This is a genomic window from Streptomyces sp. NPDC127117 (assembly GCF_042677325.1).
Classification (GTDB): domain Bacteria; phylum Actinomycetota; class Actinomycetes; order Streptomycetales; family Streptomycetaceae; genus Streptomyces.
The window spans coordinates 131,899-187,479 of record NZ_JBHXTM010000010.1; the positions used below are offsets into that span (position 1 = coordinate 131,899).

At 70.8% G+C, this 55,581-nt stretch carries 49 protein-coding genes, 1 pseudogene and 1 riboswitch; of the genes and pseudogenes, 38 read left to right on the top strand and 12 right to left on the bottom strand.

Annotated elements, in window-relative coordinates:
- The 9 genes from lepB (ACFVH0_RS12035) to ACFVH0_RS12075 all read left to right on the top strand — a co-directional run.
- Window positions 1-615: signal peptidase I (gene lepB / locus ACFVH0_RS12035; RefSeq protein WP_385819440.1), on the top strand; the 615-nt coding region annotated here is incomplete at its 5' end.
- Between the two features lie 52 nt (window positions 616-667).
- Entirely contained in the window at window positions 668-1,417 is a 750-nt protein-coding gene (gene lepB, locus ACFVH0_RS12040; RefSeq protein ID WP_385819441.1) for a signal peptidase I, read from the top strand.
- Window positions 1,407-1,895, top strand: a complete 489-nt coding sequence (locus ACFVH0_RS12045; protein ID WP_385819442.1) for an NUDIX hydrolase — start codon at window positions 1,407-1,409, stop codon at window positions 1,893-1,895. The genes lepB (ACFVH0_RS12040) and ACFVH0_RS12045 overlap by 11 nt, the downstream gene beginning before the upstream one ends.
- Window positions 1,896-1,959: 64 nt before the next feature.
- Complete coding sequence (locus tag ACFVH0_RS12050) at window positions 1,960-2,268, top strand: DUF2469 domain-containing protein (RefSeq protein WP_003965949.1); 309 nt, start codon at window positions 1,960-1,962, stop codon at window positions 2,266-2,268.
- A gap of 137 nt (window positions 2,269-2,405) precedes the next feature.
- Window positions 2,406-2,765 (top strand): YraN family protein, encoded by a 360-nt coding sequence (locus ACFVH0_RS12055; protein WP_385819443.1) that lies wholly within the window; start codon window positions 2,406-2,408, stop codon window positions 2,763-2,765.
- Complete coding sequence (locus ACFVH0_RS12060; protein WP_385819444.1) at window positions 2,765-4,393, top strand: YifB family Mg chelatase-like AAA ATPase; 1,629 nt, start codon at window positions 2,765-2,767, stop codon at window positions 4,391-4,393. Before ACFVH0_RS12055 ends, ACFVH0_RS12060 begins: the two co-directional genes overlap by 1 nt.
- Window positions 4,390-5,646 (top strand): DNA-processing protein DprA, encoded by a 1,257-nt coding sequence (gene dprA / locus ACFVH0_RS12065; protein WP_385819445.1) that lies wholly within the window; start codon window positions 4,390-4,392, stop codon window positions 5,644-5,646. Before ACFVH0_RS12060 ends, dprA begins: the two co-directional genes overlap by 4 nt.
- A 239-nt stretch (window positions 5,647-5,885) precedes the next feature.
- A complete protein-coding gene (whiG, locus tag ACFVH0_RS12070; protein WP_266688323.1) occupies window positions 5,886-6,722 on the top strand; it encodes an RNA polymerase sigma factor WhiG in 837 nt (278 codons plus the stop codon).
- A 118-nt stretch (window positions 6,723-6,840) separates the two neighbouring features.
- Window positions 6,841-7,407, top strand: coding sequence for a TetR/AcrR family transcriptional regulator (locus tag ACFVH0_RS12075; RefSeq protein WP_385819483.1), 567 nt, complete (start codon window positions 6,841-6,843; stop codon window positions 7,405-7,407).
- A gap of 221 nt (window positions 7,408-7,628) precedes the next feature.
- Here ACFVH0_RS12075 and ACFVH0_RS12080 read toward each other — a convergent pair.
- A pseudogene (locus ACFVH0_RS12080) lies at window positions 7,629-8,204 on the bottom strand (peptidoglycan DD-metalloendopeptidase family protein); the annotation flags it as partial.
- Between the two features lie 277 nt (window positions 8,205-8,481).
- Between ACFVH0_RS12080 and rpsB the strand changes: the two are divergent.
- The 10 genes from rpsB (at window position 8,482) to ACFVH0_RS12130 (ending at window position 19,062) form a co-directional block, all read left to right on the top strand.
- A complete protein-coding gene (gene rpsB, locus ACFVH0_RS12085) occupies window positions 8,482-9,399 on the top strand; it encodes a 30S ribosomal protein S2 (RefSeq protein WP_385819446.1) in 918 nt (305 codons plus the stop codon).
- Between the two features lie 99 nt (window positions 9,400-9,498).
- On the top strand, window positions 9,499-10,335 hold the full coding sequence (gene tsf / locus ACFVH0_RS12090; RefSeq protein ID WP_124716120.1) for a translation elongation factor Ts: 837 nt from the start codon (window positions 9,499-9,501) through the stop codon (window positions 10,333-10,335).
- 159 nt (window positions 10,336-10,494) lie between these two features.
- A complete protein-coding gene (gene pyrH / locus ACFVH0_RS12095) occupies window positions 10,495-11,271 on the top strand; it encodes a UMP kinase (protein ID WP_385819447.1) in 777 nt (258 codons plus the stop codon).
- Window positions 11,272-11,449: 178 nt separating this feature from the next.
- A complete protein-coding gene (frr, locus tag ACFVH0_RS12100; protein ID WP_093545310.1) occupies window positions 11,450-12,007 on the top strand; it encodes a ribosome recycling factor in 558 nt (185 codons plus the stop codon).
- A complete protein-coding gene (locus ACFVH0_RS12105; RefSeq protein ID WP_385819448.1) occupies window positions 12,007-13,092 on the top strand; it encodes a phosphatidate cytidylyltransferase in 1,086 nt (361 codons plus the stop codon). Before frr ends, ACFVH0_RS12105 begins: the two co-directional genes overlap by 1 nt.
- 93 nt (window positions 13,093-13,185) lie before the next feature.
- Window positions 13,186-14,292, top strand: a complete 1,107-nt coding sequence (gene rlmN, locus ACFVH0_RS12110; RefSeq protein ID WP_124716117.1) for a 23S rRNA (adenine(2503)-C(2))-methyltransferase RlmN — start codon at window positions 13,186-13,188, stop codon at window positions 14,290-14,292.
- 41 nt (window positions 14,293-14,333) lie between these two features.
- Window positions 14,334-14,450: riboswitch (TPP riboswitch) on the top strand.
- 73 nt (window positions 14,451-14,523) lie between these two features.
- The gene (locus tag ACFVH0_RS12115) at window positions 14,524-15,636 is read left to right on the top strand and encodes a thiamine ABC transporter substrate binding subunit (RefSeq protein ID WP_385819449.1); all 1,113 of its coding nucleotides are present in this window, start codon (window positions 14,524-14,526) and stop codon (window positions 15,634-15,636) included.
- Window positions 15,637-15,755: 119 nt separating this feature from the next.
- Window positions 15,756-17,369 carry an ABC transporter permease gene (locus tag ACFVH0_RS12120; protein WP_385819450.1) on the top strand — a complete coding sequence of 538 codons (1,614 nt, stop codon included), beginning with the start codon at window positions 15,756-15,758 and terminating at the stop codon, window positions 17,367-17,369.
- 2 nt (window positions 17,370-17,371) lie between these two features.
- A complete protein-coding gene (locus ACFVH0_RS12125; protein WP_385819451.1) occupies window positions 17,372-18,397 on the top strand; it encodes an ABC transporter ATP-binding protein in 1,026 nt (341 codons plus the stop codon).
- Between the two features lie 212 nt (window positions 18,398-18,609).
- Window positions 18,610-19,062, top strand: a complete 453-nt coding sequence (locus tag ACFVH0_RS12130) for an SRPBCC domain-containing protein (protein ID WP_385819452.1) — start codon at window positions 18,610-18,612, stop codon at window positions 19,060-19,062.
- Window positions 19,063-19,069: 7 nt separating this feature from the next.
- Here ACFVH0_RS12130 and ACFVH0_RS12135 read toward each other — a convergent pair whose 3' ends face one another.
- The 5 genes from ACFVH0_RS12135 to ACFVH0_RS12155 all read right to left on the bottom strand — a co-directional run bounded on the left by ACFVH0_RS12135 (window position 19,070) and on the right by ACFVH0_RS12155 (window position 24,341).
- Window positions 19,070-20,194 carry an LOG family protein gene (locus ACFVH0_RS12135; RefSeq protein ID WP_385819453.1) on the bottom strand — a complete coding sequence of 375 codons (1,125 nt, stop codon included), beginning with the start codon at window positions 20,192-20,194 and terminating at the stop codon, window positions 19,070-19,072.
- A 54-nt stretch (window positions 20,195-20,248) separates the two neighbouring features.
- A complete protein-coding gene (locus ACFVH0_RS12140; protein ID WP_385819454.1) occupies window positions 20,249-21,433 on the bottom strand; it encodes a hypothetical protein in 1,185 nt (394 codons plus the stop codon).
- Complete coding sequence (locus tag ACFVH0_RS12145; RefSeq protein WP_385819455.1) at window positions 21,415-22,152, bottom strand: ABC transporter ATP-binding protein; 738 nt, start codon at window positions 22,150-22,152, stop codon at window positions 21,415-21,417. Before ACFVH0_RS12145 ends, ACFVH0_RS12140 begins: the two co-directional genes overlap by 19 nt.
- Window positions 22,153-22,485: 333 nt before the next feature.
- The gene (locus tag ACFVH0_RS12150) at window positions 22,486-23,865 is read right to left on the bottom strand and encodes an aspartate aminotransferase family protein (protein WP_072487209.1); all 1,380 of its coding nucleotides are present in this window, start codon (window positions 23,863-23,865) and stop codon (window positions 22,486-22,488) included.
- Window positions 23,850-24,341, bottom strand: a complete 492-nt coding sequence (locus ACFVH0_RS12155; RefSeq protein ID WP_176729251.1) for an Lrp/AsnC family transcriptional regulator — start codon at window positions 24,339-24,341, stop codon at window positions 23,850-23,852. Before ACFVH0_RS12155 ends, ACFVH0_RS12150 begins: the two co-directional genes overlap by 16 nt.
- 178 nt (window positions 24,342-24,519) lie before the next feature.
- Here ACFVH0_RS12155 and ACFVH0_RS12160 point away from each other — a divergent pair, with 178 nt between their 5' ends.
- The 3 genes from ACFVH0_RS12160 (at window position 24,520) to ACFVH0_RS12170 (ending at window position 27,886) form a co-directional block, all read left to right on the top strand.
- Complete coding sequence (locus ACFVH0_RS12160; protein ID WP_385819456.1) at window positions 24,520-25,959, top strand: gamma-aminobutyraldehyde dehydrogenase; 1,440 nt, start codon at window positions 24,520-24,522, stop codon at window positions 25,957-25,959.
- A gap of 173 nt (window positions 25,960-26,132) precedes the next feature.
- A complete protein-coding gene (locus tag ACFVH0_RS12165; RefSeq protein ID WP_385819484.1) occupies window positions 26,133-27,296 on the top strand; it encodes a PotD/PotF family extracellular solute-binding protein in 1,164 nt (387 codons plus the stop codon).
- A 53-nt stretch (window positions 27,297-27,349) separates the two neighbouring features.
- The gene (locus tag ACFVH0_RS12170; protein ID WP_385819457.1) at window positions 27,350-27,886 is read left to right on the top strand and encodes a hypothetical protein; all 537 of its coding nucleotides are present in this window, start codon (window positions 27,350-27,352) and stop codon (window positions 27,884-27,886) included.
- An 11-nt stretch (window positions 27,887-27,897) separates the two neighbouring features.
- On the opposite strand, the gene ACFVH0_RS12175 is transcribed toward ACFVH0_RS12170, so the two are convergent.
- The 3 genes from ACFVH0_RS12175 to ACFVH0_RS12185 form a co-directional block, all read right to left on the bottom strand.
- The gene (locus tag ACFVH0_RS12175) at window positions 27,898-28,698 is read right to left on the bottom strand and encodes an SAM-dependent methyltransferase (RefSeq protein WP_385819458.1); all 801 of its coding nucleotides are present in this window, start codon (window positions 28,696-28,698) and stop codon (window positions 27,898-27,900) included.
- A 65-nt stretch (window positions 28,699-28,763) separates the two neighbouring features.
- Window positions 28,764-29,468, bottom strand: a complete 705-nt coding sequence (locus ACFVH0_RS12180; protein WP_385819459.1) for a glycerophosphodiester phosphodiesterase — start codon at window positions 29,466-29,468, stop codon at window positions 28,764-28,766.
- Between the two features lie 21 nt (window positions 29,469-29,489).
- Window positions 29,490-30,524 (bottom strand): adenosine deaminase, encoded by a 1,035-nt coding sequence (locus ACFVH0_RS12185; protein WP_385819460.1) that lies wholly within the window; start codon window positions 30,522-30,524, stop codon window positions 29,490-29,492.
- A 132-nt stretch (window positions 30,525-30,656) separates the two neighbouring features.
- Between ACFVH0_RS12185 and ACFVH0_RS12190 the strand changes: the two genes are divergently transcribed.
- Window positions 30,657-31,400 (top strand): DUF4190 domain-containing protein, encoded by a 744-nt coding sequence (locus tag ACFVH0_RS12190; RefSeq protein WP_385819461.1) that lies wholly within the window; start codon window positions 30,657-30,659, stop codon window positions 31,398-31,400.
- An 87-nt stretch (window positions 31,401-31,487) separates the two neighbouring features.
- On the opposite strand, the gene ACFVH0_RS12195 is transcribed toward ACFVH0_RS12190, so the two are convergent.
- Entirely contained in the window at window positions 31,488-32,027 is a 540-nt protein-coding gene (locus ACFVH0_RS12195; RefSeq protein WP_385819462.1) for an NADAR family protein, read from the bottom strand.
- Window positions 32,028-32,241: 214 nt separating this feature from the next.
- Here ACFVH0_RS12195 and ACFVH0_RS12200 point away from each other — a divergent pair, with 214 nt between their 5' ends.
- From ACFVH0_RS12200 to ACFVH0_RS12235, 8 genes are all read left to right on the top strand, one after another.
- Window positions 32,242-33,756, top strand: a complete 1,515-nt coding sequence (locus ACFVH0_RS12200) for a gamma-aminobutyraldehyde dehydrogenase (protein ID WP_385819463.1) — start codon at window positions 32,242-32,244, stop codon at window positions 33,754-33,756.
- Between the two features lie 41 nt (window positions 33,757-33,797).
- The gene (locus ACFVH0_RS12205) at window positions 33,798-35,048 is read left to right on the top strand and encodes a PotD/PotF family extracellular solute-binding protein (RefSeq protein ID WP_385819464.1); all 1,251 of its coding nucleotides are present in this window, start codon (window positions 33,798-33,800) and stop codon (window positions 35,046-35,048) included.
- Between the two features lie 53 nt (window positions 35,049-35,101).
- Window positions 35,102-36,250 carry an ABC transporter ATP-binding protein gene (locus tag ACFVH0_RS12210; protein ID WP_385819465.1) on the top strand — a complete coding sequence of 383 codons (1,149 nt, stop codon included), beginning with the start codon at window positions 35,102-35,104 and terminating at the stop codon, window positions 36,248-36,250.
- Window positions 36,247-37,173, top strand: coding sequence for an ABC transporter permease (locus ACFVH0_RS12215; protein WP_385819466.1), 927 nt, complete (start codon window positions 36,247-36,249; stop codon window positions 37,171-37,173). Before ACFVH0_RS12210 ends, ACFVH0_RS12215 begins: the two co-directional genes overlap by 4 nt.
- On the top strand, window positions 37,173-37,973 hold the full coding sequence (locus ACFVH0_RS12220) for an ABC transporter permease (RefSeq protein WP_259934962.1): 801 nt from the start codon (window positions 37,173-37,175) through the stop codon (window positions 37,971-37,973). The genes ACFVH0_RS12215 and ACFVH0_RS12220 overlap by 1 nt, the downstream gene beginning before the upstream one ends.
- Before the next feature lie 24 nt (window positions 37,974-37,997).
- Window positions 37,998-39,413: an NAD(P)/FAD-dependent oxidoreductase gene (locus ACFVH0_RS12225; RefSeq protein WP_385819467.1), complete on the top strand. Its 1,416-nt coding sequence runs from the start codon at window positions 37,998-38,000 to the stop codon at window positions 39,411-39,413.
- Between the two features lie 149 nt (window positions 39,414-39,562).
- On the top strand, window positions 39,563-40,021 hold the full coding sequence (locus ACFVH0_RS12230) for a hypothetical protein (protein ID WP_385819468.1): 459 nt from the start codon (window positions 39,563-39,565) through the stop codon (window positions 40,019-40,021).
- A gap of 118 nt (window positions 40,022-40,139) precedes the next feature.
- Window positions 40,140-41,966, top strand: coding sequence for a chitinase (locus tag ACFVH0_RS12235; RefSeq protein WP_385819469.1), 1,827 nt, complete (start codon window positions 40,140-40,142; stop codon window positions 41,964-41,966).
- On the opposite strand, the gene ACFVH0_RS12240 is transcribed toward ACFVH0_RS12235, so the two are convergent.
- Together ACFVH0_RS12240 and gabT are read right to left on the bottom strand one after the other, a co-directional pair.
- Complete coding sequence (locus tag ACFVH0_RS12240) at window positions 41,951-42,526, bottom strand: phosphatase PAP2 family protein (RefSeq protein ID WP_385819470.1); 576 nt, start codon at window positions 42,524-42,526, stop codon at window positions 41,951-41,953. The two genes, ACFVH0_RS12235 and ACFVH0_RS12240, sit on opposite strands and share 16 nt — an antisense overlap.
- A 394-nt stretch (window positions 42,527-42,920) precedes the next feature.
- Window positions 42,921-44,261 carry a 4-aminobutyrate--2-oxoglutarate transaminase gene (gabT, locus tag ACFVH0_RS12245; protein WP_385819471.1) on the bottom strand — a complete coding sequence of 447 codons (1,341 nt, stop codon included), beginning with the start codon at window positions 44,259-44,261 and terminating at the stop codon, window positions 42,921-42,923.
- 279 nt (window positions 44,262-44,540) lie between these two features.
- Between gabT and ACFVH0_RS12250 the strand changes: the two genes are divergently transcribed.
- From ACFVH0_RS12250 to ACFVH0_RS12280, 7 genes are all read left to right on the top strand, one after another.
- Window positions 44,541-46,991: an ATP/GTP-binding protein gene (locus ACFVH0_RS12250; protein ID WP_385819472.1), complete on the top strand. Its 2,451-nt coding sequence runs from the start codon at window positions 44,541-44,543 to the stop codon at window positions 46,989-46,991.
- Between the two features lie 131 nt (window positions 46,992-47,122).
- Window positions 47,123-48,700: a PucR family transcriptional regulator gene (locus ACFVH0_RS12255; RefSeq protein WP_385819473.1), complete on the top strand. Its 1,578-nt coding sequence runs from the start codon at window positions 47,123-47,125 to the stop codon at window positions 48,698-48,700.
- A 150-nt stretch (window positions 48,701-48,850) separates the two neighbouring features.
- Window positions 48,851-50,296 carry an aldehyde dehydrogenase family protein gene (locus tag ACFVH0_RS12260; protein ID WP_385819474.1) on the top strand — a complete coding sequence of 482 codons (1,446 nt, stop codon included), beginning with the start codon at window positions 48,851-48,853 and terminating at the stop codon, window positions 50,294-50,296.
- Between the two features lie 317 nt (window positions 50,297-50,613).
- Window positions 50,614-52,560, top strand: a complete 1,947-nt coding sequence (locus tag ACFVH0_RS12265) for an acyl-CoA dehydrogenase family protein (RefSeq protein ID WP_385819475.1) — start codon at window positions 50,614-50,616, stop codon at window positions 52,558-52,560.
- A 117-nt stretch (window positions 52,561-52,677) separates the two neighbouring features.
- On the top strand, window positions 52,678-53,931 hold the full coding sequence (gene dxr, locus ACFVH0_RS12270; protein ID WP_385819476.1) for a 1-deoxy-D-xylulose-5-phosphate reductoisomerase: 1,254 nt from the start codon (window positions 52,678-52,680) through the stop codon (window positions 53,929-53,931).
- The gene (locus ACFVH0_RS12275) at window positions 53,928-55,238 is read left to right on the top strand and encodes a M50 family metallopeptidase (RefSeq protein ID WP_385819477.1); all 1,311 of its coding nucleotides are present in this window, start codon (window positions 53,928-53,930) and stop codon (window positions 55,236-55,238) included. The genes dxr and ACFVH0_RS12275 overlap by 4 nt, the downstream gene beginning before the upstream one ends.
- A gap of 179 nt (window positions 55,239-55,417) precedes the next feature.
- Window positions 55,418-55,581: flavodoxin-dependent (E)-4-hydroxy-3-methylbut-2-enyl-diphosphate synthase (locus tag ACFVH0_RS12280; RefSeq protein WP_350985938.1), on the top strand; the 164-nt coding region annotated here is incomplete at its 3' end.

Genomic DNA, 55,581 nt, shown 5'->3' on the forward strand with positions numbered 1-55,581 from the left:
GTGCTGGTGGACAAGCTGACACCGTGGTTCGGCGGGGAGCCGGAGCGCGGCGAGGTCGTCGTCTTCCACGACCCGGACAACTGGCTCGCCGGGGAGCCGACCCCCGAGTCGAACGTGGTGCAGGACTTCCTGAGCTTCATCGGCCTGATGCCGTCGTCCAAGGAGAAGGACCTGATCAAGCGGACGATCGCGGTCGGCGGCGACACCGTGGAGTGCGCCAAGGGCGGTCCCGTCAAGGTCAACGGGAAGGCGCTCGACGAGCCGTACATCTTCCCCGGCAACACGGCCTGTGACGACAAGCCCTTCGGACCGCTGAAGGTGCCCGAGGGCAAGATCTGGGTGATGGGCGACCACCGGCAGAACTCCCTGGACTCGCGCTACCACACCGACGAGGCGACCAAGGGCTTCGTGCCCGTCAAGGACGTCGTGGGACGGGCCGTGGTCGTGGCATGGCCGATCAACCGCTGGGCGACGCTGCCGGTCCCGGACACCTTCGACCAGCCGGGGATCAGCGCGGTGGCGGGCCTGGCCCCGGGAGCGGTCGGCATCGCGGGTGCGCTGCCTCTCGTGCTGTGGCGCCGCAGGAGGCTGACCGGCGGGCGTACCGCCGGGTAGGGTGCCGACTCGGATCAGCGATTGTCGATCTCCGGAGTGGGGGGACGCTGGGATGAGCGGACAAGGACGTACGAGTGACGGCCACGGCCGTCTCGGCAGCATGCTGTTGGGGCTGGCCGTGGCCGTCGGCTGTGTGCTCTTCCTCGGCGGGTTCGCCTGGGCGGCGGTGGTGTACAAGCCGTATACGGTGCCGACCCGGTCGATGACACCGACGGTGAACTCCGGCGACCGGGTACTCGCGCAGCGGATCGACGGCAGCGAGGTGCGCCGCGGCGACGTGGTGGTCTTCACCGATCCGGCGTGGGGCGACATGCCGATGGTGAAGCGGGTCATCGGGATCGGCGGCGACAGGATCGCCTGCTGCGAGAAGGGCGGCCGGCTCACCGTCAACGGCAAGCCCATTGACGAACCGTATCTGCACAGCAAGGGCCTCGCCTCGGCGGAGAACTTCACGGCGGAGGTGCCCAAGGGGCAGCTCTTCCTGCTGGGCGACGAGCGCACCGCGTCGCTGGACTCCCGGGTCCACCTGGAGGACGCCGGGCAGGGCTCCGTCCCCCGCGACGCGGTACAGGCCCGGGTGGACGCCATCGCCTGGCCGATGAACGGCATGGTCGAGCGGCCCGAGGCCTTCGCCGCCCTCCCCGGCGGGGTGTCGTCGCCCGGACCGCTGCGGTTGCAGCTCGCGGCGGTGCTCGTGGGCGTGGTGCTCATCCTGGGCGGCGCGGCGTACGGCCCGATCGCGGCACGGGCCTCGCGGGCGTCACGGAACAAGGGCGGAAAGGTGCCCGCCGGTGCGCACTGAGAAGCGGAAGGTCGCCCGCGTGGTCCTCCTGGACCCCGACGACCGGATCCTGCTGATGCACGGCTTCGAACCGGCGGACCCGGCGAGCACCTGGTGGTTCACCCCCGGCGGCGGCGTGGAGGGCGACGAGACCCGGGAGGAGGCCGCGCTGCGCGAGCTGACGGAGGAGACCGGGATCACCGACGTCGAGCTGGGGCCGCTGCTCTGGCAGCGAATGTGCTCGTTCCCGTTCGACGGACGCCGCTGGGACCAGGACGAGTGGTATTTCCTGGCCCGTACCAGGCAGACCGTCACCGACACCAGTGGGCAGACCGGGCTGGAGCAACGCAGTGTCACGGGTCTGAGGTGGTGGACCTCCGCCGAACTGTCGGCGGCGCGTGAGACGGTGTACCCGACCAGGCTCGCCGAGTTGCTGCGCACGCTGCTCGACGAGGGTCCTCCGCGTACGCCGCTGGTTCTCGACCCCGAAATCGCCTAAGCGCCCAGGGGGCCGGGGGCCTGGCGCACAATGGGGGGACGCACGGCTGAAGGGGAACATGCCAATGAGCGCCGAGGACCTCGAAAAGTACGAGACCGAGATGGAGCTGAAGCTCTACCGGGAGTACCGAGATGTCGTCGGTCTGTTCAAATATGTGATCGAGACCGAACGGCGCTTCTACCTCACCAACGACTACGAGATGCAGGTGCACTCGGTTCAGGGCGAGGTGTTTTTCGAAGTATCGATGGCGGACGCCTGGGTCTGGGACATGTACCGGCCCGCGCGGTTCGTCAAGCAGGTACGGGTGCTGACGTTCAAGGACGTCAACATCGAGGAGCTCAACAAGAGCGATCTCGAACTTCCGGGCGGCTGAGCCCACTCCCGAGGGCGTTGATTCGCCCTTGATTCCCACTTCCGGGTGGCCGGGATATCCACAATCCCAGGGTTTTCCACCAAGATCCACCGATCGGGACCGGACGCGTCAGAGTCGGTCCCGGAGGTGGTGCCGAAATGAACGCACGGGGGGCACTCGGGCGGTACGGCGAGGATCTGGCGGTGCGGCTGCTGGCCGGCGCCGGCATGTCCGTACTGGAACGGAACTGGCGCTGTCGCGCCGGTGAGATCGACATCGTCGCGATGGACGGCGACGCGCTCGTGGTCTGCGAGGTGAAGACCCGCAGGGCGGGCGCGTTCGAGCATCCGATGGCGGCCGTCACGCCGGTCAAGGCCGAGCGGCTGCGGCGGCTGGCCGGTATCTGGATCGACCGGCACGGCGGACCACCGCCCGGCGGCGTCCGGATCGACCTGGTCGGCGTGGTGCTGCCCAGGCGCGGAGCACCCGTGGCCGAGCACGCTCGGGGGGTGGCCTGATGGGGTTCGCGCGGGCGTGCTCGGTGGCGCTGGTCGGCGTCGAGGGTGTGGTGGTGGAGGTCCAGGCGGACCTGGAGGCGGGGGTGGCCGCGTTCACCCTGGTGGGGCTGCCGGACAAGAGCCTGGTGGAGAGCCGCGACCGGGTCAGGGCCGCGGTGGTGAACTCGGGGGCCGAGTGGCCGCAGAAGAAGCTCACGGTGGGCCTGTCACCGGCCTCGGTGCCGAAGGGCGGATCCGGATTCGACCTCGCCGTCGCCTGTGCGGTGCTGGGGGCGGCCGAGCGGATCGATCCGGCTTCCATCGCCGATGTGGTGATGATCGGTGAGCTGGGGCTCGACGGCCGGGTGCGGCCGGTACGCGGTGTGCTGCCGGCCGTGCTCGCCGCGGCGGAGGCCGGGTACCGGCAGGTCGTCGTGCCCGAGCAGACCGCGGGGGAGGCGGCGCTGGTCCCCGGGGTCTCCGTCCTCGGGGTACGGAGCCTGCGGCAGCTGATCGCCGTGCTCTGCGACGAGCCGGTGCCCGGCGAGCGGCAGGCACACGACGAGGGGCGCCCCGACACCATGCTGGCCGGGCTGATGGTGCCCGGTGCGGGCATCGGCACCGGGCTCGCCCGCGGCGCCGGGCAGGGCGACGGGAGTCCGCCGGATCTGGCGGACGTGGCGGGGCAGGAGCGGCCCCGCATGGCTCTGGAGGTCGCCGCGGCGGGCGGTCACCACCTGCTGCTCTCGGGTCCGCCGGGCGCCGGCAAGACCATGCTGGCCGAGCGGCTGCCGGCCATCCTGCCGGAGCTGACCAGGAAGGAATCCCTGGAGGTGACCGCCGTGCACTCGGTGGCGGGCATCCTGCCGCCGGGAGAGCCACTGGTCAGCCGGCCGCCCTACTGCGCACCCCACCACTCGGCGACGATGCAGTCGCTGGTCGGCGGTGGCAACGGACTGCCGAGGCCCGGTGCGGCCTCGCTGGCTCACCGGGGAATTCTCTTCCTGGACGAAGCGCCCGAATTCTCGGTGCGGGCGCTGGACGCGCTGCGCCAGCCGCTGGAATCGGGGCATGTGGTGGTGGCACGGAGCGCCGGGGTGGTGCGGCTGCCCGCCAGATTTCTGATGGTGCTGGCCGCCAACCCGTGCCCCTGCGGCCGGCACAGCCTCAGCGGCGCCGGCTGCGAATGCCCGCCATCCGCGGTCAGGCGCTATCAGGCGAGGCTCTCCGGGCCACTGCTCGACCGGGTCGATCTACGGGTGCTCGTCGATCCGGTCAGGCGCGAGGACCTGATGGGGCAGGGCGGCCGGGGCGAGTCGACGGCCGCCGTGGCGGCCCGGGTCCGGCAGGCCAGGGAGCGGGCCGCGGAGCGGCTCGCGGGCACCGCGTGGTCCACCAACAGCGAGGTGCCCGGGCATGAGCTGAGGACCAGGCTGGTCGCGGCCCCGGGCGCGCTGATGGAGGCCGAACGGGACATGGAACGCGGCACGCTCACCGCGCGGGGCCTGGACCGGGTGCTCAGGGTGGCGTGGACGGTCGCCGATCTGCGCGGCGCCGACCGCCCGGACGCCTCCGACATCGCGGTGGCGCTGGAACTGCGCACCGGGATTCCACGGGGCGCCCTGATGAACGCAGGGACGCCGTCATGAAGTGGCGGGTGGAGGACCCGTCGGTGGAGGCACGGGGGCGGGGCCCGGAACACGGCACGGGGGAGGAGCCCGGTGCCGGAGCGGGGCCTGGGGCGGCGGTGAGTGGTCAGGAGCGGCTGGCGCGGGCCGCGCTGACCCGCATCATCGAACCGGGGGACGAGCGCGGCGGCCGCTGGCTGCGTGAGTGCGGCGCCGTCGAGCTGATACGGCGGATCACCACCGGGGACGGCACCGCGGAGCAGCTGGGCGGAATGACCCCGAAGCGGCTCGCCGGGTACCGGCTGCGGGCCGAGAGCGCCGACCCCGGCCGGGACCTCTCGGCGGTCGCCGCGCTCGGCGGGCGGTTCATCTGCCCGGGGGACCGGGAATGGCCCAGCCAGCTCGATGACCTCGGGGACGCCAGGCCGACCGGCCTGTGGGTGCGGGGCCCCCGCGATCTACGCCTCTGGGCGCTGCGCTCGGTCGCCGTGGTCGGCGCCCGCGCCTGCACCTCCTACGGATCGCACATGGCGGCCGGCCTCGGCGCGGGACTCGCGGAGCTGGGGTGGGTGGTCGTGTCGGGAGCCGCTTTCGGGGTCGACGGGGCGGCGCACCGGGGCGCGCTCGCCGTCGGCGGGGCGACGATGGCGGTCCTGGCCTGCGGGGTGGACGTCCCCTACCCCCGGGGACACGCCGAGCTGATCGGACGGATCGCGCAACAGGGGCTCGTCATCGGCGAATTACCACCGTCCGATCATCCCACCCGCGGCAGATTCATCCTCCGGAACCGGGTCATCGCCGCGTTGACGCGCGGGACGGTCGTCGTCGAGGCCGAATACCGCAGTGGTTCACTCGTCACCGCGCGCTGCGCACAGCGGCTCGGCCGCTTCACCATGGGCGTGCCCGGACCCGCCACCAGTGGGCTGTCGGCAGGGGTCCATGAACTCCTGCGCGGAGAGGGCATCCTGGTGACCGATGCCGCCGAAGTCGCCGAACTGGTGGGGGACATCGGGGAACTGGCCCCGGCCAGAAGCGGCCCCGTGCACCCCAGGGACCTGCTCGACGCGGTCTCCGCCAGAGTCCTCGACGCCCTGCCGTACCGGGGTGCCCTCAGCGGGCGTGATGTGGCCCGCGCCGCCGGGACCAGCACCGACGAAGCGCTCGGCAGGCTGTACGAACTGCACTCACTGGGGTTCGTCGAACGGGATGGCGATGGATGGCAGTTGACGCCGCGACCGACTTGCAATGGCGACGCGCGGCGAGGCGGTACTTGACCTGGAGCATTCGGGTGAAAAGGTGATGCCGATGACCTCGGCGGACCTTCGGTGACGCCTCCGGGGCCGACGCGCACGGCGACGGCCCCGGACCTCGGCCATGCCGGATCGACCGGATTCGCACAGCGCCGATCCTCTATCCTGCGCGGACCGCGACATTATGGTCACGCTACGCTCACAAGGGTTCCGACTCAGACAAACGTCCCAGCACTTCACAGCAGAACGGCTCAAGGCACCACATGCCCCAGCACACCTCCGGGTCTGACCGCGCGGCAGCACCACCGGCTGCGCGTGGCACTGTGCGTCCCCCTGCCCCCTCCTCGCTCGACGAGTTGTGGCGTTCGTACAAGTCCACGGGCGACGAGCGGCTGAGGGAGCAGTTGATCCTGCACTACTCGCCGCTGGTGAAGTACGTGGCGGGCCGGGTGAGCGTGGGTCTGCCTTCCAACGTCGAGCAGGCGGACTTCGTCTCCTCGGGGGTCTTCGGACTGATCGACGCGATCGAGAAGTTCGACATCGAGCGCGCGATCAAGTTCGAGACCTACGCGATCACCCGCATCCGGGGCGCGATGATCGACGAACTCCGGGCACTGGACTGGATCCCGCGCTCGGTGCGCCAGAAGGCGCGGGCGGTGGAGCGCGCCTACGCCACGCTGGAGGCGCAGCTGCGGCGTACCCCTTCCGAGGCGGAGGTCGCCGCGGAGATGGGCATCGCGCTGGAGGAACTGCACGCGGTTTTCAGCCAGTTGTCGCTGGCGAACGTGGTCGCGCTGGAGGAGCTGCTGCATGTCGGCGGCGAGGGCGGCGACCGGCTCAGCCTGATGGACACCCTTGAGGACACCGCTGCCGACAATCCGGTGGAGGTCGCCGAGGACCGGGAGCTCAGACGGTTGCTGGCCCGGGCCATCAACACGCTCCCGGAGCGTGAGAAGACCGTTGTCACGCTTTACTACTACGAGGGCCTCACCCTCGCCGAGATCGGCAATGTCCTCGGGGTCACCGAGAGCCGGGTCAGCCAGATCCACACCAAATCGGTGCTGCAACTGCGCGCCAAGCTGGCCGACGCCGGACGCTGAGCCCCGCTCGCGGCCGGTGCCGGCCATGACTGCTTCGGCCATCGATCCGGGCCGCACCCGCCCCCTCGAACATCGGTCGCCGTACAGTGGACGCGTGCCCAGGATTCGAGCGGCCTCGGTGGCCGAGCACCGGACCATGCAGCGCGGCGCCCTCCTGGACGCCGCACGCTCCCTGCTGTCCGAGGGAGGTACGGAAGCGCTGACCTTCCCCGCCCTCGCCGAACGCACGGGCCTCGCCAGGTCCTCCGTGTATGAGTACTTCCGCTCCCGTGCGGCCGTCGTCGAAGAGCTCTGCGCCGTCGACTTCCCCATCTGGGCGGCCGAGGTCGAGAACGCGATGGAGCAGGCCACGACGCCCGAGGGCAAGATCGAGGCCTATGTGCGCCGGCAGCTCGACCTCGTCGGGGACCGTCGCCACCGGGCGGTCGTCGCCATTTCGGCGAGCGAACTGGACGCCGGGGCGCGCGAGAAGATCAGGGCCGCGCACGGCGGGCTGATCGCCATGATCGTGGAGGCGCTCGGCGACCTCGGCCACGCGCAGCCGAGGCTGGCGGCGATGCTGCTCCAGGGTTCGGTGGACGCCGCGGTGCGACGTATCGAACTGGCCGTCGCCGAGGAGCCGGCCGTGATCGCGGACACCGCCGTCGCCATGATCCTGCGGGGCGTCCAGGGCGCACGGGGCTGACGCCGCCGTCGCGACGCGGCGGCCGCGAGCAGAACGCCGGGGGCGGCGAGCCCGTCCCCGGTCCCTCCGGCGGAGTGCGCGGGTCCGGGCTCGGGTACGCCGAACACCGGGAGCAGCCGGGAAGGACCCCGTCGCAGCAGTGACGGCGGCAGCAGCGACAGCGGATCCAGATATGTGTCACCGCGCCGCAGTCCCCAGTGCAGACAGCCCGCCGCGCAGTGGAAGGGCCCCGCCTCCACGACCGCCACCACCTGCCCCGCCGTCACCTTCTCCCCCTTCGCGACGAGCGCGCGCACCGGTTCGTACGTGGTCCGCAGCGGCGGATCACCGCTGCCGGCCACCTCGATCGCCAGCACCCCGCGTCCCGCCACCCGCCCCGCGAACGAGACCTGCCCCGAGGCGGCGGCGAGCACCGCCGCACTCGGCTCCGCGGCGAGGTCGACCCCGCGATGGCCCCGCCCGTAGGGTCCGGCCGGGGGCTCCCAGCTCCGTACGACCGCGGGCGGCCCGGCGAGCGGCCAGCTCCGGTCGCCATCCGGTCCTGGCCCCGGCGCCGCCCCCGTCCCCCTCCCCGGCTCCGGTGCGGGGGCGGGTGTCGGCGTCGGTGTGCCGGCCGCGCCGGCCGGCGGACCGCACACCACCACCGCCACCACCGCCAGCAGGGCCACCACCGCCACGACAAGCACCTCCCGCACCCGGGGAGCAGCTCTGCCGCGACGGGCGCCCGCACCCGCAACCACCAGGTCGGTCGGGTCGGTCGGGTCGGTCAGGGTGGTCGGATCAGGTGTGCATCGCATGGCAGAACCGTCCCGCAGACCCCCGGTCCGCGGGGATCATGAACCGGATCTGTGGACAACCAACCGGTTGTGGACAGCGCCGTCACCCGGCACTCGGGCCGTCCCGTACACTTCCTATGGCGATCCGGGTCACCGGGTCGACTTCGCACGCCCCGCCACCTCCCTCTTCGCGGACGGTGGCCGCGCTCCTCGGTCCCTCGTGGCACGGCGCGTCGGGGCGTCAGGCGCGGCAGCAATCCTGCGGTCGCGACAACCGAGCACCTCAAGGAGTACGGCCATGGCCGTCGTCACGATGCGGGAGCTGCTGGAAAGCGGCGTCCACTTCGGTCACCAGACCCGTCGCTGGAACCCGAAGATGAAGCGCTTCATCTTCACCGAGCGCAACGGCATCTACATCATCGACCTGCTCCAGTCGCTGTCGTACATCGACCGCGCCTACGAGTTCGTCAAGGAGACCGTCGCCCACGGCGGCTCCATCATGTTCGTGGGTACGAAGAAGCAGGCCCAGGAGGCCATCGCCGAGCAGGCGACGCGCGTCGGCATGCCGTACGTCAACCAGCGTTGGCTCGGTGGCATGCTCACCAACTTCTCCACCGTCTACAAGCGCCTTCAGCGTCTGAAGGAGCTTGAGCTCATCGACTTCGAGGACGTGGCCGCCTCCGGCCTCACCAAGAAGGAGCTCCTGGTTCTCTCCCGCGAGAAGGCCAAGCTGGAGAAGACCCTCGGTGGTATCCGCGAGATGCAGAAGGTGCCGAGCGCCGTCTGGATCGTCGACACCAAGAAGGAGCACATCGCCGTCGGTGAGGCGCGCAAGCTCCACATCCCGGTCGTCGCGATCCTCGACACCAACTGTGACCCCGACGAGGTCGACTACAAGATTCCGGGCAACGACGACGCGATCCGCTCCGTCACCCTGCTCACCCGCGTGATCGCCGACGCCGTCGCCGAGGGCCTCATCGCCCGTTCCGGTGCCGCCACCGGTGACTCGAAGCCGGGCGAGAAGGCCGCCGGCGAGCCGCTCGCCGAGTGGGAGCGCGACCTGCTCGAGGGCGACAAGAAGGCCGACGCCGAGGTCCAGACCTCCGCCGAGACCGAGAAGGTCGCGGACGCCGAGACCGCCGAGGCCCCCGCCGCCGAGGCTGCTGTCGAGACCCCCGCTGCCGAGGCCCCGGCCGCGGACGCCGAGCAGGCCTGACACCCGTCACGGCTGATGACGGCGGGGGCCGGTGCCACAAGCACCGCCCCCGCCGTTCACCCGTAGATCTTTCAGACTTCGAGAGAGAAATACAGACTCATGGCGAACTACACCGCCGCTGACGTCAAGAAGCTCCGCGAGCTGACCGGCGCCGGCATGATGGACTGCAAGAAGGCGCTCGACGAGGCCGACGGCAACGTCGACAAGGCCGTCGAGGCGCTCCGTATCAAGGGTCAGAAGGGCGTCGCCAAGCGCGAGGGCCGTTCTGCCGAGAACGGCGCCGTCGTCTCCCTCATCTCCGAGGACCAGACGTCCGGTGTTCTGCTGGAGCTGAAGTGCGAGACGGACTTCGTCGCCAAGGGCGAGAAGTTCCAGGCTGTCGCCAACACGCTCGCCGCCCACGTCGCCGCGACCTCCCCGGCCGACCTGGAGGCGCTGCTCGCCTCCGAGATCGAGGCCGGCAAGACCGTCCAGGCGTACGTCGACGAGGCCAACGCCAACCTCGGCGAGAAGATCGTCCTGGACCGCTTCGCGCAGTTCTCCGGCGCGTACGTCTCCGCGTACATGCACCGCACCATGCCCGACCTGCCGCCGCAGATCGGTGTTCTGGTCGAGCTGGACAAGGCTGACGCCGAGCTGGCCAAGGGCATCGCGCAGCACATCGCCGCGTTCGCCCCGAAGTACCTGTCCCGCGAGGACGTCCCGGCCGAGGTCGTCGAGGCCGAGCGCCGCGTCGCCGAGGAGACCACGCGCGCCGAGGGCAAGCCCGAGGCCGCGCTCCCGAAGATCGTCGAGGGTCGCGTCAACGGCTTCTTCAAGGAGGCCACCCTTCTTGGCCAGCCGTACGCGCTGGACAACAAGAAGTCCGTCCAGAAGGTTCTGGACGAGGCCGGTGTCACCCTGAAGCGCTTCACGCGCATCAAGGTCGGCATCTGAGTCCGTCCGCGAACAACGGTGGACCCCGATAGGGTCTAGTGCAGTCGTCGGCCGCACTCACGCCGTACGACCGCAGATCTGACGAGGAGGCCATTGCCGCTGAGGGACACCAGACCCACCGGCAATGGCCTTCTTCGTATGTGCACGAGGAGAATCTCCATGAACAAGGGCGCGGACGCCGCAAAAGGTGACCACAAGCGCGACGACGGCAAGGTGGCCGGACGCTTCATGCTGAAGCTGTCCGGAGAGGCGTTCGCCGGCGGCGGGGGTCTCGGTGTCGACCCCGACGTCGTACACGCCATCGCCCGGGAAATCGCGGCGGTCGTCCGTGACGGCGCGGAAATCGCGATCGTCATCGGCGGCGGCAACTTCTTCCGCGGCGCCGAGCTCCAGCAGCGCGGCATGGACCGGGCCCGGTCCGACTACATGGGCATGCTCGGCACGGTCATGAACTGCCTGGCGCTCCAGGACTTCCTGGAGAAGGAAGGCATCGACTCCCGCGTCCAGACCGCCATCACCATGGGGCAGGTCGCGGAGCCGTACATCCCGCTGCGCGCCGTGCGCCACCTGGAGAAGGGCCGCGTCGTCATCTTCGGCGCCGGCATGGGGATGCCGTACTTCTCCACCGACACCACTGCCGCCCAGCGCGCCCTGGAGATCGACGCGGAGGGTCTCCTCATGGGCAAGAACGGGGTGGACGGGGTCTACGACTCCGACCCGAAGAGCAACCCCGACGCGGTGAAGTTCGACGCGCTCGAGTACAGCGAGGTTCTCGCCCGCGATCTCAAGGTCGCCGACGCCACCGCCATCACGCTCTGCCGCGACAACGACCTGCCGATCCTCGTCTTCGAGCTGACCGCCACCGGCAATATCGCCCGCGCGGTCAAGGGTGAGAAGATCGGCACGCTCGTGAGTGACCGGAGCACCCGGGTCTGAGGACCGGGGGACCTTCCCGGAGTACGACGGGGAGGTCCGGGCCCCCGGGGAAACCCCGGGACCGGCCCCGAAGGATGGACAACGGCCTGCCGGTCGGACACCGTGCAGGTGAGGACGCGACGCAGGACCCGCCGGGCCCCAGCACGACGGGCCCACTCAAGACACGCAGGAGCACGTGGTGATCGAAGAAACCCTCCTCGAGGCCGAGGAGAAGATGGAGAAGGCCGTAGTCGTCGCGAAAGAGGACTTCGCCGCGATCCGTACCGGCCGTGCGCACCCGGCGATGTTCAACAAGATCGTCGCCGACTACTACGGCGCGCTGACCCCGATCAACCAGCTCGCCTCGTTCTCGGTGCCCGAGCCGCGCATGGCCGTCGTGACGCCGTTCGACAAGACCGCGCTGCGCAACATCGAGCAGGCCATCCGCGACTCGGACCTCGGCGTCAACCCGAGCAACGACGGCAACATCATCCGGGTGACCTTCCCGGAGCTCACCGAGGAGCGCCGCCGCGACTACATCAAGGTCGCCAAGAGCAAGGCCGAGGACTCCAAGATCTCCATCCGCGCCGTGCGCCGCAAGGCCAAGGAGACCCTCGACAAGCTGGTCAAGGACAAGGAGTCGGGCGAGGACGAGGTGCGCCGCGCCGAGAAGGAGCTCGACGACACCACCGCGAAGTACGTCGCGCAGGTCGACGAGCTGCTCAAGCACAAGGAAGCCGAGCTGCTCGAAGTCTGATGAACGACTCTTCCTGGGGCGCCCCGCAGGGAGCCGGCCACTGGGGTGTGCCCGAGATGCAGGCTGCTCCGGCGGGTCCTGCATACGATGTGCATGGCGCCCAGCAGACTCGGCCCATGCCCATCGTGCCGGACGATCCCGACGCAGGTAGAGACGCTGACGACCGTGATGACCGGGACCAGGGGGCCGGACGCCCGAGCGGCGGCCCCCTGTTCCGTGACGAGAAGCCGCAGGAGCCCATGTCCACCGCGCCGCCGCCCCCGCAGAAGAAACGTGCGGGCCGTGATCTGCGAGCCGCCATAGGGGTCGGTGTGGGGCTCGGCGCCATCATCGTCGCTTCCCTGTTCATCGTGAAGGCCGTCTTCGTCGGTGTGATCGTGGTCGCCGTCGTCGTGGGCCTCTGGGAGCTCACCTCACGGCTCCAGGAGCGCAAGGGCATCAAGGCGCCGCTCGTCCCGCTGGCGGTGGGCGGCGCGGCGATGGTGGTGGCCGGTTACGCGAAGGGCGCCGAAGGCGCCTGGGTGGCGATGGCGCTGACCGCGCTCGCGGTGCTCGTCTGGCGGATGACCGAACCGCCCGAGGGCTACCTCAAGGACGTCACGGCCGGTGTGTTCGCGGCGTTCTACGTGCCGTTCCTCGCCACGTTCGTCGCCATGCTCCTGACCGCCGACGACGGGCCGCAGCGGGTGCTCACCTTCCTGCTGCTGACCGTGGTCAGCGACACGGGTGCGTACGCCGTCGGCTGGCGCTTCGGCAAGCACAAGCTGGCGCCGCGCATCAGCCCCGGAAAGACCCGGGAGGGCCTGCTCGGGGCCGTCGCCTTCGCGATGGTCGCCGGTGCGCTGTGCATGCAGTTCCTGATCGACGGCGGTTCCTGGTGGCAGGGGCTGCTGCTCGGGCTCGCGGTCGCGGCCAGCGCCACCCTCGGGGACCTGGGTGAATCGATGATCAAGCGGGACCTCGGGATCAAGGACATGGGCACGCTGCTGCCGGGGCACGGCGGCATCATGGACCGGCTGGACTCGCTGCTGCCGACCGCCCCGGTGGTCTGGCTGCTGCTGGTGCTGTTCGTCGGATCCAGCTGAGAACAGGGTCCTGACCTGGGACTTTACGAGTGAGGGCCCGCTGTCCACAGGACGGCGGGCCCTCACTGTTCTGTCTGCGACACTGGAAGAACCATGCCTAAGCCCGGAGAACTCACTTTCGTCGCGCCCCGCGGAGCCAAGAAGCCGCCGCGGCACCTCGCCGACCTCACGCCCGCCGAGCGCAAGGAAGCCGTCGCCGCGATCGGCGAGAAGCCGTTCCGCGCCCAGCAGCTCTCGCAGCACTACTTCGCGCGGTACGCGCACGACCCGGCGGAATGGACCAACATCCCGGCCGGATCGCGGACCAAGCTCGCCGAGGCGATGTTCCCCGACCTGATGTCGGTGGTCCGCCACATCAGCTGCGACGACGACACCACCCGCAAGACCCTGTGGAAGCTGCACGACGGGACGCTCGTCGAGTCCGTCCTGATGCGCTACCCGGAGCGGGTCACGATGTGCATCTCCTCGCAGGCCGGCTGCGGGATGAACTGCCCGTTCTGTGCCACGGGACAGGCCGGTCTCGACCGCAACCTGTCGACCGCCGAGATCGTCCACCAGATCGTGGACGGCATGCGGGCGCTGCGCGACGGCGAGGTCCCCGGCGGTCCGGCGCGGCTCTCCAACATCGTCTTCATGGGCATGGGCGAGCCGCTCGCCAACTACAACCGGGTGGTCGGCGCGATCCGCCGGCTGACCGACCCGGAGCCGGACGGGCTGGGGCTCTCGCAGCGCGGGATCACCGTCTCCACCGTGGGTCTGGTTCCCGCGATGCTCCGCTTCGCGGACGAGGGCTTCAAGTGCCGCCTCGCCGTCTCGCTGCACGCGCCGGACGACGAGCTGCGCGACACCCTCGTACCCGTGAACACCCGCTGGAAGGTCGGCGAGGTGCTGGACGCCGCGTGGGAGTACGCGGAGAAGTCCGGCCGCCGCATCTCCATCGAGTACGCGCTCATCCGCGACATCAACGACCAGGCGTGGCGCGGTGACCGGCTCGGCCGGCTTCTCAAGGGCAAGCGGGTGCACGTCAACCTGATTCCGCTGAACCCCACGCCCGGTTCCAAGTGGACCGCCTCGCGGCCCGAGGACGAGAAGGCGTTCGTCGAGGCGATCGCCGCCCACGGGGTGCCGGTCACCGTGCGGGACACCCGCGGCCAGGAGATCGACGGGGCCTGCGGGCAGCTGGCGGCAGCCGAGCGCTGAGGCGGAAACGGCCCGTGTAATCTGGGCCCGAAATCAACTTCATATTCCGACAGGGGAGCGCCACAGCGCTGAGAGTGCGGCACCGAGGACAGGTCGGCCGCAGACCCTCTGAACCTCGCCCGGGTCATTCCGGGTAGGAAGTTCGGTCATCAACTCATGCTGTTGCGCCCTGCCCGCTTCCCGCGGGCAGGGCCGCGTCTCTTCCTGGCCAAAACCCAGGAGGAATCCACAATGACCACCACGCGCAGGACCAGGCAGCTCGCGGCTTCGGCCGTCGCCGCCGCGCTCGGCGTCACCGCACTCGCCGGCTGCGGGAGCTCCGACGACTCCGCCGCCGGTTCCGGCGGCACGAAGGGCTCGGGCTCCAAGACCGTGACCCTCGTCAGCCACGACTCCTTCAACGCCTCCAAGGACGTACTGAAGGAGTTCACCGAGGAGACCGGATACACCGTCAAGGTGCTGAAGAGCGGCGACGCGGGTGTCGCGCTCAACCAGGAGATCCTCACCAAGGGCTCCCCGCGCGGCGACGTGTTCTTCGGTGTCGACAACACCCTGCTCTCCCGCGCCCTCGACAGCGGGCTGTTCACGCCGTACCGGGCGAAGGGCATCGACCGGGTCGCGGCGGACACCCTGCTCGACGCCGACAAGCACCGGGTCACCCCGGTCGACACCGGCGACATCTGCGTCAACTACGACAAGAATTACTTCGCGGACAAGAAGCTCGCGCCGCCGCAGTCCTTCGACGACCTGGCGAAGCCCGCGTACAAGGACCTGCTCGTCACCGAGAACGCGGGGACCTCGTCGCCCGGCCTCGGCTTCCTCCTCGGCACCGTCGCCACCTACGGCGAGAAGGGCTACCAGGACTACTGGAAGAAGCTGGAGCGCAACGGCGTCAAGGTCGTCGACGGCTGGGAGCAGGCGTACAACGAGGAGTTCTCCGGCTCGGCCGGCGGGAAGAAGGCCAAGGCGGAGCGGCCGCTCGTCGTCTCGTACGCCTCCAGCCCGCCCGTCGAGGTGCTGTACGCGAAGCCGCAGCCGGCGAAGGCGCCGACCGGTGTCGCCACCGGGACCTGCTTCCGGCAGATCGAGTTCGCCGGACTGCTGAAGGGTGCGAGGAACGAGGCGGGCGGCAAGGCCCTGCTGGACTTCCTGATCAGCAAGAAGTTCCAGGAGGACATGCCGCTCAACATGTTCGTCAACCCGGTCACCAAGGACGCGGCGCTGCCGGAGCTCTTCACGAAGTTCGGCGCGACGGTGGACAGCCCGACGACCGTGGCCCCGGACCGGATCGCCAAGAACCGTGAGCAGTGGGTCCAGTCGTGGTCCTCGCTCGTAGTGAAGTAGCCGAGAGCCCCGTACGCGGAGCGGACGCGGGCGGGTCGGGCGGCCCGGGAAGGCGCACCCGCGCACCGGGGTCCGCCCGCGCGAAGGCCCGGCGCGGGAGCGCGGTGCGGCTCGGTCTGATGGCTGTGCCCGTCGCGTTCTTCGCGCTGTTCTTCGCCTATCCGGTCGCCGCGATCGTCGGCCGTGGCCTGAAGGTGGACGGCGTCTGGCAGTTCGGCCGGATCGGCGAGGTGCTGGCCCGGCCGGACATCCGCGACGTCCTCTGGTTCACCACCTGGCAGGCGCTCGCCTCGACCGCGCTGACCCTGCTGATCGCGCTGCCCGGCGCCTATGTCTTCGCCCGCTTCGACTTCCCCGGCAAACAACTGCTGCGGGCGGTCGTCACGGTGCCGTTCGTCCTGCCGACCGTGGTCGTCGGGACGGCCTTCCTGGCGCTGCTGGGACGCGGCGGATTCCTCGACGAACTCTGGGGCGTACGGCTCGACACCACCGTGTGGGCGATCCTGCTCGCCCATGTCTTCTTCAACTACGCGGTGGTCGTACGGACGGTCGGCGGGCTGTGGTCGCAGCTCGACCCCCGGCAGGAGGAGGCCGCCAGGGTGCTCGGCGCGGGACGGTTCGCCGCCTGGCGGCGGGTAACCCTGCCGGCCCTGGCACCCGCCGTGGCCGCCGCCGCGCTGATGGTCTTCCTCTTCACCTTCACCTCCTTCGGGGTCGTGCAGATCCTCGGCGGCCCCGGTTTCGCCACCCTCGAAGTGGAGATCTACCGGCAGACCGCGCAACTGCTCGCCCTGCCGACGGCCGCCGTGCTGACGCTGGTGCAGTTCGCCGCGGTCGGCGCGATCCTCGCCGTGCACGCGTGGACCGTACGGCGCCGGGAGACCGCGCTGAAGCTGGTCGATCCCGCGCAGACCGCCCGCAGGCCGCGCGGCGCCGGGCAGTGGGCGCTGCTCGGCGGGGTGCTGCTGACCGTGCTGCTGCTGATCCTGCTGCCGCTCGGGGTGCTGGTCGAGCGCTCCGTGGACACCGCCGACGGCCACGGCCTCGACTTCTACCGTGCGCTGGGGTCCGTGGACGCGGGCGGCGGAACGTTCCTGGTCGCGCCGCTCGAAGCGATCTGGAACTCCCTGCAGTACGCGCTGGTCGCGACGGTCATCGCGCTGGTCATCGGCGGGCTCGCCGCCGCGGCGCTGACCCGGCGCGCCGGCCGGCTGGTGCGCGGTTTCGACGCGCTGCTGATGCTGCCGCTCGGGGTGTCCGCGGTCACCGTCGGCTTCGGTTTCCTGATCACCCTGGACAAGCCGCCGCTGGATCTGCGGACCTCCTGGATCCTGGTGCCGCTCGCCCAGGCGCTGGTCGGTGTGCCGTTCGTCGTACGGACCATGCTGCCCGTGCTGCGCGCGGTGGACGGGCGGCTGAGGGAGGCGGCCGCGGTGCTCGGCGCCTCGCCGCTGCGGGCCTGGCGGGAGGTCGATCTGCCGCTGGTGCGGCGGGCGTTGCTGGTCGCTGCCGGTTTCGCGTTCGCCGTCTCGCTCGGTGAGTTCGGTGCGACGGTGTTCATCGCCCGGCCCGACCGCCCGACGCTGCCGGTCGCCGTGGCCCGGCTGCTGGGGCGGGCCGGGGAGCTCAACTACGGCCAGGCGATGGCCCTGAGCACCATCCTGATGGTGGTCTGCGCCGTCTCGCTGCTGCTGCTCGAACGTATCCGCACGGACCGGTCCGGGGAGTTCTAGAAATGCTGACACTGGAATCGGCCACGGTTCGCTTCGGCGAGCGGGCGGCGCTCGACGCGGTGGATCTGGAGGTCGCCGAGCACGAGATCGTGTGTGTGCTCGGGCCGAGCGGAAGCGGCAAGTCCACCCTGCTGCGGGTGGTCGCCGGACTGCACCCGCCGGACGGTGGCCGGGTGCTGCTGGACGGCGCGGACCAGGCCGGGGTGCCGGTGCACCGGCGTGGGCTCGGCCTGATGTTCCAGGACCACCAGCTCTTCCCGCACCGCGATGTCGGAGCCAATGTGGCGTTCGGTCTGCGGATGCGCGGGGTCTCGCGCCGTGACCAGGAGCGCAGGGTCGGCGAACTCCTCGACCTGGTGGGCCTGCCCGGCGCCGAACGGCGCGCCGTCGCCGCCCTGTCCGGCGGTGAGCAGCAGCGCGTCGCCCTCGCGCGGGCACTCGCCCCGAGCCCCAAGCTGCTGATGCTGGACGAACCGCTCGGCCAGCTCGACCGAGGTCTGCGCGAGCGGCTCGTCGTCGAGCTGCGCAGCCTCTTCGGCCGGCTGGGCACGACGGTGCTCGCCGTCACCCACGACCAGGGCGAGGCGTTCGCGCTGGCCGACCGGGTGGTGGTGATGCGGGACGGGCGGATCGCCCAGGTGGGCACCCCGCTGGAGGTCTGGCAGCGGCCCGCCTCCGCCTTCGTCGCCCGGTTCCTCGGCTTCGACAACGTGGTCGGGGCGACGGTGAGCGGCACCGTCGCCGACACGGTGTGGGGCGAGGTGCCGGTGCCCGGGGGCTCGCCGCAGGGGGAGTGCGATCTGCTGGTGCGCCCTGCCGGGGTCCGGATCGGCGGCCCGGACCAGGGGCTGCGCTGTGTGGTCGGGACGCGTACGTTCCGGGGCAATCATGTCGCCGTGCGGCTGGTGCCGAAGGACGGTCCGGAGCTGGAGGCGGAGTGCGCGCTGCGGGACGCCCCCGAGGAGGGGGCGACGGTCGGGGCCGGCTTCGACGCGGCCGGGACCGTGGTCCTGCCCGCCAGCCCCTGACATCCCGCCCCTGACCGTCCGCCCCTGACCGTCCGCCCCGGGCGAGCCGACCGGGGGCGGCGCCCACCGGTCGCGGGAGCCGCCCATCGGCCGGAGGATTGCCGGATGCCCCGGAGTGCGGCGCCGGCCGCCCCGGGAAACCCCCGGAACGTCCTCGCGGACGGCCCCGGGGCCGTGCAGCGGATCCGGAAGACTCCGGGAAGGACAGGGACATGACCGAGTCAGCACGCGAGGGCATCGACATCACCCGCATCCTCGACGCCCCGCCGGAAAAGGTCTTCGCGGCCTGGACGACGCCCGAGCACTTCGCGGCCTGGTACGGCGGCGACGCCGAGGTGCCGCTCGACCGGGTGTCGATGGATGTCAGGCCGGGCGGCGCCTGGAGCCTGGTCATCGTGGTGCCGGGCACCGAGATGCCGTTCCACGGGGTCTACCGGGAGGTGGTGGCCCCCGAGAAGCTGGTGTTCACCCTGAAGGACGCCTCCGCGCCCGCCGACATCGAGGGCGAGACCGTCACCGCCACCTTCACCGAGCGCCGAGGCGGGACCACCGAGCTGGTCTTCCGGCAGCGCGGCGGCAACCTCACGGCCGAGCAGTACGCGGCGGCCGAGGACGGCTGGGAGGCCTTCTTCGACGCGCTCGCGGCCCGGCTCGCCTCCTTCTGAGCCCGGCCTATGCCTTCGCCGACAGCCGGGCCAGTGCCCCGGGGGCCTCGTCCACCGTGTCCACGAGCGCGATCCGGGACTCCATCGCCCGGCCGGCGGCCAGTGCGCGCAGCAGCGGCCAGGCCGGCAGGACGCGCGTCCAGTGGGCGCGGCCGACCAGCACCATCGGGGTCGGCCCGCCCGGCGAGCCGTAGTAGTTCGGCGTCGCGTCGTCGAAGATCTCCTGTACGGTGCCGGCCGCGCCGGGCAGGAAGATCACGCCCGCCGTGGAGCGGCTGAGCAGCCCGTCCTCGCGCAGCGCGTTGGCGAAGTATTTGGCGATGCGGTCGGCGAACGGGTTCGGCGGCTCGTGCCCGTAGAACCAGGTCGGGATCGAGACGGAACCGCCACCGCCCGGCCGGCGCCGGCGCACCTCGAAGGCGGCCAGCGCCCAGTCGGTGACCGACGGGATGAACGAGGGGGCCGTGGCCAGCAGTGCGCAGGCCTCCTCCAGCACGGCATCGGGGTGCGGCGCCACGTACGCCCCGAGGTTCGCGGCCTCCATCGCGCCGGGCCCGCCACCGGTGGCCACCGTGAGCCCGTCCCGGGCCAGGGTCCGCCCCAGCCGGGCCGCGGCGGCGTACGGGGCGCTGCCGCGGGCCGTCGCGTGGCCGCCCATCACGCCGACCACGCGGGCGCCGGTGAGGAATTCGTCCAGCGCGTCGGAGACCGCGTCGTCGTGCAGCGCCCGGAGCATCGACGCGAAGGTGTCGCCGTTCGCCCGGGTCCGCTGGAACCAGCGGTACGCGCGGGCGTCCGGCGTCGCCGCGTAGCCGCCGTCCGCCAGCCCCTCGTAGAGCGCGTCGGGGGTGTAGAGCAGGCCGCGGTACGGGTCGAAGGGGAGCCCGGGCACCGGCGGGAAGACGAACGCGCCGTCGGCCCGCACGTTCGCCGCCGCCTCCGGCTCCATCGGGCAGCCGAGGAAGACGGCGCCGGCCGTGTCGGCGGCCATCAGGGCGGCGCCGCGGTCCGTCAGGTCGACCGACTGCACCCGATGCCCGGCCAGCGACCCCGAGGCGACCGCCTCGTCGAATGCGGCGAGCGACTCGATCTCGGGGCCGGGCGGGGGACCGTTTTCGTCCGGATTGTCCACGCTGTCATGCTACGTAGCCGCCGGGTGCCGGCGCCCGGCCCGCGGCGCGCGTCCTCAGACCGTCAGCGGCAGTGCCGCCAGCTCCGCGATCAGCCAGGTCAGCGGGGCGAAGACGATCAGCAGCGCGGCGGCGCGCAGGGCCGTCGCGGCCCGCAGCGCCGACACCGGGGCGCCGAGCCGCAGCAGCGCCAGTGCCGTCTGCTCGCGGGCCTGCCGCGCCTCCAGTGCCGAGGTCAGCAGCGTCGCCGTCGTGCAGCCGAGCACGAGGACCGCGCCCAGCACCGTCAGCGGGCCGAGCGGGCGGGTCTGCGTCCCGTACAGGGCGTAGGCGGCGACCACCGCGGCCAGTACCGCGCAGACCACACCGAGCGGCCGGCCGATCCGCCGCGACTCGTCCATGAGCACCCGGCCGGCCAGCAGCCGTACGGCGCCGGGGCGCGCGCTCTGGAGCAGCCGCCCGCACAGGTGGGCCAGCCCCGGGCCCGCCACGGCCAGCCCGGCCGCCGCCAGCGTCCACCCCGCCAGCACCCCGGCCGGGGTGGCGTCGAGCCTGCCGGGCAGCGGGAGCAGGCTGTGGCCGTCGCCCCGGCTCATGTACGCCTCGATGGCGAGGCCCGCCGCGGTCAGTGCCACGCCCCACGGCAGTCCCGTGGGCGGCGCCGAGGGTCCGGGCGCCTCCGGCTCCGTCAGGACCTCCGAGGACGCCTCGTCCGGAGCCGCCGTCGAGACCGGCTCGGCGCGCAGCGCGAACGCGCTCGCCGTCGCCGCGGCCACCGGCACCAGGGCCAGCAGCACCAGTGCGGCGGCGAGCGGCAGCGGGGCCTCGGCGTCGAGCAGTCCGGCCGCCGCGCCGTCGAACGGCAGCCCGGACAGGTCACCGCGCAGATGCAGGTAGAACAGCAGCGCCACCATCGATCCGAGGGTGCAGGAGACGGCGGTGGAGACCGCGGCGAGCACCGCGAGCCGGACCGGTCCGAGGCCCACCGCGGACAGTCCGGAGCGCGGCCGGGTGCTCGGGTCGGTGCGCGCGACCGCGACCGCGAACTGGACGGTGGCGGCGAACGGCACGAAGCACCACAGCAGGCGCAGCACGGCCCCGGTGGAGTGCGCCGGATGCCCCGAGGCGTACCCGAGGGCGCACAGCAGCAGGAAGCCGACGCCGGCGGAGGCTGCGGCGACCAGCAGCCGCCGCAGCAGGACCAGCGGATGGGAACCCCGGGCTAGACGGAGAGCGAGCACGCCGCGCGGCCCTCCGTATCGGACACGGCGGGCAGGGCGACGGTGGCGACGCGACGGCCGTCCAGCAGCGGGACCGTGCGGTCGGCGAGGGCGGCGATCTCCGCGTCGTGGGTGGCGAGCACGATCGTGATGCCGTGCGAACGGGCCGCGCTGGTGAGGGTGCGCAGCACATGCGTCCGGTCGCTGCGGTGCAGGGTCGCGGTCGGCTCGTCGGCGAAGATCACCGTGGGGCCGGCCGCCAGGGCGCGGGCCACGGCGATCCGCTGGCGCTGCCCCTGGAGCAGGGTGTGCGGTCGCTGCCTGGCACAGGTGCCGATGTCGAGCCGCTCCAGCCACTCCAGGGCGGTCTTCTTCGCCTCCCGGTGCGAGGCGCCGCGCAGCAGCAGCGGGAGTGCGGTGTTCTCCCAGGTGTTCAGCTCGGGCACCAGCTGGGGCTCGGGGGCGATCCAGCCGAACCGGTCGCGGCGCAGCCGTTCGCGCAGCCGGGGGCCCATGGTGTGGACGGGGACGCTGTTGAACCACACCTCGCCCTGCTCGGGCACCAGCTGGCCGGACAGGCAGTGCAGCAGGGTGGTCTTGCCGCAGCCCCGGGGGCCGGTCACGGCGAGGATCTCGCCGTCGCGGACGCCCAGGGAGACACCGCCGAGCGCGGGTGAGCCGTTGTGGGAATGGTGCAGGGAACGTGCCCAGATCACGTCGTTGTCCGGCGGGGCCACCATGGCGTACACCTCGGTTCAGATCGAAATTCCCGTCCCCCGTACGGGGGAACGAAGCCAGGGCCGATCGGTCACTCGGCACCGTAAGGATTCGAACCGCGGTGAGCGCACAGCACACGGCCCGGGTGCGCCCCTTCCCACTCGAATGGGCGCATCCGGGCCGTGTGGACCGTATGAGGATGACGGCTGGAAGCCGGTCAAGCAGTGGTCAAGCGATGGTCAAGCCGAAAGCCCGTCGGGCGGGCCGGGGCCGCAGGGGCCCCTGACCCGCCCGACGGACGGCCGGACGGCCGGCCGGAGGCCGATCCGTGGTCGGCCGGCCGGTCGGGGTGCCGGTCAGAGCTTGGTCCACGCCTCCGTGAGGACGGTGCGCAGGATGCCCTCGATCTCGTCGAACGTCGACTGGTCGGAGACCAGCGGCGGCGCGAGCTGGACGACCGGGTCGCCGCGGTCGTCGGCCCGGCAGTACAGGCCGTTGTCGTACAGCGCCTTGGAGAGGAAGCCGTACAGGACGCGCTCGGTCTCCTCGTCGGTGAAGGTCTCCTTGGTGGCCTTGTCCTTCACCAGCTCGATGCCGTAGAAGAAGCCGTTGCCGCGGACGTCGCCGACGATCGGCAGGTCGAGGAGCTTCTGCAGCGTGGTGAAGAAGGCGTTCTCGTTGTCCAGGACGTGCTGGTTGAGGCCCTCGCGCTCGAAGATGTCGAGGTTGGCGAGGCCGACCGCCGCGGAGACCGGGTGGCCGCCGAAGGTGTAGCCGTGCAGGAAGGTGTTGTCACCCTCGTAGAACGGCGCGGCGATGCGGTCCGAGACGATGCAGGCACCGATCGGGGAGTAGCCCGAGGTCATGCCCTTGGCGCAGGTGATCATGTCCGGCACATAGCCGAACTTGTCGCAGGCGAACATCGTGCCGAGACGGCCGAAGGCGCAGATGACCTCGTCGGAGACGAGCAGCACGTCGTACTTGTCGCAGATCTCGCGGACGCGCTGGAAGTAACCGGGCGGCGGCGGGAAGCAGCCACCGGCGTTCTGTACCGGCTCCAGGAAGACGGCGGCCACGGTCTCCGGGCCCTCGAAGAGGATCTCCTGCTCGATCTGGTCGGCGGCCCAGCGGCCGAAGGCCTCGGGGTCGTCGCCGTGGATCGGGGCGCGGTAGATGTTGGTGTTCGGCACCTTGTGCGCGCCGGGGACCAGCGGCTCGAAGGGGGCCTTCAGGGCCGGCAGGCCGGTGATGGACAGGGCGCCCTGCGGGGTGCCGTGGTAGGCGACCGCACGCGAGATGACCTTGTACTTGGTCGGCTTGCCCTGGAGCTTGAAGTACTGCTTGGCCAGCTTCCAGGCGGTCTCCACGGCCTCGCCGCCACCGGTGGTGAAGAAGACCTTGTTGAGGTCGCCCGGCGCGTAGTCGGCGAGGCGCTCGGCCAGCTCGACGGCCTTCGGGTGGGCGTAGGACCACACCGGGAAGAAGCCCAGCTCCTGGCCCTGCTTGTAGGCCGCCTCGGCGAGCTCGTGACGGCCGTGACCGGCGTTGACCACGAACAGGCCGGACAGGCCGTCCAGGTAACGCTTGCCCTGGTCGTCGAAGATGTAGGTGCCCTCGCCACGCACGATGGTGGGAACGGGCGCGTTCTCGTAGTCCGACATGCGGGTGAAGTGCATCCACAGGTGGTCGTACGCGGTTCGGCTGAGGTCCTTGCTCACGGCTATCGGGTTCCCCACATATAGGTCTGCTTCTTGAGCTTCAGGTACACAAAGCTCTCGGTGGAGCGCACGCCGGGGAGGGCCCGGATGCGTTTGTTGATCGTTTCCAGCAGGTGGTCGTCGTCCTCGCAGACGATCTCCACCATCAGGTCGAAGGAGCCCGCGGTCATCACCACGTACTCGCACTCGGCCATGGCCGACAGCGCCTCGGCGACGGGATCGAGGTCGCCCTCGACATTGATGCCCACCATCGCCTGCCGCCGGAACCCCACGGTGAGGGGATCGGTGACGGCGACGATCTGCATCACGCCCTGATCGAGCAGCTTCTGGACGCGCTGTCGCACGGCCGCCTCGGAGAGGCCGACGGCCTTGCCGATCGCGGCGTACGGACGGCGTCCGTCCTCCTGGAGCTGCTCGATGATTGCGAGGGAGACGGCATCGACCGCTGGTGACGATCCGTTCCCGGTCCTGGAGTCTGCGCTGCGACTGGCCACACATCCACTGTGCACCGGGACTCGTCTGTCTGGCAACCCCAGATCGATGAAATTCGTTGTTTGAAGGTCCGGATCTAACTGAATCCGAAGTTCACGGCGGTTGGGCATGTCGAAAGCGACACCCGAGCGACTACCCTGGGCATCTCACCCATTGGACGTGTCGACAGGAGGGGTGGTTGTGACCACCGAGGTGCGCCGTCTGCGCAACTACATCAACGGAGAATTCCGGGACGCCGCTGACGGGCGGACCATCGACGTGATCAACCCGGTGACGGAAGAGGTCTACGCGACCTCGCCGCTCTCCGGCCAGGCCGATGTCGATGCCGCGATGGACGCCGCCGCGGCCGCATTCCCCGCCTGGCGCGACGCCACGCCCGCCGAGCGCCAGAAGGCCCTGCTGAAGATCGCGGACGCCTTCGAGGAGCGCGCCGAGGACCTCATCGCCGCCGAGTCGGAGAACACGGGCAAGCCGCTCGAACTGACCCGTACCGAAGAGCTTCCGCCGATGGTGGACCAGATCCGCTTCTTCGCGGGTGCGGCACGGCTGCTCGAAGGCCGCTCGGCCGGCGAGTACATGGAGGGCCTCACCTCCATCGTCCGGCGTGAGCCGGTCGGCGTCTGCGCGCAGGTCGCGCCGTGGAACTACCCGATGATGATGGCCGTCTGGAAGTTCGCCCCGGCGCTCGCCGCGGGCAACACCGTCGTCATCAAGCCGTCCGACACCACCCCGGCGTCGACCGTGCTGATCGCCGAGATCATCGGCCAGATCCTGCCCAAGGGCGTCTTCAACGTCATCTGCGGCGACCGGGACACCGGCCGCGCGATGGTCGAGCACGCCACCCCGGCGATGGCCTCCATCACCGGCTCGGTACGGGCCGGCATGCAGGTCGCCGAGTCCGCCTCCAAGGACGTCAAGCGGGTCCACCTGGAGCTCGGCGGCAAGGCCCCGGTCGTCGTGTTCGAGGACACCGACATCGCCAAGGCCGTCGAGGGCATCTCCGTCGCGGGCTACTTCAACGCCGGCCAGGACTGCACCGCCGCCACCCGTGTCCTGGTCCACGAGTCCATCCACGACGAGTTCGTCACCGCGCTCGCCAAGGCCGCCGCCGACACCAAGACGGGGCAGCCGGACGACGAGGACGTGCTCTACGGCCCGCTCAACAACGCCAACCAGCTCAAGCAGGTCAGCGGCTTCATCGAGCGGCTCCCCGCCCACGCCAAGGTCGAGGCGGGCGGCCACCGGGTCGGCGACAAGGGCTACTTCTACGCCCCGACCGTCGTCTCCGGCCTCAAGCAGGACGACGAGATCATCCAGAACGAGGTCTTCGGCCCGGTCATCACCGTCCAGAAGTTCACGGACGAGGCCCAGGCCGTGGAGTACGCCAACGGCGTCGAGTACGCCCTGGCCTCCTCGGTGTGGACCAAGGACCACTCCCGCGCCATGCGGATGTCCAAGAACCTCGACTTCGGCTGCGTGTGGATCAACACCCACATCCCGCTCGTCGCCGAGATGCCGCACGGCGGCTTCAAGAAGTCCGGCTACGGCAAGGACCTCTCCGCGTACGGCTTCGAGGACTACACCCGCATCAAGCACGTCATGACCTCGCTCGACGGCTGATATCCCGTCAGCAGGCAGGTCACGGCCCCGGGCGCCTTCGCCCGGGGCCGTGACCGTTCCGGGGCATCGACAGGGTGTGCGGACGGAGCCGGTGGCGCTGGACGGTTGGTCCATTGCCTCCGCCGCCGGCGGACCGGCATCCTGCGCAGGTGCGAGCAACCCCGAAGAACCCCATGTCCCGCCGGTCCCTGCTGCGCGCCTTCGGAGCCACGGCGGCCGGTGTCACGCTGGCCGGCTGTGGAGTGCCCGCCGCCTATGTGGAGCCCGGTGACCGCGCCGGACGCGACACCTCGGCGCGCGACCACACCCTGCACTTCGCGAACTGGCCCCTGTACATCGACACCGACGACGAGGACGAGTCGAAGCGGCCCACCCTCGACGCGTTCGGCAGGCGGACCGGGATCTCCGTCACGTACACCGAGGAGATCAACGACAACGACGAGTTCTTCGGGAAGATCAGCCCGGCGCTGATGAACCACCAGGAGACCGGCCGGGACCTGATCGTCATCAGCGACTGGATGTCCGCCCGGTTCGTGCGGCTGGGCTGGGTGCAGGAGATGGACCGGGCCAAGCAGCCGAACGTCGCCAAGTACCTGGATCCGCAGCTGCGCTCGCCCGCCTTCGACAAGGGCCGGCTGCACAGCGTCCCCTGGCAGTCCGGGATCACCGGCATCGCCTACAACCGCAAGAAGCTCGGCCGTGAGATCAAGCACCTGAGTGATCTGTGGGCGGACGACCTGCGCGGCAAGGTGACGCTGATGTCCGGGCTCGACGAGTCCATGGCCCTGCTGATGCAGGGCAACGGCGTCGACATCACCCGCTGGCGGCCGGACGACTTCTACCTGGTGTGCGACCAGGTCGAGAAGCTGGTGAAGAAGCGGCACATCCGCCGCTTCACCGGCAACGACTACATCAAGGACCTGTCCACCGGCGATGTGCTCGCCTGCCAGGCCTACTCGGGCGACGTCATCCAGCTCCAGGCCGACAACCCGGAGATCGAGTTCGTGGTCCCCGAGGAGGGTGCCGAGCTCTGGGCGGAATCACTGATGATCCCCAACCTCGCGCGCCACAAGCGCAACGCGGAGAAGCTCATCGACTACTACTACGAGCCGGAGGTCGCCGCCGAGCTGGCGACCTGGGTCAACTACGTCTGCCCCGTCCCGGCCGCCCGCGAGGTGCTGGCCTCGTCCAAGGACAAGGAGACCGCCGCGCTCGCCGAGGACCCGCTGATCTTCCCCGACGACGCGATGCGCAAGCGGCTCGCGATCGCCCGCGACATCACGTCCGAGGAACGCACCGGCTTCGCGAAGAAGTGGAACGCCATCGTCGGGTTGTGAGCCGTACCAGGGGCGGCGTAAAAGGCCGGTAAACCCGGGCGTACGCTGCGGACATGAGCGAGCGAAGAGCCCTGCTGAGGCGCATACGCGTGTGGTTGGCCGTCTTTATCGTCTGTCTGGTGCTGAGCGGGCTGACCGCCTTCCCTCTCGTCCATGAACTCCACTGGGCCGAGGACCTGCTGAGGTCCTCGGCCTCTCCCGTTCCCGAGCACTTCCCGGCCCTGATGGAGTGGATCACCAGGGTCCGCACCGGCCTCGACGAGGCCGACGCGAAGTACCCCTTCGTGCTGTACGGCACCGACTGGCTGGCCTTCGCGCACCTGGTCATCGCGGTCGCCTTCCACGGGCCCTACCGCGACCCGGTCCGCAACATCTGGGTCATCGAATTCGGCATGATCGCCTGCGCCGGGATCATTCCGCTCGCGCTGATCTGCGGGCCCATCCGTTCCATCCCCTTCTGGTGGTCCGTCATCGACATGTCGTTCGGGGTCTTCGGGGTGATCCCGCTGCTCGTGGTGCACCGCAAGATCAAGCGGCTGGAGGCCATGGGGCCGGTGCCGGCACCCGGACCGGCCGCCGCGACGGCCTGAGCCGCCCGGCGTCAGAGCTTGCGCGCCACCGCGCCGAACTGCGCGACCCGCGCCGCGCCTGGCTCGCCGCGCCAGTGCGCGCACGACACGATGCCCGGGTCCACCAGGTCGAGCCCGGTCAGGAACGAGGCGAACTCGGCGCGGGTGCGGGCGGTGATCGGCGGGGTGGCGTTCTCGTTCCAGAACCGCATCGCCGCCTCGTTGCCCCCGCCGCCCAGCTCCAGCGTGGGATGGGTGAGCACCAGATGGCTGCCGGAGGGCAGCGCGTCCATCAGCGTGCGCACGATCCGCCGGGCCTCGTCGGTGTCGAGGACGAAGTTCAGGATGCCCAGGAGCATGACCGCGACCGGCCGCTCCAGGTCGAGCGTCGGCGCGGACGCCCGCAGGATCCGCTCCGGATCGCGGGCGTCCGCGTCGACGTACTCGGTCGCGCCCCGCGGCGATCCGGCGAGCAGTGTCCGGGCGTGCGCCAGTACCGCCGGATCGTTGTCGACGTACACGACGCGGCAGTCCGGCGCGGTGCGCCGGGCGACCTCGTGGGTGTTGCCGGCGCTCGGCAGGCCGGTGCCGATGTCCAGGAACTGCCGGATCCCCGCCTCACCGACCGGATACCGGACCGCCCGCCCCAGGAACGCCCGGTCGGCACGGGCCACTTCGCCGATGCTCGGGTACATCCCGGTGACCCGGTCGCCGACCGCCCGGTCCACGGGGTGGTTGTCCGTGCCGCCGAGCCAGTGGTTCCAGACCCGCGCGTTGTGCGCGACGTCGGTACGCATGCCGTCGGGTACGGGGGTGGTGCGGGGATCGGTCATGTCGCTGCTCCTCCTGCGCCGGGCCCGCATCGCGGACGATGGGGTGGCCCATGATGCCGGACCGGTCAACGGGGGCTGTGTGCCGGAGAGTTGGCGATGACGTCGTGCAGGACGTCGACCCGGTTGGTGGTGATCGAGTCGACGCCGTGCCGGACCAGCCGGCGCATGGTCCGCCTGGTGTCGGCCGTCCAGGCGGAGACCAGCAGCCCGTCGCGGTGCAGCCGGTCCGTCAGTTCCGGGTCCACCAGACCGAACCGGTAGTTCAGCCAGCGCGGCCGCACCGCGTCGAGCAGCGCGGCGCGCGGCGGCGCGAGGGTCGTCCAGGTCATGGCGATCTCGGCGTTCGGGTCGGCGGCCCGTACCCGGAGCATCGCCCCGGGGCCGGCGCAGTAGTACGTCCGCTCGCCGGCCCCGCACTCGCGCACCACCCTGACGATCCTCGGTACGGAACCGTCGGTGGAGCCCGGCAGATCGACCATGACGCGGTGTGCCCCGGCGGCGAGCAGCGCCTCGCGCAGGGTGGGCACACCGCCCCGGGTCAGCTCGGTGAGCTCCGCGTGGGTCAGCCGGTCCAGCCGCACTTCATGACCCCACAGCCGCTTCAGCGTGGCGTCGTGCAGCAGGACCGGCACGCCGTCGCGGGTGAGCCGCACATCGATCTCGACCGCGTCCGCCCCTCGTGCGAGCGCGGAGCGGATCGAGGGCAGGGTGTTCTCGCGGACACGGTAGGGATCGCCGCGGTGGGCCACGGCGGTGACTGAGCTGACCATGGGGTCATTGTGACCACAGGGTCACCGGGCCGTGCGCTCCAGCCAGTTCGTCGTGTACGTGTCGATCTCGTCGGCCAGCGTCCGCTTGCCGGCCGCGTCGAGGTACGACGCCTCGACGGCGTTCTTCGCGAGCGAGGCGAGACCCCGCTCGTCCAGACCGAGGAGACGGGCGGCCACCGCGTACTCGTTGTTGAGGTCGGTGCCGAACATCGGCGGGTCGTCGCTGTTGATGGTGACCAGTACGCCCGCCTCCACCATCTGCCTGACCGGGTGCTGCTCGATGTCGGCCACCGCCCGGGTCGCGATGTTCGAGGTCGGGCAGACCTCCAGCGCGATGCGGTGCTCGGCGAGGTGGGCCAGCAGCTTCGGGTCCTGGACGGAGCTGGTGCCGTGACCGATGCGCTCGGCGCGCAGATGGGTCAGCGCGTCCCAGACGGTCTGCGGCCCGGTGGTCTCCCCGGCGTGCGGCACGGAGTGCAGGCCCGCGGCGATCGCCCGGTCGAAGTAGGGCTTGAACTGCGGGCGTTCCACCCCGATCTCCGGACCGCCGAGACCGAACGAGACGAGTCCCTCGGGCCGCAGGTCCACGGCGAGCCGGGCGGTCTCCTCGGCTGCTTCGAGCCCGGCCTCGCCGGGGATGTCGAAGCACCAGCGCAGCACGACACCCAGCTCGGCCTCGGCGGCCTTGCGGGCGTCCTCTATGGCCTCCATGAACGCCTGCTCGGGGATGCCGCGCCGGGTCGAGGAGAACGGGGTCACCGTCAGCTCCGCGTAGCGGATGTTCTGCCGGGCCATGTCGCGGGCGACCTCGAAGGTCAGCAGGCGGACGTCCTCCGGGGTGCGGATCAGGTCCACGACGGAGAGGTACACCTCGATGAAGTGCCCGAAGTCCGTGAAGGTGAAGTAGTCGGCGAGCGCCTCCGGGGCGGTGGGGACCTTGGAGTCGGGGTGGTGCGCGGCCAGTTCGGCGACGATGCGGGGGGAGGCGGACCCGACATGGTGGACATGCAGCTCCGCCTTGGGCAGCCCCGCGATGAAGGGGTGCAGATCGGTCATCGGACTCTCCGGGCGTGGAACGGTTCGGGTGCCGGGCGCGGTCGGCCGGGCAGGGGACGGGGATCATCGTAGGCCGGGCCCACCGGGGCGCAGTGGGGCCGTAGCATGACGGGATCACGATGGGGGAGGCCCATGTCAGACAACACAGAGCAGCCCGCGGGCGGGGCCGCGCCGCGCGATCCGTGGGCTCCGCCGGACAGCAGGGTGCCGCTGGAGAAGCCGGCCGGCGATCCCAGCCCGCCCGCTGTGCACAGCCAGCCCACGGTCACCTCGATGCCGGGCGTCGGGGACGGACCCGCGCCGGCCGACACACCGCCGCCGGCCTTCGGAGCCCCGGCGCAGAACGGGCCGGTGCCGGGAACCGGATTCGGCACAGGTCCCCATCCCGGTCCCGGGGAGGTCCCGCCGCCGCCGGTCGGGCCGAACGGACCGGGCCAGCCGGTCCCGCCGGTCGCGGGCCAGTACGGCTACCCGGCCGCACCCCCTGTGCAGTACGGCGGCTACCCGGCGTACCCCGGCTACAACCAGGCGCCCTGGGGCGGTCCGCCGCCCTCCAACGGCATGGGTACCGCGGCCATGGTGCTGGGCATCCTGGCCATCTGCATGTTCTGCATCTACGGGATACCGAGCCTGATCCTGGGCGCGCTGGCCCTGATCTTCGGCATCCTGGGCCGCAAGCGCGTACAGCGCGGTGAGGCGACCAACGGCGGTCAGGCGCTCGCCGGGATCATCACGGGTTCCATCGGCATCGTCTTCGGTGTGGCGATCATCAGCTTCTTCATCTGGCTGTTCGCCACCCACGCCGAGGAATTCGAGGACAGCGGCTACAACGACGATCCGTACTCGACGTCCCTGGTCGTCGACGTCACGCGTTAGCCGCTCCCGCGCTCTGTCCCGCTCCCGATGGCCCGGCCCCCGTGGCCGGGCCATCGGGCTTCCGGGCCACCACGTGTCCCCGGCGCCTCATGACGCGCGCAGCTCCGCCCGCGCGTCCATCAGCGCGAATCCCAGCAGATTCAGCCCGCGCCAGCTCGCCGGATTCTCCGCCCGAGGGTCGTCCGCAGCCAGCCCGATGCCCCATATCCGGTCCATCGGGCTCGCCTCGACCAGCACCCGGTCCCCGGTGTTCAGCAGGAATTCCCGCAGCTCAGGGTCGCCGCCGAACTTGTGCACACTGCCGGCCACCACGAGGCCGTACCGCTCGCGCTGCCACACCTCGTCGTCGAATCCGCGGACCAGCCGGCCCACCTTCTTCGCCGCGGCCGGGCTCTTCGCCGCCACCGCCGCGGCCTCCGACTCCGCGTCGCCGAACAGCCGCGCCTTGCCGGCCATCATCCAGTGCTCGGCCGACGCGTACGCCACACCGTCGACCGTGAAGGGCGAGGGCCACCACTGGCTGAGGCAGCTCGCGCCGATCCGGCCGTCGGGCCGGGGGCGGTGTCCCCAGAAACGCAGGTACTTGACCTTCTCGCCGCGTGCGGACCGCGCCAGAAGATCGCTCATGTGTTCCATGACATGCGATTGTGGCATTCGCCACTGACACTACGTACGGGGATTTCCGCACCGACACGACACATGGTCGACAGATTCCGTCGCGTAACCAAAAGGCAACAACGGAATCACTTGTTGGGGTTGATCCCCTCTGCCAGGATCGGCACTCAAATCGAGCAGAAGCTACGCCGTCCCCGTATTCCGGGGTGCGGCGGAGGAGATCGTCATGGGCAACGGCATCCAGGTGCGGGACCGCTTCGCGGACGGCGCACAGTACATCGGCGGAAAGCTGCGGTCCGGAACATCGGGACGTCACCACGACGTGGTGAACCCGGCGACGGGCGAGACCGTCTACAGCTACGAGCTGGCGGGCACCGCCGACGTGGACGCCGCCGTGGCGGCCGCCCGCGCGGCGTTCCCCGGCTGGTCGGGCGCGACGCCCGCCGAGCGGGCCGAGGCGATGCACCGCTTCGCCGCCGTCCTCGCCGAGCAGGCCGAGGACTTCGCGTACGTGGAGTCCCTCCAGTGCGGCAAGCCGATCAAGCTCTCCACCGAGTTCGACGTGCCGGGCACCGTCGACAACACCTCCTTCTTCGCCGGGGCCGCCCGCCATCTGGAGGGCAAGTCGGCCGCCGAGTACGACGGCGACCACACCTCGTACGTACGCCGTGAGGCGATCGGCGTCGTCGGCTCCATCGCGCCCTGGAACTACCCGCTCCAGATGGCCGCCTGGAAGGTCCTCCCGGCCATCGCGGCCGGCAACACGATCGTGCTGAAGCCCGCCGAGATCACCCCGCTCACCTCGCTGATGTTCGCCCAGGCGGCCACCGAGGCGGGCATCCCGGACGGTGTGGTCAACATCGTCACCGGCGCCGGCAAGGACGCCGGTGAGCACCTCGTCGGCCACCCGGACGTCGTGATGACCTCCTTCACCGGCTCCACCGCCGTCGGCAAGCGGGTCGCGGAGATCGCCACCTCCACCGTCAAGCGCCTCCACCTCGAACTCGGCGGCAAGGCCCCCTTCGTGGTCTTCGACGACGCCGACCTCGAAGCCGCGGTCAACGGCGCGGTCGCCGGGGCGCTCATCAACACCGGCCAGGACTGCACCGCCGCCACCCGCGCCTACGTCCAGCGCCCGCTGTACGACGCCTTCGTGCAGGGTGTCGCAGAGCTGATGGAGACCGTCCGGCTCGGCGACCCCTTCGACCCGTCGACCGACCTCGGCCCGCTGATCAGCCACGCCCAGCGGGACCGGGTCGCCGGATTCGTCGAGCGGGCCCGCGCGTACGCCACCGTCGTCACCGGCGGCGAGGCCCCCGGCGGCGAACTGGCGGCCGGCGCCTACTACCGGCCGACACTGGTCGCCGGAGCCGCCCAGGACAGCGAGATCGTCCAGTCGGAGATCTTCGGCCCGGTCCTGGTCGTGCTGCCCTTCGACAGCGACGACGAGGGCATCCGGCTCGCCAACGACACCCCGTACGGACTCGCCGCCTCCGCCTGGAGCCGCGACCTGTACCGCGCCAACCGCGCCACCCGCGAGATCAAGGCGGGCTGTGTCTGGGTCAACGACCACATCCCGATCATCAGCGAGATGCCGCACGGCGGATACAAGGCCAGCGGCTTCGGCAAGGACATGTCCTCGTACTCCTTCGAGGAGTACACGCAGGTCAAGCACGTCATGTACGACAACACCGCGGTCGCCCGCAAGGACTGGCACCGCACGATCTTCGGGGACCGATAACCCGGCCGACCCGGCCACACACACCCGAAAGGGCAACGCGCATGGAGCAGTACGAGCCCGAGCGCCTCTCCGCGGCCCAACTCGCCGCGATGCGACGCAGCCTCACCAGCGGCCGGGGCGCTCTGACCCGCCGATCGCTGATCCGCGCCTCCGGCATGGGGGCGCTGGCGATCGGCGGGCTGGGCACGCTGAGCGCGTGCGGCATCCCGCCCGCCAAGCGGGAGGGGGATGCCGCCGCGGCGTCCGACGACCACTCGGCCGAGGAGAAGCAGATCAACTTCTCCAACTGGACCGAGTACATGGACGTCACCGACGACGGCAAGCACCGGCCCACCCTGGAGGCGTTCACGAAGCGCACCGGGATCAAGGTCAAGTACACCGAGGACATCAACGACAACGTCGAGTTCTTCGGCAAGATCAAGCCGCAGCTCGCGGCCGGCCAGGACACCGGCCGCGACATCATCTGCGTCACCGACTGGCTGGCCGCCCGCATCGTCCGCCTCGGCTGGGCGCAGAAGCTCGACGCGTCGAACCTGCCGCACGCCTACGCCAACCTTTCGGCCCAGTTCCGCTCCCCGGACTGGGATCCGGGCCGTGCCTACTCCTACCCCTGGGCGGGCATTCCCGCCGTCATCGCCTACAACTCCAAGGCGACCGGCGGCCGCAAGGTCGACTCCGTCACGCAGCTCCTCGACGACCCGAAGCTCAAGGGGCGGGTCAGCTTCCTCTCGGAGATGCGCGACTCCATCGGCATGACCCTGCTCGACATGGGCAAGGACCCCGGCAGCTTCACCGACGCCGACTACGACGCCGCGATCGACCGGCTCCAGAAGGGCGTCGACAAGAACCAGATCCGCCGCTTCACCGGCAACGACTACACCGCCGACCTCGACAAGGGCGACATCGCCGCCTGCGTCGGATGGGCCGGCGACGTCATCCAGCTCCAGGCCGGGAACCCGGACATCAAGTACGCGATTCCGGCCGCGGGCTACGTCATATCCAGCGACAACCTGCTGGTCCCGGTGAAGGCACGGCACAAGACCAACGCCGAGAAGCTCATCGACTACTACTACGAGCCGTCGGCCGCCGCGGAGCTCGCCGCGTACATCAACTTCGTCTGCCCGGTCGACGGGGTCCGCGACGAGCTGGCGAAGATCGATCAGGCGATGGCCGACAACGTCCTGATCCTCCCGGACAAGGAGATGGCGTCCCGGTCGCACGCCTTCCGCTCCCTGACCGCCAAGGAAGAGACGGCGTACGAAGAGAAGTTCGCCAAGCTCATCGGCGCCTGACCGCCGCTCCTCTCCAGCCCGATCCCCCTCTGACACCACTGGGACCGCGATCCATGACACAGCAGCAGACAGGCGGCGACGTCCGCCTCACCGGGATCAGCAAGACGTACGGCTCCTTCGAAGCCGTCAAGCCGCTCGATCTGACCGTCCCGCAGGGCTCCTTCTTCGCGCTGCTCGGCGCGTCCGGCTGCGGCAAGACCACCACCCTGCGGATGATCGCGGGCCTGGAGGAGGCGACCACCGGCACGGTCTCGCTCGGCGGCCGGGACATCACCGGACTTCCCCCGTACAAACGGCCCGTCAACACGGTCTTCCAGAGCTACGCGCTCTTCCCGCACCTCGACATCACCGAGAACGTCGCCTTCGGCCTGCGCCGGCGCGGAATCAAGTCGGTGAAGAAGCAGGTCGACGAGATGCTGGAGCTCGTCCAGCTCGGCGACTTCGCCAAGCGCAAACCGCACCAGCTCTCCGGCGGCCAGCAGCAGCGCGTCGCCGTCGCCCGCGCCCTGATCAACCACCCGCAGGTGCTCCTGCTCGACGAACCGCTCGGCGCCCTCGACCTCAAGCTGCGCCGCCAGATGCAGCTGGAGCTCAAGCGCATCCAGACCGAGGTCGGCATCACCTTCATCCACGTCACCCACGACCAGGAGGAGGCCATGACCATGGCCGACACCGTCGCGGTGATGAACGGGGGCCGGGTCGAGCAGCTCGGTGCCCCCGCCGACCTGTACGAGAACCCGAGGACGACCTTCGTCGCCAACTTCCTCGGCACCTCCAACCTCATCGAGGGCGAGATCGTCTCCACCGGCGCCGACATCGTGGTGGCGGCGGGCGGCGGCAAGCTGCGGCTGCCCACCGACCGGTGCACCGCCCCGACCACCGACGGCGGCAAGCTGCTCCTCGGCATCCGCCCGGAGAAGATCTCGCTCGCGCACGCCGACGACGCGGACGCGATCGCCGACGGCCGCAACCGGGTCACCGGCCGGATCGTCGACTCCAGCTTCATCGGAGTCTCCACGCAGTACGTGGTGGAGAGCCCGGCGGGCAAGGCGCTCCAGGTGTACGAGCAGAACATCGAGCGCGATGCCAGGCTCGCCCCCGGCGCCGAGGTCGTCCTGCACTGGAACCCGGCACACACCTTCGGCCTCGACGCCGCCCAGGACATCGACGCCGGTGTGGAGACGGTGGAGGACGCGGCGTGACCGTCACCAAGGAGGCACCACCGGCGCCCGTCACGGAGCTGAAGCTCCGCAAGCCCTCCACCCGCAAGCGCCTCGTCCCGTACTGGCTGCTGCTCCCCGGCATCCTGTGGCTGGTCGTCTTCTTCGCGCTGCCGCTGGTCTACCAGGCGTCGACCTCCGTGCAGACCGGATCCCTGGAGAAGGGGTTCGAGGTCACCTGGCACTTCCAGACCTACTGGGACGCGCTGACCGACTACTACCCGCAGTTCATCCGGTCCCTGCTGTACGCCGGCACCGCCACCATCCTGTGCCTGCTGCTCGGCTACCCGCTCGCGTACCTCATCGCGTTCAAGGCGGGCCGCTGGCGCAACGTCGTCCTGGTGCTGGTCATCGCGCCGTTCTTCACCAGCTTCCTGATCCGCACGCTCGCCTGGAAGACGATCCTCGCGGACGGCGGCGCGGTCGTCGACGTACTGAACACCCTGCATGTCCTGGACGTCACCAGCTGGCTCGGCTGGACCGAGTCCAACCGCGTGCTTGCCACCCCGATGGCCGTGGTCTGCGGCCTCACGTACAACTTCCTGCCGTTCATGATCCTGCCGCTCTACACCTCGCTGGAGCGGATCGACGGCAGACTGCACGAGGCGGCCGGCGACCTGTACGCCACCCCCGCCACCACCTTCCGCAAGGTGACCTTCCCGCTCTCCATGCCGGGTGTCGTCTCCGGAACGCTGCTCACCTTCATCCCGGCCAGCGGTGACTACGTCAACGCGGAACTGCTGGGCTCCACCGACACGAAGATGGTCGGCAGCGTCATCCAGACCCAGTTCCTGCGGGTCCTGGACTACCCGACGGCGGCCGCGCTCTCCTTCATCCTCATGGCGGTCGTCCTGATCATGGTCACCGTCTACATCCGCCGCTCCGGGACGGAGGACCTGGTCTGATGCCCGTACTGCGCTGGATACGCCGGAATCTGATCGTCATCGCGGGTCTGCTGACCCTCGCGTACATGATCCTTCCGAACGTCGTCGTCATGGTGTTCTCGTTCAACAAGCCGAACGGGCGCTTCAACTACTCCTGGCAGCGCTTCTCGCTGGACGCCTGGAAGGACCCCTGCGGCGTCGCCGACATGTGCGGCTCGCTCTCGCTGTCCCTGCAGATCGCCGTCTGGGCCACCATCGGCGCGACCGTCCTCGGCACGATGATCTCCTTCGCGCTGGTCCGCTACCGCTTCCGGGCGCGCGGCGCGATCAACTCGCTGATCTTCCTGCCGATGGCGATGCCCGAGGTCGTCATGGCCGCCTCGCTGCTCACCCTCTTCCTCAACATGGGCGCACAGCTGGGCTTCTGGACGATCCTCATCGCGCACATCATGTTCTGCCTGAGCTTCGTCGTGACGGCCGTCAAGGCGCGCGTGATGTCGATGGACCCGAGGCTGGAGGAGGCGGCCCGCGATCTGTACGCCGGCCCCGTGCAGACCTTCCTGCGGGTGACGCTGCCGATCGCCGCCCCCGGAATCGCGGCGGGGGCGCTGCTCGCCTTCGCGCTCTCGTTCGACGATTTCATCATCACCAATTTCAACGCGGGCTCCACCGTGACCTTCCCCATGTTCGTCTGGGGATCGGCGCAGCGCGGCACGCCCGTGCAGATCAACGTCATCGGAACGGCGATGTTCATCATTGCCGTGATGGTGGTTGTCGTCGGCCAGCTCATCGCGAACCGGCGGAAGAACAGCGCACGATAGAAAGCCCTGAAGGAGTTGGAAACCATGGCCCCAGCTGCCATGCGTACTGCTGCACAATCGCTCTCCGACGCGAAGCCCGTCGCGTTCTGGCTGGACGACCCCGGCAAGCCCGCCGCACTGCCCGCGCTCACCGGTGACGAGCACTGCGATCTGCTGGTCGTCGGTGGCGGCTACAGCGGACTGTGGACCGCGCTGATCGCCAAGGAGCGCGAACCGGAACGGGACGTCGTACTGATCGAGGGGCACGAGGTGGGCTGGGCCGCCTCGGGCCGCAACGGCGGATTCTGTGCCGCCTCCCTCACCCATGGCCTGCCCAACGGGCTGGAGCGCTGGCCGGACGAGATCCGGAAGCTGGAGGAGCTCGGCGAGCGCAACCTCGACGCCATCGAGGCCGCCGTCGCCCGCTACGCCATCGACTGCGAATTCGAGCGCACCGGCGAGATCGATGTCGCCACCGAGCCCCATCAGCTCGAAGAGCTGCGCGAATGGCACCAGGAGGCCCAGCGGCTCGGCTTCACCGGGCTGGAGTTCCTGGACCGGGACGCGCTGCGCGCCGAGGTCGACTCACCGACCTTCCTGGGCGGCCTGTGGGACCGGCGCGGGGTCGCCATGCTGCACCCCGCCAAGCTGGCCTGGGGCCTGAAGCGGGCCTGCGTCGAGCTGGGCGTGCGGGTGTACGAGCACACCCGGGGCCTCGAACTGGCCAGGACCACCACGGGAATGGCGGTCCGCACCCCGTACGGAAGGGTCTTCGCGCGCCGGGTGGCACTCGGTACGAACATCTTCCCGTCGCTGGTCAAGAGGGTGCGCCCGTACACCGTGCCGGTCTACGACTACGCGCTGATGACCGAGCCGCTCACCGCGGAGCAGCTCGCCTCCATCGGCTGGAAGAACCGGCAGGGACTGGGCGACAGCGCCAATCAGTTCCACTATTTCCGGCTGTCGGCGGACAACCGGATCCTGTGGGGCGGATATGACGCGATCTATCCGTACGGCGGTCGGCTGAGCGCCGATCTCGATCAGCGTCCGGAGACCTTCCTCAAACTCGCGGGCCAGTTCTTCGACTGTTTCCCGCAATTGGCAGGGGTGCGTTTCAGCCATGCCTGGGGCGGGGCGATCGACACCTGTTCGCGCTTTTCCGCGTTCTTCGGCACGGCCCATCAGGGGCGGGTCGCCTATGCCGCCGGATTCACCGGGCTCGGCGTCGGTGCAACGCGTTTCGGGGCCGAGGTGATGCTCGATCTGCTGGCGGGCGAGCAGAACGAACGGACCGCGCTGGAAATGGTCCGCAGCAAGCCGATGCCGTTCCCGCCGGAGCCCTTTGCCTGGGCCGGGATCGAGCTGACCAAGCGGTCCCTGGCCAGGGCGGACGACAACGGCGGCCGGCGCAATCTCTGGCTGCGGACGATGGACCGGCTGGGACTCGGTTTCGACAGCTGAGTCCGAACGGGCCGGTCACCCCCGAGGGTGACCGGCCCGTTCATCGTGAATTCGGTGCCCGAACCCGCGTAATCGATCGGCGCCACCTCTCTCTCCCGTGTGAACGCACCGGCACCCAATGGCCGGTGCACACGGAATGGAGACAGGTCATGGCTGGCGCGGGGGTCAAGGCAGCGGTCGAATGGCTGGCATCGGTGGCGCCGGATCCGGACGAGTGCCGGAGGGAATGGGAGCGCAATCCCCGAGGGGTCGCGCTCCTTCCCGCCGGCCGGCGCTGGGACGTGCTGATTCTTCCGGGGGAGCTGGGATATCCCACCCTCGACGTACTGACCCGGCTCATCGACAGGCCGGGGCCCGTTCTCGGCGACTTCGGCGATGCCCGCCTGGGCTTCTTCGTGGCTCCGGGCACCGCCGCCCGATGGGTCGGCACCGGCGTACGGGGCGCGGGGCCGGGAACCTGGATCGTGGTGCCCCATCCGGGCCGGGCGGCCAAGGGCGGGGTGCGCTGGCTGATCCCGCCGGACGGCTCGGGAACGCTCACCGACGCGACACTCCTGGAGCTGGCGATGCACGAGGCGGTGGCCGCACAGGCCGAGAGCGGGGACTGACGGCGCACGGCCCGGCGGCCGGGCGGGCGGGCCGGGACTGGCAGAGGTCTTGACAACCCGATTGGTCTGGACCATGTTGTGGCGGCCGCACTCAATTCCCCCATGCACGGAGGCCGTTGTGGAACGCACAGGACCCCCCGCCCGCTTCACCGGAGTCGTGGCCGCCTTCGCGGCGGCCCTGCTCGCCGCCGGCGGTCTGACCGCTCTCGCACCGTCCGCCGCCGCTGCCGACACCGACCTGGCGCGCAACGGCGGCTTCGAGTCCGGCCTGGACGGCTGGAGCTGTACCGGCAACAGCGGATCAGCCGTCAGCACCCCGGCCCACAGCGGAACTTCGGCTCTGAAGGCCACCCCGGCCGGCGCCGACAACGCCAAGTGCTCCCAGCAGGTGGCGGTCCAGCCGGACTCCACCTACACGCTGAGCGCCTGGGTGCAGGGCTCCTACGTCTACCTCGGCGCGGAGGGCACCGGCACCACCGACGTGTCCGCCTGGACCCAGTCGTCGGCCGACTGGAAGCAGCTCACCACGACCTTCAGGACCGGCCCCTCCACCACCAAGGTCACCGTCTACACCCACGGCTGGTTCGGCACCCCCGCCTACTACGCCGACGACCTCACCCTCGTCGGTCCGGGCGGCGCCCCGGTGGAGCTCCCGGCCGCCCCCACCGGACTCAAGGCCGGCACGGTCACCGCCTCCTCCGTCGACCTCTCCTGGACCGGTTCCTCCGGGGCCACCGGCTACAACGTCTACCGGGGCGGCACCAAGGTCCTCTCGGTGACCGGGACCGCCGCCACCGTGTCCGGCCTGACCGCGTCGACCGCGTACAGCTTCCAGGTCGCAGCGACCAACTCCGCCGGGGAGTCCGCCAGGTCCGCCACCGTCTCGGCCACCACCAAGGCGGGCGGCGGCGGCAGCGAGGGAGGCGGCCTGCCCGCCCACGCGCTCGTCGGCTATCTGCACTCCAGCTTCGCCAACGGCTCCGGCTACACCCGGATGGCGGACGTGCCCGACTCCTGGGACGTCATCGACCTGGCCTTCGGCGAACCGACCTCGGTCACCTCCGGCGACATCCGCTTCTCGCTCTGCCCGGTCGCCGAATGCCCGAACGTCGAATCGCCCGCCGAGTTCAAGGCGGCCATCAAGGCCAAGCAGGCCGCGGGCAAGAAGGTGCTCATCTCCATCGGCGGCCAGAACGGCCAGGTCCAGCTCGCCACCACCGCAGCCCGGGACATGTTCGTCTCCTCGGTCGGCAAGATCATCGACGAGTACGGTCTGGACGGCCTCGACATCGACTTCGAGGGCCACTCGCTCTCGCTGAACACCGGGGACACCGACTTCCGCAACCCCACCACCCCGGTCGTCGTCAACCTGATCTCCGCGGTGAAGTCCCTCAAGGCCAAGTACGGCGACAAGTTCGTCCTGACCATGGCCACCGAGACCTTCTTCGTCCAGCTCGGCTACCAGTTCTACGGCTCGGGCCCCTGGGGCGGCCAGGACCCCCGGGCGGGCGCCTACCTCCCGGTCATCCACGCGCTGCGCGACGACCTGACCCTGCTGCACGTCCAGGACTACAACTCGGGCTCGATCATGGGCCTGGACAACCAGTACCACTCGATGGGCGGCGCCGACTTCCACATCGCCATGACCGACATGCTGCTCACCGGCTTCCCGGTGGCGGGCGACCAGGCCAAGGTCTTCCCGGCGCTCCGCCCCGACCAGGTCGCCATCGGCCTGCCGGCCTCCACCCAGGCGGGCAACGGCCACACCTCGCCCGCCGAGGTCACCAAGGCGCTGAACTGCTTGACGAAGAAGACCGACTGCGGCTCGTACACCACCCACGGGACGTGGCCCGCGCTGCGCGGGCTGATGACCTGGTCGATCAACTGGGACCGCTTCAACAACGGCGAGTTCTCCAAGAACTTCGACGCCTACTTCGGCGGCTGAGACCGCCCGCTTGGGCAGCCGAGACCCAGCGGCAGCAGCAGCACCGCCCCGCACAGGAACCAGCTGCCCAGCACATCCAGCGGCCAGTGATAGCCGCGCAGCACCAGACCGATGCCCGTCGCCGTGGTCAGCAGGACAGCGGCGACGGGCATCATCCACGACCACGACCGCCTCAGGTACGGCGTCACCAGCAGCGCCGCCGCCCCGTACGCCACCATGGCCGTCGCGGCATGGCCGGACGGGAAGTAGCCGGTGGCCTCCGTCAGCGGTCCCGGACGGGCGATCCACGCCTTGAGCGGAGCGACCAGCAGGGGCACCGCGCCCATGGCGAGCGCCGCGTACAGCGGGGCACGGCGCGCGCCGCGCAGCAAGGCCCACACGATCGCGCAGCCCAGTACCGGGAGCGCGATCTGCGTATTGCCGAGATCGGCGAGGAATTCGGCCGGCCCGGCGGGCCCGTGGCCGACGACGGCCCGGCCGGTCCGCTCGTCCAGTCCGCGCAGTGGACCGCCGGCCGCGACCTGCCAGGTCGTGAGCGCGAAGAGCACCAGGAGGGACACGGCCGACAGGGCCGTGAAAAGGAAATGAGCCGGCCGCCCGGGAACAGGGGGGGTGGTTCCGGGGCGGCCGGTCGGACCGGTTTGCCGCACGCCCCGGGGGGTCTGGGGCGAGCGGCCATCCGATCGGTGAGGAGTTCCGGAGCCGGAGGCTCCAGCGGTGTGCGCGAAGGCACGGCCAGGACGGCGCTGGGGAAGCTCCGGCCCGGCATCGCCCGCAGTCCCCTGCGGGCGGGGTGTTTCTCTCATCTGCAGAAACCGTACGGCAGTCGATGGGGGACCGACAGCGGGAAACAGATCCCGCCATCGGCCCCGCACACGTTCTTCACAGGCCCTCACGCGGGCCCCTCGTAACCCCTGCGAGAACGCGTTTCGAGGCCGCCGGGGTTCGCACAGGTCAGATCCGGCCGAAAGCCTGCTCGATTACGTCGAGCGCCTCGTTCAGCAGGTCCTCGCCGATCACCAGCGGCGGGAGGAAGCGCAGGACGTTGCCGTAGGTGCCGCAGGTGAGGACGAGCACGCCCTCCGCGTGGCAGGCCTTGGCGAGGGCCGCGGCGGCCTGCGGGTTCGGGTCCTTCGTACCGGACTTCACCAGCTCGATCGCGATCATCGCGCCGCGGCCGCGGATGTCACCGATGATGTCGCCGTTGTCGAGCTTCGACTGCATCTCGGCGAGGCGGCCCTTCATGACCTCCTCGATGCGCTTGGCCTTCCCGTTCAGGTCCAGCTCGCGCATCGTCTCGATGGCGCCGAGCGCACCCGCGCAGGCGACCGGGTTGCCGCCGTAGGTGCCGCCGAGGCCGCCGGAGTGGGCGGAGTCCATGATCTCGGCGCGGCCGGTCACGGCGGAGAGCGGCAGACCGCCCGCGATGCCCTTGGCGGTGGTGATCAGGTCCGGGACGATGCCCTCGTCCTCGCACGCGAACCACTGGCCGGTGCGGCAGAAGCCGGACTGGATCTCGTCGGCGACGAAGACGATGCCGTTGTCCTTGGCGAACTGGGCGATCGCCGGGAGGAAGCCCTTGGCCGGCTCGATGAAGCCGCCCTCACCGAGCACCGGCTCGATGATGATCGCGGCGACGTTCTCCGCGCCGATCTGCTTGTTGATCTGGTCGATGGCCTGGGCGGACGCCTCGGCACCGGCGTTCTCGGCACCGGTCGGCCAGCGGTAGCCGTACGCCACCGGCACCCGGTAGACCTCGGGCGCGAACGGGCCGAAGCCCTGCTTGTACGGCATGTTCTTGGCGGTCAGCGCCATCGTGAGGTTGGTGCGGCCGTGGTAGCCGTGGTCGAAGACGACGACCGCGGTGCGCTTGGTGTGGATGCGGGCGATCTTCACCGCGTTCTCGACGGCCTCGGCGCCCGAGTTGAACAGCGCGGACTTCTTGGCGTGGTCGCCCGGCGTCAGCTCGGCGAGCTGCTCGCAGACCTCGACGTACCCCTCGTACGGCGTGACCATGAAACAGGTGTGGGTGAAGTCGGCGAGCTGCGCGGACGCGCGGCGCACCACGGCCTCGGCGGAGGCGCCGACCGACGTCACGGCGATACCGGAGCCGAGGTCGATCAGACGGTTGCCGTCCACGTCCTCGATGATCCCGCCACCGGCGCGGGCGGTGAACACCGGCAGGGTGGAGCCCACACCTGCGGCAACCGTCTCCAGACGGCGGGCCTGCAGCTCCACCGACTTCGGGCCGGGAATGGCAGTGACGACGCGGCGCTCCTGCGGGATTTCGGTCATGAGGGGCTCCTGGGGGGATGTTTCGGACGCTTCCCGGCCAGGCTATGGGCGAGGCCGGGGGTACGGCATGTTCCGTTCGGGAGTGGTGTTCGCGCGCCGTTGTCCGCCACGGACATAGCGAGGGGACGGGGCAGCCGGGGGAGCCGCGCCGTCCGGTGGCGGTGCCCCGCCGAACTCGCCCTGCGTGCTGGGCGATGCGACGGGGCGGACATCGCCGGGAGGGGCACTAGATTGACCGGGGCAGACGGACGGACCCGGCCGGTCAGGGGGCAACGGTTCATGAAGAGCGACGACGCGCGCGGTGCGCGGGGCACGAGCGGCACCGAACGGGAGGGCGGCCGGCCCGATGTGCCCCGCAGCCCGGTTCCGCGCCCGGCCGGACCGCCCCCCGCCACCCCGCCGATGCCCATCGGCGCTCCCCGGAGCGGGCCGCCCGCCTCTCCGCCGGTGCCCGCCGGGCTCCCCGGGACCGGGCCGTCGACCGCGCAATGGCTGAACACTCTCCGCCCCGCCGCCGAGCCCGGCGTCTGGCGGTACGGACACGTGCCGCGCCCCGCCGAGCGGCCGCCGCGACCCTCCCTGCTCGGGCCGCTGATCGCCCTGGTGCTCTGGCTGGTGATCTGGGCGCTGCTGGCGGACTTCCGGATCCCGTACGTGAAGGTGCCCCTGGAGGCGGTCACACCGGGCAGCTGGTGGTTCTTCGACACCCTGCGGGCCGGGTCCGTCCCGGCCGCCGCGTACAGCATCGAGACGCTCTACAGCCAGCTGCTGGTGCTGATCGCGGGGCTGTGGGCCGCCCGCGTCGGACACTGGGCCGGGCTCTTCCATTACTGGGCGGGCCCCCGCCCGGAGCGTGCCCGGCTGACGCTCTCGGGCTTCGGGGCCCTGCTCGCGCTGTGGCTGGTCTGGAGCGGCAAGGTGCCACTGCTCGACGTCGTGCTGTACCTGATCCCGCAGAGCTGGCTGCAGGGCGGCGGCAACGAGTACCTGGCGGCCGCGGTCGCCTACGGGGCGTACGCGCTGGTCATCGCCGGGGTCGTGTGGCCGTTCGCCCGGATCGGGCAGTGGCGCACCGCCCTGCGGGAGCGCGCGGCCGGCCGGGCCGCCACGTCCCCGGGGGAGGAGCCGGCCCCGTCTCCCGCCACAGCCCCGGAGACCGGGACGGACGCGGCGAACTGGCCGCAGCTTCGCGCCGCAGGACGCGTGGAGGCGGCGGACGTGCTCACCGCCGCCGTCCGGGCCGGGCGCCTGAACGACGTGGACTGCGTGCGCCTGACCCATGCCTGGGAGCGGGCGCGGACCCGTCACGACGGCCCGGCGTCCTTCGACGAGGCGGTCGTGCGCCAGGGGGCCGACGCCTTCCTGCACCCGTCGGGCAGCCGGGACCTTCCGCTGCGGACCGCCCGGCACGATCTGCTGGCCGGCCAGGTCCGGATCGGTGACTGCGCGGACGACGAACGCAACCCGTACGCCCGCAGGGGTTCGGGCATGGCCCTGGACCCCGCCCTCCTCGGCACCTCCCTGCTGGCGGTCGGGCCGCCCGGCGCGGGCAAGACGGCGCGGCTGGTGCGGCCGGTCGTCGAGACGCTGGCCCTCCAGGCCCTGACCGGCAGGGCGGCGGTGCTCGCGGTGGGCGCCGCGGGGGCGGCCCTCGGCCCCGACGACGCGTACGACGTCGTGGTGAAGATCGGCGACCCCTCTTCCGTCCACGACTTCGATCTGTACGGGGGGTCGACCGACCCGGACGAGGCCGCCGCCACCCTCGCGGAAGGGCTCGCCGGGGACGTGCCCGGCCTGGACGGACGGCGCGCGGCCCTGGCCCTCGGGCAGCTGCTCGGCCCCTACCGGGCCGTCCACGGCTGCTTCCCGGCGGTGCCGGAGCTGCGGGAACTGCTCGCCGGGGACGAGTCCGCCGTCGGCGAGCTGCGACGCGCCCTGGCGGACGGCGGCCACTCGGCCATGCTCCGCGAGCTGGACGCCCGGACCCGGCAGACCGGCGGCGCGGGAGACCCCGCGGCGGTGCTGGCCGACCGCGTCGCACTCCTGGACCGGCCCGCGTTCGCCGGGTTCTTCGCCACCGGGGAGGAGGCCCGGCCCTTCTCGCTCCGCTCCCTGGGACAGCACCCGCTCAGGGTCCGGATCGACCTCCCGGAACGTGCCCACGCCGGGGCCTCCCGGGTGCTGGCCCGGCTCGTCCTCACACAGTTCAACGCGATCGCCGCGGCCCGCCCCGACCGGTCGGTCTTCACCTGCCTGGTGCTGGACGACGCGACGCACACGGTCACCGCCGAGACCGTCCAGGGACTGCGGCGGCTCCGGTCGGTGAACGCCGGTGCCGTACTGGCGCTGCGGACCCTCGACGACGTTCCCGAGGGGCTGCACTCGGCCCTGCTGGGCGCGGTGGGCTGCGGCATGATCCTCTCGGGCGCCACCACCTGGGACGGGAAGCGGTTCTCGGAGGCCTGGGGCAAGGAATGGGTCTCCGTCCGCGAGGTGGCCCAGCACGGCGTCTTCGCCGACCAGCCGTTCACCCGCGCCATGCACGCGCTGCGCAAGCTCGCCACCGGCAAGGCGGTCACCGTGGACGCGGTCACCGTGCGGCAGGTGGAGCGCGAACGCTGGTCCGCCTCCGCGCTGGCGTACGAGCTGCCCGCGGGCCACGCGGTGCTCTCCGTGACGACGGTCGACGGCGCGCACGTGCCCCCGCTGCTGGTGGACCTGAACCGCTGAGCGGCCCGGGGTGCGCCCCGCACCCCGGGCCGCTGGTCGCGGTCATGCCGGACCCTGCCGCTCTGGCAGAATTGGCAGGAGCCGTTCATACGGGACGGCGAAAATCGACTCCCCGAGGTCCAGCGGTCCCCATGCCCCTCACTCTCGCCTCGCTCGTCCAGCATTCGGCGCTCAAACTCACCGTGCGTGCGGGAGCGGACCGGCTCGACGCCCCCGTGCGCTGGGCGCACGCCAGCGAGCTGACCGACCCTGTTCCGTACATGGAGGGCGGCGAGTTCCTGCTCGTCACCGCCACCAACCTCGACGCCGAGAACCCCGAGGCGATGCGGCGCTACGTGCGGCGGCTGTCCGGGGCAGGGGTCGTCGGCCTGGGCTTCGCCGTCGGCGTCAACTACGACGAACTGCCGCAGGCACTGATCGACGCGGCCGAGGAAGCGGGGCTGCCGCTCCTCGAAGTGCCCCGCCGCACCCCCTTCATCGCCATCGCCAAGGCCGTCTCCTCGGCGATCGCCGAGGAACAGTACCGGGCCGTGACCGCCGGGTTCGAGGTGCAGCGGGAACTGACCAGGGCCGCCCTCGCGGGCGACGGACCCGGCGAACTCCTCACCCGGCTCGCCGCACACCTCGACGGCTGGGCCGCGCTGTACGACGCGGCCGGCCAGGTCGTCGCCGCCGCCCCCGAATGGGCCGCCCGCCGCGCCGCCCGGCTCACCCCCGACGTGGAACGGCTGCGGGACCGCCCGGCCCCCGCCAGCATCGTCGTCGGCGACACCGACGACCGGGTCGAACTCCAGTCCCTGGGCACCGGCCGCCTGGGCAGGGGAGCGCTGGCCGTCGGCACCGGAGCGGCGCTCGGCACCGCCGACCGGTACGCCGTGCACTCGGCCGTCGCCCTGCTGACCCTGATAACCGCCCGCTCCCGGTCCCTCCAGGGCGCCGAACAGCGCCTCGGCGCGGCGGTGCTGCGAATGCTGCTCGCCGGCCAGCCGGACCACGCCCGGGCCGTCGCCGGGGACCTGTACGGGGGGCTGCTCGACGCCCCGTTCCGGCTGCTCATCGCGGAGGGGACCGACCCGGCCGCCCCGGCGTCGCTCGGCGAGGCGATGGAGGCGGCGGCGCTGCGGACCGGCGAGACCCTGCTGACCGTTCCCGAGGGCGACCGGCTCGTCGTCCTGGCGGCGGACGGCGGCGCCGCGGTCGCCGCCTGCACGGCGTACGCGGAGGCCCAGGAGGCGCGGGTGCCCGCCGAAGGGGCCAAGCCGGAGGAGGACCAGGTGACCGTGGGCCTCTCCGCACCGGCCGGCCCGATCGCCGTCTCCGCCGCGTACAAGCAGGCCGAGCAGGCCCTGTCGGTGGCCCGCCGCCGGGGCAGGGCACTGGTCGAGCACGAGGAGCTGGCGGCCGGCTCGGTGCTCCCGCTGCTCGCCGACGACGCGGTACGGGCCTTCGCCGACGGAATGCTCCGCGCCCTGCACGAGCACGACGCCAAGGGCCGCGGCGACCTCGTCGCCTCGCTGCGCGCCTGGCTCGCCCACCACGGCCAGTGGGACGCGGCCGCCGCGGACCTGGGGGTGCACCGCCACACCCTGCGCTACCGGATGCGCCGGGTCGAGGAGATCCTGGGCCGTTCGCTGGACGACCCGGATGTCCGGATGGAGCTGTGGCTGGCGCTGAAGGCGACCAGCACCCCGTCGGCACCGGAGGCGTGACCTCGCACCGGAACCATGTGTTCCGGCCGCATCCGACAAACCGGAGCGTCCCCGCCGCGCACTGCTCCACCCCGGACAAACGCCAGGACGGCCGTGCGGCCCTACGGTGGGGGCAGGAAACCCCCACCGCTCCGAAGGGCCGGAACCTCCATGACCTCCACCCACGCCTTCTGGCTCGCCGGCCGCCAGGCCACCGGCGAGGACAGCTTCGACGTCACCAACCCCTGGGACGGCCGTCTCGTCGGCACCGTCAGCGTGCCGACCGACGCCCAGATCGAGGACGCCGTCGCGGCCGCGCACGCCGTGCGCGAGGAGTTCGCCGCGACCCCGGCCCACGTCCGGGCCGCCGCACTCGACCACGTCGTACGGCGTCTGGTGGAGCGCACCGAGGAGATCGCCCAGCTGATCTCCGCCGAGAACGGCAAGCCCATCAAGTGGGCCCGCGGCGAGGTCGGCCGCGCCGTCTCCGTGTTCCGGTTCGCCTCGGAGGAGGCCCGCCGCTTCAACGGCGGCGACGCCCAGCGCCTGGACACCGACGCCGGCGGCACCGGCCGGCTCGGCCTGACCCGCCGCTTCCCGCGCGGCACGGTCCTCGGCATCGCGCCGTTCAACTTCCCGCTGAACCTGAGCGCCCACAAGGTGGCCCCGGCCATCGCCGTCGGCGCGCCGATCATCCTGAAGCCCGCCCCGGCCACGCCGATCTCCTCGCTGATCCTCGGCGAGCTGCTGGCCGAGACCGACCTCCCGGCCGGTTCGTGGTCCGTGCTGACCGTCCCCAACGACCGCATGCCTGCCCTGGTCCAGGACGAGCGCCTGCCGGTCATCTCCTTCACCGGGTCCGGCCCGGTCGGCTACTCGATCCTGGAGTCGGTGCCCCGCAAGCACTGCACCCTGGAGCTCGGCGGCAACGGCGCGGCGGTCGTCCTCGGCGACTACGCCTCGGACCAGGACCTGGACTGGGCCGCGACCCGGATCGCGACCTTCTCCAACTACCAGGGCGGCCAGTCCTGCATCTCGGTGCAGCGCGTCATCGCGGACGCCTCGGTCTACGACCGGCTGCTCCCGAAGATCGTCGCGGCCGTCGAGGCCCAGGTCACCGGCGACCCGTCGGACGCCGCCACCGACGTCGGCCCGCTGGTCAGCGAGGACGCCGCCAAGCGCGTCGAGTCCTGGGTCGACGAGGCCGTCGGGGCCGGTGCCCAGCTGCTCACCGGCGGCAAGCGCGACGGCGCCACCTACGCGCCGACCGTGCTCGCCGAGCTCCCGGACAACGTCACCCTCTCCTGCGAGGAGGTCTTCGGACCGGTGCTGTCCGTGCAGAAGGTGGACGGCGAGGCCGAGGCGTTCGAGGCCGTCAACTCCTCCAAGTACGGCCTGCAGGCAGGCGTGTTCACGCACGACCTGCAGACCGCCTTCCGCGCCCACCGCGCCCTTGAGGTCGGCGGCGTGATCATCGGTGACGTCCCCTCCTACCGCGCGGACCAGATGCCGTACGGCGGCGCCAAGGAGTCCGGCGTCGGCCGCGAGGGCGTCCGCTACGCCATGGACGACTACACCTACGAGCGCGTGCTGGTCCTCACCGGCCTCGCCCTGTAGTCCGCGAACCGGATCGAGACCGATCCACCGACGTCGCCTGTGTTCCGCCTGGACAGCACGACAGCAGGCGACAGCGGGATGGCCTGAACCCACTGTGCGGGGGTTCAGGCCATCTCCATGTTTCCGCCGAGTCCGCCACCGCGGGCCGGTCAGTGGAGTGGCCCCCGACCCGATCGGCGTCCGGGGGTTGGTGGGTGTGCCGGGAATCGGGTACATACGGACGAGTAGAGCCGGTTGGTACCGCTGGGCGCCCGTGCGGGCGCAGCCACGCGGACCGGCCGCGTCCGCCCACCCCTGAGCGGCGAGGTGAGCTCCTCATGTCCGCACCATCCGCACCGAAGAACACGCCCCGTGTCACCGAGCGCGAAGCGCGCCAAGTGGCCGAGGCCGCACGCGAACAGGACTGGCACAAGCCCAGCTTCGCCAAGGAACTCTTCCTCGGGCGCTTCCGGCTGGACCTGATCCATCCGCATCCGCTGCCGCCCGCCGACGACGTCCGGCGCGGCGAGGCGTTCCTCTCCCGGCTGCGCGAGTTCTGCGAGACGAGGATCGACGGCGCCCTGATCGAGCGCGAGGCGAGAATCCCCGACGAGGTGATCAGCGGCCTCAAGGAGCTCGGCGCGCTCGGGATGAAGATCGACCCGAAGTACGGCGGCCTCGGCCTCACCCAGGTCTACTACAACAAGGCCCTCGCCCTGGTCGGCTCCGTGAGCCCGGCCCTCGGCGCGCTCCTCTCCGCCCACCAGTCCATCGGTGTGCCCCAGCCGCTGAAGATCTTCGGCAGCCAGGAGCAGAAGGACACCTTCCTGCCCAGGCTGGCCCGTACCGACATCTCGGCGTTCCTCCTCACCGAACCGGACGTCGGCTCCGACCCGGCCCGGCTCGCCACCTCGGCCGTCCCGGACGGGCCGGACTACATCCTCGACGGGGTGAAGCTCTGGACGACCAACGGTGTCGTCGCCGACCTGCTCGTCGTGATGGCCCGGGTACCGAAGTCGGAAGGCCACAAGGGCGGCATCACGGCCTTCGTCGTCGAGGCGGACTCCCCGGGCATCACCGTCGAGAACCGCAACGCCTTCATGGGCCTGCGCGGCCTGGAGAACGGCGTCACCCGCTTCCACCGGGTCAAGGTCCCGGCCGCCAACCGCATCGGCCCCGAGGGCGCCGGCCTCAAGATCGCCCTCACCACGCTCAACACGGGACGGCTCTCGCTGCCCGCCATGTGCGTCGGCGCCGGGAAGTGGTGCCTGAAGATCGCCCGTGAATGGTCCGGTGTCCGTGAGCAGTGGGGCAGGCCGGTCGCCCGGCACGAGGCCGTCGGGGCCAAGATCTCCTTCATCGCCGCGACCACCTTCGCCCTGGAAGCGGTGGTCGACCTCGCCTCCCAGATGGCGGACGAGAACCGCAACGACATCCGCATCGAAGCGGCCCTGGCCAAGCTGTACGGCTCCGAGATGGGCTGTCTGATGGCCGACGAACTCGTCCAGATCCGGGGCGGACGCGGCTTCGAGACCGCCGACTCCCTCGCCGCCCGAGGCGAGCGGGCCGTACCCGCCGAACAGCTCCTGCGCGACCTGCGGATCAACCGGATCTTCGAGGGCTCCACCGAGATCATGCACCTGCTGATCGCCCGCGAGGCCGTCGACGCCCATCTGAAGGTCGCCGGGGACATCATCGACCCCGAAAAACCCCTCTCCGCCAAGGCGAAGGCAGGCGCGAACGCGGCCGGGTTCTACGCCCGCTGGCTGCCCAGACTCGTCGCGGGACCGGGACAACTGCCGCGCACGTACAGGGAGTTCAACCCGCCCGGCCATCCCGACCTGTCCGCCCACCTGCGCTACGTGGAACGCGCCTCGCGCAGACTGGCCCGCTCCACCTTCTACGCCATGTCGCGCTGGCAGGGCCGGATGGAGACCAAACAGGGCTTCCTCGGCCGGATCGTCGACATCGGCGCCGAACTCTTCGCGATGAGCGCCGCCTGCGTCCGCGCCGAACTGCTGCGCTCCTCGGACGACCACGGACGCGAGGCCTACCGGCTCGCCGACGTGTTCTGCCACCAGTCCCGGGTCCGCGTCGAGGAACTCTTCACCCGCCTGTGGTCCAACACCGACGACCTGGACCGGCGCCTGGTCGACGGCGTCCTGTCCGGCGCGTACACCTGGCTGGAAGAAGGCGTCATCGACCCGAGCGGCGAAGGCCCCTGGATCGCCGACGCCACCCCGGGTCCGTCCACCAGGGAGAACGTCCACCGGACCGTCCGCTGAACCACCCGCCGCCGGTCGGGGCACGTCCATCCGCCGACGTGCCCCGTGCGGCCGGAATGCCCCGGTGTACGGGACGCACTGTCCACACACACAGACGATGCGGCAACAATGGGGGGCATGAGCGACAGCCCTGCCCCCCTCGCCGACCCGCACCTCGTCTTCGACGCCGCGGAAGGCCGCCGGGATCTCGTCATCCTCGGCTCGACCGGATCCATCGGCACCCAGGCCATCGACCTGGTGCTGCGCAACCCCGACCTCTTCCGGGTCACCGGGCTCTCCGCCGCGGGCGGACGGGTCGCCCTCCTCGCCGAGCAGGCGCGTCAACTGCGGGTGCGTACCGTCGCCGTCGCCGCACCGGACGCCGTACCGGCCCTCCGCGAGGCGCTGCGGGAGCAGTACGGGACGGGCGAGCCGCTCCCCGAGATCCTGGCAGGGCCCGACGCGGCCACGCAGCTGGCGGCGAGCGACTGCCACACCGTGCTCAACGGAATCACCGGCTCGATCGGACTCGCCCCCACCCTCGCCGCGCTCGAAGCGGGCCGCACGCTTGCCCTGGCCAACAAGGAGTCGCTGATCGTCGGCGGCCCGCTGGTCAAGGCGCTGGCGAAGCCCGGCCAGATCATCCCGGTCGACTCCGAGCACGCCGCGCTCTTCCAGGCACTGGGCGCCGGCACCCGCGCCGACGTACGCAAGCTCGTCGTCACCGCCTCCGGCGGCCCCTTCCGCGGGCGGACCAGGAGCGAACTGGCGGGCGTCACGCGCGAGCAGGCCCTCGCCCACCCGACCTGGGCCATGGGCCCGGTCATCACGATCAACTCCGCCACCCTGGTCAACAAGGGACTGGAGGTCATCGAGGCGCATCTCCTCTACGACATCCCGTTCGGCCGGATCGAGGTCGTGGTCCACCCCCAGTCGTACGTCCACTCCATGGTGGAGTTCACCGACGGCTCCACCCTCGCCCAGGCCACGCCCCCGGACATGTGCGGCCCGATCGCCATCGGCCTCGGCTGGCCCCGGCGCGTACCGGACGCCGCGCCCGCCTTCGACTGGTCGAAGGCGTCCACCTGGGAGTTCTTCCCGCTCGACGAGGAGGCCTTCCCGTCCGTGGGTCTGGCCAGGCACGTCGGTACCCTCGGCGCCACCGCACCGGCCGTCTTCAACGCCGCCAACGAGGAGTGTGTCGACGCATTCCTCGCAGGACGGCTGCCGTTCAACGGAATCATGGATACGGTCACGGCGGTGGTGGCCGAACACGGCACCCCCGCCACGGGAACTTCGCTCACGGTCGCAGACGTCCTGGAAGCGGAGACCTGGGCACGCGCCCGGGCCCGTGAACTCTCGGCGAAAGCGACAGCGGAGGCGCGCGCATGAGTATTACGACGGTCCTGCTGACGATTCTGGGCATCGTCGTCTTCGCCATCGGTCTGCTGTTCTCGATCGCCTGGCACGAGCTGGGGCACCTGTCGACCGCGAAGCTCTTCGGCATTCGCGTCCCCCAGTACATGGTCGGCTTCGGGCCGACGGTCTGGTCCCGGAAGAAGGGCGACACCGAGTACGGGATCAAGGCCATCCCGGCCGGCGGCTACATCCGCATGATCGGCATGTTCCCGCCCGGCCCGGACGGGCGCCTGGAGGCGCGGTCCACCTCGCCCTGGCGCGGCATGATCGAGGACGCCAGGTCCGCCGCCTTCGAGGAGCTCGAACCGGGCGACGAGAAGCGCCTCTTCTACACGCGCAAGCCCTGGAAGCGCGTCATCGTGATGTTCGCCGGACCGTTCATGAACCTGGTCCTCGCCGTCGCGATCTTCCTGGGCGTGGCGATGACCTTCGGCTTCCAGACCCAGACCACCGAGGTGGCCGGCGTCCAGAAGTGCGTGATCGACCAGAGCGAGAACCGCGACAAGTGCAAGAAGTCCGACCCCGTCTCGCCCGCACTGGCGGCGGGACTCAAGAAGGGCGACACGATCGTCGCCTTCGACGGCCAGAAGGTCGACGACTGGGCCACGCTCTCCGACAGGATCCGCGACACCACAGGCCCCGCCACCATCACGGTCCGGCGCGACGGCCAGGAGAAGACCCTGCACGCGGTGCTGGAGAAGAACCTGGTCGCGAAGAAGGACTCCAAGGGCGAGGTGATCGCAGGCGAGTACGTCGAGGCCGGCTATCTCGGCTTCGCTGCGCAGACCGAGATCGTCCCGCTCTCCTTCGGTGACTCGGTCGTCCGCATGGGAGACATGATCGAGAACGGAGTCGACTCGATCATCGCCCTCCCGTCCAAGATCCCGGGCCTGTGGGACGCGGCCTTCGGTGACGGCGAACGGGCGGCGGACTCCCCGGTCGGTGTGGTCGGCGCGGCCAGGATCGGCGGCGAGGTGATGACGCTGGACGTACCGGCGCAGAACCAGATCGCGATGATGCTGTTCCTGCTGGCCGGCTTCAACCTGTCGCTGTTCCTCTTCAACATGCTCCCGCTGCTGCCGCTCGACGGCGGGCACATCGCCGGAGCGCTCTGGGAGGCCCTGCGCCGCAATCTGGCCCGGGTCTTCCGGCGCCCCGACCCGGGCCCGTTCGACGTGGCCAAGCTGATGCCGGTCGCCTATGTCGTCGCCGGAGTCTTCATCTGCTTCACGCTGCTGGTGCTCGTCGCCGACATCGTGAATCCGGTCAAGATCTCCTGACCCACCGAGCACCTCGTGCACCACGAGTGACGGCCCGGCACACAGTGTGTGTCCGGGCCGTCGCCGTACGCGGCACTCCCGTACGCGGTGTGCTCCGGGCCGCCTCCGGTGCCGTAACCTCGAAGGCCGGAGCCCGCCGATCTCGGGACCTTGATCCACACCTTGGGGATGCTCAGCGCATGACTGCGATTTCTCTCGGAATTCCGTCCGTTCCGACCAAGCTCGCCGACCGTAGGGTCAGCCGCAAGATCCAGGTCGGGTCGGTTGCGGTGGGCGGGGACGCGCCGGTGTCGGTGCAGTCGATGACCACGACGCGTACGTCGGACATCGGTGCGACGTTGCA

What these genes read in the sequence shown, in the direction of transcription:
- lepB (WP_385819441.1), top strand. Translation starts at nt 668, where the DNA reads ATGAGCGGACAAGGACGTACGAGTGACGGCCACGGCCGTCTCGGCAGC.
- ACFVH0_RS12050 (WP_003965949.1), top strand. Translation starts at nt 1,960, where the DNA reads ATGAGCGCCGAGGACCTCGAAAAGTACGAGACCGAGATGGAGCTGAAG.
- ACFVH0_RS12055 (WP_385819443.1), top strand. Translation starts at nt 2,406, where the DNA reads ATGAACGCACGGGGGGCACTCGGGCGGTACGGCGAGGATCTGGCGGTG.
- ACFVH0_RS12060 (WP_385819444.1), top strand. Translation starts at nt 2,765, where the DNA reads ATGGGGTTCGCGCGGGCGTGCTCGGTGGCGCTGGTCGGCGTCGAGGGT.
- dprA (WP_385819445.1), top strand. Translation starts at nt 4,390, where the DNA reads ATGAAGTGGCGGGTGGAGGACCCGTCGGTGGAGGCACGGGGGCGGGGC.
- whiG (WP_266688323.1), top strand. Translation starts at nt 5,886, where the DNA reads ATGCCCCAGCACACCTCCGGGTCTGACCGCGCGGCAGCACCACCGGCT.
- rpsB (WP_385819446.1), top strand. Translation starts at nt 8,482, where the DNA reads ATGGCCGTCGTCACGATGCGGGAGCTGCTGGAAAGCGGCGTCCACTTC.
- tsf (WP_124716120.1), top strand. Translation starts at nt 9,499, where the DNA reads ATGGCGAACTACACCGCCGCTGACGTCAAGAAGCTCCGCGAGCTGACC.
- pyrH (WP_385819447.1), top strand. Translation starts at nt 10,495, where the DNA reads ATGAACAAGGGCGCGGACGCCGCAAAAGGTGACCACAAGCGCGACGAC.
- ACFVH0_RS12105 (WP_385819448.1), top strand. Translation starts at nt 12,007, where the DNA reads ATGAACGACTCTTCCTGGGGCGCCCCGCAGGGAGCCGGCCACTGGGGT.
- rlmN (WP_124716117.1), top strand. Translation starts at nt 13,186, where the DNA reads ATGCCTAAGCCCGGAGAACTCACTTTCGTCGCGCCCCGCGGAGCCAAG.
- ACFVH0_RS12115 (WP_385819449.1), top strand. Translation starts at nt 14,524, where the DNA reads ATGACCACCACGCGCAGGACCAGGCAGCTCGCGGCTTCGGCCGTCGCC.
- ACFVH0_RS12120 (WP_385819450.1), top strand. Translation starts at nt 15,756, where the DNA reads ATGGCTGTGCCCGTCGCGTTCTTCGCGCTGTTCTTCGCCTATCCGGTC.
- ACFVH0_RS12125 (WP_385819451.1), top strand. Translation starts at nt 17,372, where the DNA reads ATGCTGACACTGGAATCGGCCACGGTTCGCTTCGGCGAGCGGGCGGCG.
- ACFVH0_RS12130 (WP_385819452.1), top strand. Translation starts at nt 18,610, where the DNA reads ATGACCGAGTCAGCACGCGAGGGCATCGACATCACCCGCATCCTCGAC.
- ACFVH0_RS12145 (WP_385819455.1), bottom strand. Translation starts at nt 22,152, where the DNA reads ATGGTGGCCCCGCCGGACAACGACGTGATCTGGGCACGTTCCCTGCAC.
- ACFVH0_RS12165 (WP_385819484.1), top strand. Translation starts at nt 26,133, where the DNA reads ATGTCCCGCCGGTCCCTGCTGCGCGCCTTCGGAGCCACGGCGGCCGGT.
- ACFVH0_RS12170 (WP_385819457.1), top strand. Translation starts at nt 27,350, where the DNA reads ATGAGCGAGCGAAGAGCCCTGCTGAGGCGCATACGCGTGTGGTTGGCC.
- ACFVH0_RS12175 (WP_385819458.1), bottom strand. Translation starts at nt 28,698, where the DNA reads ATGACCGATCCCCGCACCACCCCCGTACCCGACGGCATGCGTACCGAC.
- ACFVH0_RS12180 (WP_385819459.1), bottom strand. Translation starts at nt 29,468, where the DNA reads ATGGTCAGCTCAGTCACCGCCGTGGCCCACCGCGGCGATCCCTACCGT.
- ACFVH0_RS12185 (WP_385819460.1), bottom strand. Translation starts at nt 30,524, where the DNA reads ATGACCGATCTGCACCCCTTCATCGCGGGGCTGCCCAAGGCGGAGCTG.
- ACFVH0_RS12190 (WP_385819461.1), top strand. Translation starts at nt 30,657, where the DNA reads ATGTCAGACAACACAGAGCAGCCCGCGGGCGGGGCCGCGCCGCGCGAT.
- ACFVH0_RS12195 (WP_385819462.1), bottom strand. Translation starts at nt 32,027, where the DNA reads ATGAGCGATCTTCTGGCGCGGTCCGCACGCGGCGAGAAGGTCAAGTAC.
- ACFVH0_RS12200 (WP_385819463.1), top strand. Translation starts at nt 32,242, where the DNA reads ATGGGCAACGGCATCCAGGTGCGGGACCGCTTCGCGGACGGCGCACAG.
- ACFVH0_RS12205 (WP_385819464.1), top strand. Translation starts at nt 33,798, where the DNA reads ATGGAGCAGTACGAGCCCGAGCGCCTCTCCGCGGCCCAACTCGCCGCG.
- ACFVH0_RS12210 (WP_385819465.1), top strand. Translation starts at nt 35,102, where the DNA reads ATGACACAGCAGCAGACAGGCGGCGACGTCCGCCTCACCGGGATCAGC.
- ACFVH0_RS12220 (WP_259934962.1), top strand. Translation starts at nt 37,173, where the DNA reads ATGCCCGTACTGCGCTGGATACGCCGGAATCTGATCGTCATCGCGGGT.
- ACFVH0_RS12225 (WP_385819467.1), top strand. Translation starts at nt 37,998, where the DNA reads ATGGCCCCAGCTGCCATGCGTACTGCTGCACAATCGCTCTCCGACGCG.
- ACFVH0_RS12230 (WP_385819468.1), top strand. Translation starts at nt 39,563, where the DNA reads ATGGCTGGCGCGGGGGTCAAGGCAGCGGTCGAATGGCTGGCATCGGTG.
- gabT (WP_385819471.1), bottom strand. Translation starts at nt 44,261, where the DNA reads ATGACCGAAATCCCGCAGGAGCGCCGCGTCGTCACTGCCATTCCCGGC.
- ACFVH0_RS12250 (WP_385819472.1), top strand. Translation starts at nt 44,541, where the DNA reads ATGAAGAGCGACGACGCGCGCGGTGCGCGGGGCACGAGCGGCACCGAA.
- ACFVH0_RS12255 (WP_385819473.1), top strand. Translation starts at nt 47,123, where the DNA reads ATGCCCCTCACTCTCGCCTCGCTCGTCCAGCATTCGGCGCTCAAACTC.
- ACFVH0_RS12260 (WP_385819474.1), top strand. Translation starts at nt 48,851, where the DNA reads ATGACCTCCACCCACGCCTTCTGGCTCGCCGGCCGCCAGGCCACCGGC.
- ACFVH0_RS12265 (WP_385819475.1), top strand. Translation starts at nt 50,614, where the DNA reads ATGTCCGCACCATCCGCACCGAAGAACACGCCCCGTGTCACCGAGCGC.
- dxr (WP_385819476.1), top strand. Translation starts at nt 52,678, where the DNA reads ATGAGCGACAGCCCTGCCCCCCTCGCCGACCCGCACCTCGTCTTCGAC.
- ACFVH0_RS12275 (WP_385819477.1), top strand. Translation starts at nt 53,928, where the DNA reads ATGAGTATTACGACGGTCCTGCTGACGATTCTGGGCATCGTCGTCTTC.